This is a genomic window from Cryobacterium aureum (genome assembly GCF_002954245.1).
Taxonomy (GTDB): Bacteria; Actinomycetota; Actinomycetes; order Actinomycetales; family Microbacteriaceae; genus Cryobacterium; species Cryobacterium aureum.
Genome location: NZ_PPTG01000048.1, coordinates 57672 through 114946, shown reverse-complemented (window position 1 = coordinate 114946; position 57275 = coordinate 57672). Strand labels below are relative to the sequence as shown.

The 57275-nt window shown below is 65.8% G+C and carries 53 protein-coding genes and 1 riboswitch (2 of these 54 cut by a window edge); of the genes, 12 read left to right on the top strand and 41 right to left on the bottom strand.

Annotation, left to right across the window (positions count from 1 at the left end; all coding sequences use genetic code 11):
* The 3 genes in view from CJ028_RS17355 to CJ028_RS17345 are tightly spaced (at most 5 nt apart) and all read right to left on the bottom strand, a layout consistent with a single transcriptional unit that may run on beyond the window.
* On the bottom strand, positions 1 to 216 hold the 5' end (the start) of the coding sequence (locus CJ028_RS17355; RefSeq protein WP_205684107.1) for a CbiQ family ECF transporter T component. Its footprint begins 570 nt before the window's first position; the window shows 216 of its 786 coding nt (coding positions 1–216); its start codon is at positions 214 to 216; the stop codon falls past the left edge of the window.
* A gap of 5 nt (positions 217 to 221) precedes the next feature.
* Positions 222 to 1745, bottom strand: coding sequence for an ABC transporter ATP-binding protein (locus tag CJ028_RS17350; protein ID WP_105036462.1), 1524 nt, complete (start codon positions 1743 to 1745; stop codon positions 222 to 224).
* 4 nt (positions 1746 to 1749) lie between these two features.
* Complete coding sequence (locus CJ028_RS17345) at positions 1750 to 2391, bottom strand: ECF transporter S component (RefSeq protein ID WP_105036461.1); 642 nt, start codon at positions 2389 to 2391, stop codon at positions 1750 to 1752.
* Positions 2392 to 2423: 32 nt separating this feature from the next.
* Positions 2424 to 2534, bottom strand: a riboswitch (TPP riboswitch).
* A gap of 43 nt (positions 2535 to 2577) precedes the next feature.
* On the opposite strand from CJ028_RS17345, the gene CJ028_RS17340 reads away from it, so the two are divergent.
* Positions 2578 to 2832, top strand: coding sequence for a hypothetical protein (locus CJ028_RS17340; RefSeq protein ID WP_105036460.1), 255 nt, complete (start codon positions 2578 to 2580; stop codon positions 2830 to 2832).
* A 94-nt stretch (positions 2833 to 2926) separates the two neighbouring features.
* Here the strand turns inward: CJ028_RS17340 and CJ028_RS17335 are convergent, their stop codons facing one another.
* The 8 genes from CJ028_RS17335 to CJ028_RS17300 all read right to left on the bottom strand — a co-directional run bounded on the left by CJ028_RS17335 (position 2927) and on the right by CJ028_RS17300 (position 10102).
* Complete coding sequence (locus CJ028_RS17335; protein ID WP_105036459.1) at positions 2927 to 3253, bottom strand: hypothetical protein; 327 nt, start codon at positions 3251 to 3253, stop codon at positions 2927 to 2929.
* Positions 3254 to 3278: 25 nt separating this feature from the next.
* Complete coding sequence (gene dinB / locus CJ028_RS17330; protein ID WP_105036458.1) at positions 3279 to 4493, bottom strand: DNA polymerase IV; 1215 nt, start codon at positions 4491 to 4493, stop codon at positions 3279 to 3281.
* A gap of 206 nt (positions 4494 to 4699) precedes the next feature.
* Positions 4700 to 5809: a VIT1/CCC1 transporter family protein gene (locus tag CJ028_RS17325; protein ID WP_240607391.1), complete on the bottom strand. Its 1110-nt coding sequence runs from the start codon at positions 5807 to 5809 to the stop codon at positions 4700 to 4702.
* Positions 5806 to 6072 carry a hypothetical protein gene (locus CJ028_RS17320; protein WP_105036457.1) on the bottom strand — a complete coding sequence of 89 codons (267 nt, stop codon included), beginning with the start codon at positions 6070 to 6072 and terminating at the stop codon, positions 5806 to 5808. The genes CJ028_RS17325 and CJ028_RS17320 overlap by 4 nt, the downstream gene beginning before the upstream one ends.
* Positions 6073 to 6075: 3 nt before the next feature.
* Positions 6076 to 7581, bottom strand: a complete 1506-nt coding sequence (gene gatB, locus CJ028_RS17315; protein WP_105036456.1) for an Asp-tRNA(Asn)/Glu-tRNA(Gln) amidotransferase subunit GatB — start codon at positions 7579 to 7581, stop codon at positions 6076 to 6078.
* Complete coding sequence (gene gatA / locus CJ028_RS17310; RefSeq protein WP_105036455.1) at positions 7581 to 9128, bottom strand: Asp-tRNA(Asn)/Glu-tRNA(Gln) amidotransferase subunit GatA; 1548 nt, start codon at positions 9126 to 9128, stop codon at positions 7581 to 7583. The genes gatB and gatA overlap by 1 nt, the downstream gene beginning before the upstream one ends.
* A 2-nt stretch (positions 9129 to 9130) precedes the next feature.
* Positions 9131 to 9427, bottom strand: coding sequence for an Asp-tRNA(Asn)/Glu-tRNA(Gln) amidotransferase subunit GatC (gene gatC, locus CJ028_RS17305; RefSeq protein ID WP_105036454.1), 297 nt, complete (start codon positions 9425 to 9427; stop codon positions 9131 to 9133).
* 192 nt (positions 9428 to 9619) lie between these two features.
* On the bottom strand, positions 9620 to 10102 hold the full coding sequence (locus tag CJ028_RS17300) for a hypothetical protein (RefSeq protein ID WP_205684082.1): 483 nt from the start codon (positions 10100 to 10102) through the stop codon (positions 9620 to 9622).
* A 221-nt stretch (positions 10103 to 10323) separates the two neighbouring features.
* Here CJ028_RS17300 and CJ028_RS17295 point away from each other — a divergent pair, with 221 nt between their 5' ends.
* The 3 genes from CJ028_RS17295 to CJ028_RS17285 all read left to right on the top strand — a co-directional run bounded on the left by CJ028_RS17295 (position 10324) and on the right by CJ028_RS17285 (position 13576).
* Positions 10324 to 11352, top strand: coding sequence for a zinc-binding dehydrogenase (locus tag CJ028_RS17295; protein WP_105036453.1), 1029 nt, complete (start codon positions 10324 to 10326; stop codon positions 11350 to 11352).
* Positions 11353 to 11391: 39 nt separating this feature from the next.
* A complete protein-coding gene (locus CJ028_RS17290) occupies positions 11392 to 12213 on the top strand; it encodes an aldo/keto reductase (protein WP_105036452.1) in 822 nt (273 codons plus the stop codon).
* A gap of 220 nt (positions 12214 to 12433) precedes the next feature.
* On the top strand, positions 12434 to 13576 hold the full coding sequence (locus tag CJ028_RS17285; RefSeq protein WP_105036451.1) for a glutathione-independent formaldehyde dehydrogenase: 1143 nt from the start codon (positions 12434 to 12436) through the stop codon (positions 13574 to 13576).
* 139 nt (positions 13577 to 13715) lie between these two features.
* Here CJ028_RS17285 and ligA read toward each other — a convergent pair whose 3' ends face one another.
* Genes ligA through CJ028_RS17270 form a run of 3 tightly spaced genes read right to left on the bottom strand, consistent with a single transcriptional unit; the run spans position 13716 to position 18412 of the window.
* Positions 13716 to 15989, bottom strand: a complete 2274-nt coding sequence (gene ligA / locus CJ028_RS17280; protein WP_105036450.1) for an NAD-dependent DNA ligase LigA — start codon at positions 15987 to 15989, stop codon at positions 13716 to 13718.
* Entirely contained in the window at positions 15982 to 17145 is a 1164-nt protein-coding gene (mnmA, locus tag CJ028_RS17275) for a tRNA 2-thiouridine(34) synthase MnmA (protein ID WP_105036449.1), read from the bottom strand. Before mnmA ends, ligA begins: the two co-directional genes overlap by 8 nt.
* 55 nt (positions 17146 to 17200) lie before the next feature.
* Entirely contained in the window at positions 17201 to 18412 is a 1212-nt protein-coding gene (locus tag CJ028_RS17270; RefSeq protein ID WP_105036448.1) for a cysteine desulfurase family protein, read from the bottom strand.
* A gap of 71 nt (positions 18413 to 18483) precedes the next feature.
* Here CJ028_RS17270 and glgX point away from each other — a divergent pair, with 71 nt between their 5' ends.
* A complete protein-coding gene (gene glgX, locus CJ028_RS17265; RefSeq protein ID WP_105036447.1) occupies positions 18484 to 20577 on the top strand; it encodes a glycogen debranching protein GlgX in 2094 nt (697 codons plus the stop codon).
* A 34-nt stretch (positions 20578 to 20611) separates the two neighbouring features.
* Here the strand turns inward: glgX and glgP are convergent, their stop codons facing one another.
* A complete protein-coding gene (gene glgP, locus CJ028_RS17260) occupies positions 20612 to 23179 on the bottom strand; it encodes an alpha-glucan family phosphorylase (RefSeq protein WP_105036446.1) in 2568 nt (855 codons plus the stop codon).
* 116 nt (positions 23180 to 23295) lie between these two features.
* Between glgP and CJ028_RS17255 the strand changes: the two genes are divergently transcribed.
* Complete coding sequence (locus CJ028_RS17255; protein WP_439099057.1) at positions 23296 to 25401, top strand: alpha-1,4-glucan--maltose-1-phosphate maltosyltransferase; 2106 nt, start codon at positions 23296 to 23298, stop codon at positions 25399 to 25401.
* The gene (gene glgB / locus CJ028_RS17250) at positions 25398 to 27758 is read left to right on the top strand and encodes a 1,4-alpha-glucan branching protein GlgB (protein ID WP_105036445.1); all 2361 of its coding nucleotides are present in this window, start codon (positions 25398 to 25400) and stop codon (positions 27756 to 27758) included. The genes CJ028_RS17255 and glgB overlap by 4 nt, the downstream gene beginning before the upstream one ends.
* Positions 27759 to 27839: 81 nt before the next feature.
* On the opposite strand, the gene CJ028_RS17245 is transcribed toward glgB, so the two are convergent.
* Together CJ028_RS17245 and CJ028_RS17240 are read right to left on the bottom strand one after the other, a co-directional pair.
* Positions 27840 to 28832, bottom strand: coding sequence for a tetratricopeptide repeat protein (locus tag CJ028_RS17245; protein WP_105036444.1), 993 nt, complete (start codon positions 28830 to 28832; stop codon positions 27840 to 27842).
* Positions 28829 to 30679: a DUF8094 domain-containing protein gene (locus CJ028_RS17240; RefSeq protein ID WP_105036443.1), complete on the bottom strand. Its 1851-nt coding sequence runs from the start codon at positions 30677 to 30679 to the stop codon at positions 28829 to 28831. Before CJ028_RS17240 ends, CJ028_RS17245 begins: the two co-directional genes overlap by 4 nt.
* Positions 30680 to 30923: 244 nt before the next feature.
* Here CJ028_RS17240 and CJ028_RS17235 point away from each other — a divergent pair, with 244 nt between their 5' ends.
* Together CJ028_RS17235 and CJ028_RS17230 are read left to right on the top strand one after the other, a co-directional pair.
* Positions 30924 to 32531 carry a coiled-coil domain-containing protein gene (locus CJ028_RS17235; protein ID WP_105036442.1) on the top strand — a complete coding sequence of 536 codons (1608 nt, stop codon included), beginning with the start codon at positions 30924 to 30926 and terminating at the stop codon, positions 32529 to 32531.
* Positions 32532 to 32554: 23 nt separating this feature from the next.
* Positions 32555 to 33604, top strand: a complete 1050-nt coding sequence (locus CJ028_RS17230; RefSeq protein ID WP_105036441.1) for an AI-2E family transporter — start codon at positions 32555 to 32557, stop codon at positions 33602 to 33604.
* 15 nt (positions 33605 to 33619) lie between these two features.
* Here the strand turns inward: CJ028_RS17230 and CJ028_RS17225 are convergent, their stop codons facing one another.
* From CJ028_RS17225 to rpsB, 9 genes are all read right to left on the bottom strand, one after another.
* Entirely contained in the window at positions 33620 to 34354 is a 735-nt protein-coding gene (locus CJ028_RS17225) for an alpha/beta hydrolase (RefSeq protein ID WP_105036917.1), read from the bottom strand.
* 29 nt (positions 34355 to 34383) lie between these two features.
* Positions 34384 to 34689: an Rv1322 family protein gene (locus CJ028_RS17220; protein ID WP_205684081.1), complete on the bottom strand. Its 306-nt coding sequence runs from the start codon at positions 34687 to 34689 to the stop codon at positions 34384 to 34386.
* Positions 34690 to 34750: 61 nt separating this feature from the next.
* Positions 34751 to 35320, bottom strand: coding sequence for an aggregation-promoting factor C-terminal-like domain-containing protein (locus CJ028_RS17215; protein ID WP_240607390.1), 570 nt, complete (start codon positions 35318 to 35320; stop codon positions 34751 to 34753).
* 147 nt (positions 35321 to 35467) lie between these two features.
* Positions 35468 to 36205 carry a DivIVA domain-containing protein gene (locus CJ028_RS17210; protein ID WP_105036439.1) on the bottom strand — a complete coding sequence of 246 codons (738 nt, stop codon included), beginning with the start codon at positions 36203 to 36205 and terminating at the stop codon, positions 35468 to 35470.
* Between the two features lie 47 nt (positions 36206 to 36252).
* Complete coding sequence (locus tag CJ028_RS17205; RefSeq protein WP_105036438.1) at positions 36253 to 37266, bottom strand: phosphatidate cytidylyltransferase; 1014 nt, start codon at positions 37264 to 37266, stop codon at positions 36253 to 36255.
* A gap of 9 nt (positions 37267 to 37275) precedes the next feature.
* On the bottom strand, positions 37276 to 37830 hold the full coding sequence (frr, locus tag CJ028_RS17200; protein ID WP_105036437.1) for a ribosome recycling factor: 555 nt from the start codon (positions 37828 to 37830) through the stop codon (positions 37276 to 37278).
* A gap of 30 nt (positions 37831 to 37860) precedes the next feature.
* The gene (gene pyrH / locus CJ028_RS17195) at positions 37861 to 38616 is read right to left on the bottom strand and encodes a UMP kinase (RefSeq protein WP_105036436.1); all 756 of its coding nucleotides are present in this window, start codon (positions 38614 to 38616) and stop codon (positions 37861 to 37863) included.
* Positions 38617 to 38739: 123 nt separating this feature from the next.
* Positions 38740 to 39567: a translation elongation factor Ts gene (gene tsf / locus CJ028_RS17190; RefSeq protein WP_092341175.1), complete on the bottom strand. Its 828-nt coding sequence runs from the start codon at positions 39565 to 39567 to the stop codon at positions 38740 to 38742.
* 10 nt (positions 39568 to 39577) lie between these two features.
* Positions 39578 to 40516, bottom strand: coding sequence for a 30S ribosomal protein S2 (gene rpsB, locus CJ028_RS17185; protein ID WP_105036435.1), 939 nt, complete (start codon positions 40514 to 40516; stop codon positions 39578 to 39580).
* Positions 40517 to 40853: 337 nt separating this feature from the next.
* Here rpsB and CJ028_RS17180 point away from each other — a divergent pair, with 337 nt between their 5' ends.
* Positions 40854 to 41450 carry a murein hydrolase activator EnvC family protein gene (locus CJ028_RS17180; protein WP_129590533.1) on the top strand — a complete coding sequence of 199 codons (597 nt, stop codon included), beginning with the start codon at positions 40854 to 40856 and terminating at the stop codon, positions 41448 to 41450.
* Between the two features lie 61 nt (positions 41451 to 41511).
* On the opposite strand, the gene CJ028_RS17175 is transcribed toward CJ028_RS17180, so the two are convergent.
* The 3 genes from CJ028_RS17175 to CJ028_RS17165 are packed head-to-tail and all read right to left on the bottom strand — an operon-like array spanning position 41512 to position 44836.
* Positions 41512 to 42498, bottom strand: a complete 987-nt coding sequence (locus CJ028_RS17175) for a tyrosine recombinase XerC (RefSeq protein WP_105036433.1) — start codon at positions 42496 to 42498, stop codon at positions 41512 to 41514.
* Between the two features lie 26 nt (positions 42499 to 42524).
* Positions 42525 to 43448, bottom strand: coding sequence for a phosphodiesterase (locus CJ028_RS17170; protein ID WP_105036432.1), 924 nt, complete (start codon positions 43446 to 43448; stop codon positions 42525 to 42527).
* Positions 43449 to 43498: 50 nt separating this feature from the next.
* Positions 43499 to 44836, bottom strand: coding sequence for a YncE family protein (locus CJ028_RS17165; protein WP_105036431.1), 1338 nt, complete (start codon positions 44834 to 44836; stop codon positions 43499 to 43501).
* 121 nt (positions 44837 to 44957) lie between these two features.
* Between CJ028_RS17165 and CJ028_RS17160 the strand changes: the two genes are divergently transcribed.
* Positions 44958 to 46448, top strand: a complete 1491-nt coding sequence (locus CJ028_RS17160) for a pyridoxal phosphate-dependent decarboxylase family protein (RefSeq protein ID WP_105036916.1) — start codon at positions 44958 to 44960, stop codon at positions 46446 to 46448.
* Positions 46449 to 46464: 16 nt separating this feature from the next.
* Here the strand turns inward: CJ028_RS17160 and dprA are convergent, their stop codons facing one another.
* The 4 genes from dprA to CJ028_RS17140 form a co-directional block, all read right to left on the bottom strand.
* Positions 46465 to 47799 carry a DNA-processing protein DprA gene (gene dprA / locus CJ028_RS17155; RefSeq protein ID WP_105036430.1) on the bottom strand — a complete coding sequence of 445 codons (1335 nt, stop codon included), beginning with the start codon at positions 47797 to 47799 and terminating at the stop codon, positions 46465 to 46467.
* On the bottom strand, positions 47796 to 49331 hold the full coding sequence (locus tag CJ028_RS17150) for a YifB family Mg chelatase-like AAA ATPase (RefSeq protein ID WP_105036429.1): 1536 nt from the start codon (positions 49329 to 49331) through the stop codon (positions 47796 to 47798). Before CJ028_RS17150 ends, dprA begins: the two co-directional genes overlap by 4 nt.
* Positions 49331 to 49687 (bottom strand): YraN family protein, encoded by a 357-nt coding sequence (locus CJ028_RS17145; RefSeq protein WP_105036428.1) that lies wholly within the window; start codon positions 49685 to 49687, stop codon positions 49331 to 49333. The genes CJ028_RS17150 and CJ028_RS17145 overlap by 1 nt, the downstream gene beginning before the upstream one ends.
* Positions 49688 to 49789: 102 nt before the next feature.
* On the bottom strand, positions 49790 to 50929 hold the full coding sequence (locus CJ028_RS17140) for a zinc-binding dehydrogenase (protein ID WP_105036427.1): 1140 nt from the start codon (positions 50927 to 50929) through the stop codon (positions 49790 to 49792).
* 39 nt (positions 50930 to 50968) lie between these two features.
* Here CJ028_RS17140 and CJ028_RS17135 point away from each other — a divergent pair, with 39 nt between their 5' ends.
* On the top strand, positions 50969 to 51412 hold the full coding sequence (locus CJ028_RS17135) for a nitroreductase/quinone reductase family protein (protein WP_105036426.1): 444 nt from the start codon (positions 50969 to 50971) through the stop codon (positions 51410 to 51412).
* Between the two features lie 20 nt (positions 51413 to 51432).
* On the opposite strand, the gene CJ028_RS17130 is transcribed toward CJ028_RS17135, so the two are convergent.
* From CJ028_RS17130 to CJ028_RS17095, 8 genes are all read right to left on the bottom strand, one after another.
* The gene (locus tag CJ028_RS17130; protein WP_105036425.1) at positions 51433 to 52908 is read right to left on the bottom strand and encodes a glyceraldehyde-3-phosphate dehydrogenase; all 1476 of its coding nucleotides are present in this window, start codon (positions 52906 to 52908) and stop codon (positions 51433 to 51435) included.
* A gap of 62 nt (positions 52909 to 52970) precedes the next feature.
* On the bottom strand, positions 52971 to 53294 hold the full coding sequence (locus CJ028_RS17125) for a DUF2469 family protein (RefSeq protein ID WP_022886464.1): 324 nt from the start codon (positions 53292 to 53294) through the stop codon (positions 52971 to 52973).
* A 12-nt stretch (positions 53295 to 53306) separates the two neighbouring features.
* Positions 53307 to 53951: a ribonuclease HII gene (rnhB, locus tag CJ028_RS17120; protein WP_105036424.1), complete on the bottom strand. Its 645-nt coding sequence runs from the start codon at positions 53949 to 53951 to the stop codon at positions 53307 to 53309.
* A complete protein-coding gene (gene lepB, locus CJ028_RS17115) occupies positions 53951 to 54733 on the bottom strand; it encodes a signal peptidase I (RefSeq protein WP_105036423.1) in 783 nt (260 codons plus the stop codon). The genes rnhB and lepB overlap by 1 nt, the downstream gene beginning before the upstream one ends.
* 80 nt (positions 54734 to 54813) lie before the next feature.
* Positions 54814 to 55155: a 50S ribosomal protein L19 gene (rplS, locus tag CJ028_RS17110; RefSeq protein ID WP_092341190.1), complete on the bottom strand. Its 342-nt coding sequence runs from the start codon at positions 55153 to 55155 to the stop codon at positions 54814 to 54816.
* Between the two features lie 175 nt (positions 55156 to 55330).
* Complete coding sequence (locus CJ028_RS17105) at positions 55331 to 55867, bottom strand: MFS transporter (protein ID WP_105036422.1); 537 nt, start codon at positions 55865 to 55867, stop codon at positions 55331 to 55333.
* Between the two features lie 65 nt (positions 55868 to 55932).
* Positions 55933 to 56679, bottom strand: a complete 747-nt coding sequence (gene trmD / locus CJ028_RS17100) for a tRNA (guanosine(37)-N1)-methyltransferase TrmD (RefSeq protein WP_105036421.1) — start codon at positions 56677 to 56679, stop codon at positions 55933 to 55935.
* 9 nt (positions 56680 to 56688) lie between these two features.
* On the bottom strand, positions 56689 to 57275 hold the 3' portion of the coding sequence (locus CJ028_RS17095) for a sirohydrochlorin chelatase (protein WP_105036420.1). 196 nt of this gene lie beyond the right edge of the window; 587 of the gene's 783 nt are visible here — the last part of the coding sequence; its start codon lies off the right edge, out of view; it ends in the stop codon at positions 56689 to 56691.

Sequence of the window (57275 nt, the reverse complement as noted above, 5' to 3'; positions counted from 1 at the left end):
CATCGGCGCCGCGATCCAGACCGGCGCGGTACGCAGCCAGAATTGCCGGGCGCTGAGGCCGCACCAAACGAGCAGTCCAGCCTCGAGCAGCAGGGCCACGCCAGCCGACACCCAGTCGATCGACAGCAGCAGCGCACAGCTCACGATCAGGGCAACGGCGAGCTTGGCCACCGGGTTGAGGCGGGCGACCACACTGGGGCGGATGCTCGGTGTCATCAGGCTCACGGCTGTGCCACCCCCAGAGTGATCGGCGTGCCGAGCCGATACTCCTTATCCGCGAGGGCGCTGACGAACTCGGCGTCGTGGGTGACCGCAACGAGCGCTGTACCCTCGTCGAGCAGCTCGGCGAGCAGGATCACGAGTTCCTGCCAGGTGCGGGAATCCTGCCCGAAGGTCGGCTCATCGAGCACGAGCAGGCGAGGGCGGGTGGCGAGAACGGTGGCGACGGACATCCGTCTCTTTTCGCCGCCAGACAGGGTGAACGGGTTGGCGTCGGCGAGGTGGTCGAGGCGCAGCCGATGCATGAGCTCGTCGACGCGGCTGGTCTGCTCGGCCGCGCTCTGTCCGAGTGCGCGCGGCCCGATCGCGAGGTCGCCGCGCACTGTGGCGGCCAGAAACTGGTGTTCCGGGTCTTGAAACACGGTGCCGATGCGGGTGAGTAGCTGCCGGGAGCGCCACCGGTGCGGCTCATTGGGGATACCGGCCGCGAAACTGTCGCTCGCGTGCAGCGTTCCGCCGGCCGGTTTCAACAGGCCGGCCAATGTCAGGGCGAGGGTGGACTTACCGGCACCGTTCGGCCCGGTCACGACGGTGGCCGTGCCGGCGTCGACGGAGAGGGTGATGCCGTCGGCGACAACGGATGCCGCGCGCCGACCAAACGGAACGCGACCGACCGCGAGTCCTTCGGCCCGCAACAGAGTGTGAGGATTGCCAATCGGGTGCCGCACCGGGAACCGTGGCGGCAGGGCCGGCACCCAGACGCCAGCCTGAGCCAGCCGTTCACCCTGGCTGGCGAGGATCTCCCGGGTCGGTCCGTCGGCCAGCACACCGCCGGCCGGGTCGAGCACGATGACGCGGTCGACGGCGTCCTGCCAGACCTCTACGCGGTGCTCGATGACGACAAAGGTGGCCCCGGAATGGTCGAGGGAGCGCACGACGGCGTCACGTACCTCGATGACCCCGCCCGGGTCGAGGTTCGCGGTCGGTTCGTCTAGCAGCAGCAGTCCGGGTTGCATGGCCAGAACACCGGCCAGGGCGAGCCGCTGTTTCTGGCCGCCGCTCAGGCTCCCGGTGGGATGGTCGAGGGGCAGGTTCAGACCGACCTCGACGAGGGCACGCCGCACGCGCGGCCAGATCTCGGTGCGCCCAACGGCGAGGTTCTCGCAGCCAAACGCTACGTCGTCGCCGACCCGGGCGAGCACCACCTGCGAGTCCGGATCCTGCAGCACGAGTCCAACCCGACCCCGCGCCTCGGCCGCGCGCCGGCCATCAATGAGCAGGCTGCCCGTCTCGTCGCCGTCTTCGGTGTCGCCGAGCACGCCCGCCAGCGCGTGCACCAGGGTGCTCTTGCCGGCGCCGCTGGCTCCCAGCAGCAGAACCCGTTCACCGGGCTCAATCTGCAGGTCGAGCCCGGACACCGCCTGTTTGTGGCGTCCGGCGTGCCGCCAGCCCCAGCCTCGGGCTTCGATCTGCACGGGTCGAATCTGCGGGCCGTGAGCGGACGCGTGCGACGAAGGGTCTGGCATCCGCTTAACTGATCGCGGCGGGGGCGCGCGAACCTTCCCGGCCGGCAGCGAATCGGCTGAGGGCTCCGGTGCGGGCCAAGCCACGCACGGCGAGCCAGGACAGCAGCCCGGCGAGTACGGTGCCCGAGACGACGGCGGAAACGAAGTAGACGGCCTTGTAGCCAAAATCCAATGCCGCGTAGCTCGTGAAGGTCGTGTCGAGGAAACCTACTGCCACGCCGGCGCCCGCGCCAGCGAGCAGGGCGACGCCGAGCCGCCAGTTGGCATACAGAAACAGCGCGAGAATAATTTCGGCGCCGAGGCCTTCAACAAGGCCCCAAATGAGGGTGGAGAAGCCCCACTGGGTGCCGATCAGCATCGACACAACAGCGGCGATGACCTCGGTGTAGAGAGCCGCACCGGGCTTGCGAATGACGAGGCCGCCGAGCACTCCGGCAAACAACCAGCCGCCGGCCAGCAGGCCTTCAAGGCCGGGCGTGAAGGTGAGGATCGCACTGAGCGGGGACCAGGCGAGGCCCCAGGCCCAGAAGATGACACCGCTCGCCACGCCGATGACACTCGCGACGACGATGTCGACGACGCGCCAGCGATAGTTGCGCAGCTTTTTCGCTGTGTCCGGTCGCGTGGATGTGATTGTAGTGTGCACTGTTCGTGCCCTTTCCGTAGGTGAATACAGGGCACGGGATTGAGAAGCCTCCCTGCGCTGGCATGATCCAGATCAGGTTCGACGGTCGAAGCTTAGGTCAGCTTCCTCTCAGCCCGGTGTACCGGACTCCCGTGATCGTGTTCAATTCTAGTGCCTCGCTTACACTGGTGGCATGGCGATCACAACATGAGCATCGGTATTCTGCTCGTGCTGGCAGCGTTGTACCTCGTGCTCATGCGCCGGTTCATCATTCGCCGCCGCCGCATCGCCCAGGGCTTGCCGGTGAGCGGCCCCTGGCACTTTCCGGCCTGGATGCGCCTGCGCGTTCCGCGCTGGCTGCGCCAGCGCTTCGGGCCGGGCAGGTTCGCGCGCAGGCCGCGCTGGCCGCGCCGCATCCGCTCTGCGCGCAACCCGCGCGGCACTCGCCCGGGCCCAACTTAAGAAAGTGGGCCGATGATCTATCCTGGGCCCGTTTCCCGGTCCGGGGCCGAGGCAGAAAGAGTCAGCGCCCCGGCCCGGTGCACAGGCAGCGGGGCTACTTCTTCAGGGCTCTGATCACCCGGGCCAGGGCGCGCCCCGCCACGAGCAGGAACGGCACGCCGACGGCGAGCAGCGCGATGACGTTCGGCTCGAATCGGGCGGTGCCACCCGACTTCACGTAGGCGCCGATCGGCAGCGACACGCCGCCGCCGCCGCCACCGGATCCCGCACCACCTTCACCGGCATCGCCACCGCCGAAACCGTAGTAGGTGAGCGCAACGGGCACCAGAGTGACGCCGTCGATTTGCACGGGGTCACCGTAAGCCGATTTCACACCGGCGGAACGGAACGTTTCTGCGAGTTTTTCCGGGAGGCTGGTCATTCCAACAGGGTAGCCGACTCGTGCCTTATGGGCGAGGCTTGAAGAACGAGGCCGGACGCACGATTCCCGCCCCGAATCGCTCCGTCACAGAATCGACCGCCAGCTCAGCGCCCCGCCAGTCCTCGTCGGGATCCCACAGCCCCACCGATCCCGACGCCGTACCGAGCTGCTCGGCCCGCACCCCGATCAGACGCACTCTAATGCCCGACGCAGCCAGCAGATCGAATGCGGCGACGGCCTCCTCGTAGATGCGCCGCCCGACATTGCTGGGTTCGGCGAGGGTGCGCGACCGGGTCACCGTGCTGAAGTCTGTGTAGCGCAGCTTGAGTGCCACGCGCCGGGCCACGAGATCACCCCGCCGCAGCCGCGCCGCCACCAGGTCGCACTGGCGCAGCAACTCACTGTGCAGTCGGTCGATATCTGTCACATCGTGTTCAAAGGTCACCTCGTGGCCGACGCTCTTCTCCTCACGCTCGAGCGTCACCGAGCGGGGGTCACGCCCCCAGGACAAGTCGAACAGTTTCTGGCCGGATGCCTCCCCCAGCGCCCTTTTCAGCACGTCCAGCGGCGTGTGCGCAATATCACCGATGAGTTTCAGGCCGAGACTGGTCAGCGTCTGCTCGGTGGCCGCGCCCACGCCCCACAGGGCCGTCACCGGCAGCGGATGCAGGAACTCGATCGTTGCGTCGCCCGGTACGACGAGCAGACCGTTGGGTTTGGCCAGTCCGGAGGCGAGTTTGGCGACGAACTTGGTCGACGCCAAGCCGACCGAGCAGACCAGCCCGGTTTCGGCGAACACCCGCGCGCGGATGAGTGCGCCGATCACGGCCGGTGAGCCGAATAGCTGGGTAGCACCGGCCACGTCGAGAAAGGCCTCGTCGATGCCGAGCCGTTCGACCAGCGGGGTGACGTCATCGAAGATGCTCATGACCCGGTGGGAAAACTCCCGGTACAGGCCCATGTGCGGCTCGAGTACGATCGCATTCGGGCACTGCCGCAAGGCGAGCGCCATCGGCATGGCCGAGTTCACGCCGTAGCGCCGGGCGATGTAGTTGGCTGCCGTGACGACCGAACGGCCCCCACGATGGCCGACGATCACCGGGAGATGCACGTATTCGGGGTGGGAGAGCAGCTCGACCGAGACGAAGAACGCGTCGAGGTCGACGTGCAGCACGGTCGCCGAACGGTCGTCGACGTCATCTGTCGATATCTGCCGGCCGCTGCCGTCCTGTCTGCCCACCGAAAAACCCTAACCCGATCCGGTGCGTCGACACATCCATTTTCGACCATAACTCCTGCAATCTGTGGCCGACCTCAAGCGGAAGTGCTGCGATTCCGCCGATCTCTTCTGTCGTGCTGTCATATTGCAGGAGTTATGGGTTGAGCTTGGGTGAGCTGGTGGCCGATATGGGGCCACCGAAAAGTGCGACCAATTGTGCGCAGCAGCTAGCCGATCGAAGTGCCGAAGACCAGCCCGAGCAGGTAGGTGACCGCGGCCGCGCCGAGACCGATCACGAGCTGCCGCAGGGCACGCTTCAGCGGCGGACCGCCGGAGAGCAGGCCCACGACAGCGCCGGTGGCGAGTAGGGCAACGCCCACCAAGACCGTCGCAAGAATGATCGCCGAGTAGCCACTCAGGCCGAAGAGGTACGGCAGCACCGGCAGCAGTGCGCCGGAGGCGAAGAAGCAGAAGCTCGACAGTGCCGCTCCGGTGCCGGTACCGACGGCCTCATGTTCGTCATGCGTGGGTGCCTGCGACCGGACCGCGGAGATCGGTCCGGTCGCCGCGTAGGCGGTGGCGAGTACCCCGCGGGCGTAAGCCTCCGCCTCGTCTTCTGACATGCCCCTGGCCCGGTAGACCAGGGTCAGCTCGTTGGCTGCGAGGTCGAGGTGGGAGAGCACGCTTTTGGCTGGCGCCGCGGGCGTGGAAGCCTCGAGCAGTTCCCGCTGGGACCGCACCGAGACGTATTCACCGGCACCCATCGAAAGCGCCCCAGCCAGCAGCCCGGCGACGCCGGTGAACAATATGGTCGCGGCGGGTACACCGGTCGCGCCGATGCCGAGCACAAGAGCGAGGTTGCTCACCAGCCCGTCGTTGACGCCGAATACGGCGGCCCGAAAGGTTCCCGACAAGCGTTTGCGGCCGCGGGCGGCGAGACCGCGCACAACCTCTTCGTGCACGGTTTCGTCGGCGGCCATGGCGTTGGTCGCGTCGGCATCCGCGTCGTAGGGCGAGCGTCCCTCGGCCCGCTGGGCGAGGGCAAGCACGAACACCGAACCGAACCGGCGGGCCAGCAGACCGAGAAACCGAGTGCGCAGCGCGCCACGTTTGGGCGAGCCCACGTCACTGCCCAGCAGTTGCCGCCAGTGTTCTTCGTGCCTTCCTTCAGCGTCGGCGAGGGCAAGCAAAATCTGGCGCTCTTCGCCGGCGCGACGGTTGGCGAGGTCGCGGTACACCGCGGCCTCGGCCTGTTCGTCGGCCAGGTATTGCCTCCACCGACGGATGTCGCGGGTCGACGGGGTGCGTTCGCCCGGCTCCGGAAAGATCGCGTTCACGCCTCCGGCGCCGCTTCCAGAAAGCCCTGCGGGATGCGGGCGGAGTCATGCGGGCCGGAGCCGTCGAGACCGAAGAACGGCTCCTCGAACTGGACGACCCAAAATCTTTCCCGCACCACGGTGGGCGCGTACAGTCCAGCGCCCTCCGACTCCCCTGCCGCCACGATCACTCCGATCGGGTCGTCGATCAGGGAGTCGGGAAACCGGGTGCGATCGAGCCGCACGATAACCTGCACGCCAACCCCGAAAGCCTGAGTTGTCACCTGCTACTCGATTGTGGCGGCGCGTTCGAGCACGAGTTCGCGCACGCGCGCAGCATCCGCTTGCCCGCGCATGGCCTTCATGACCGCGCCGATCACGGCTCCCGCGGCCTGCACCTTGCCGTCCCGAATCTTGGCGAGCACGTCGGGCTGGCCGAGCAGCGCCGCGTCAATGGCCGCGATGAGCGCGCCGTCATCGGAGACCACGGCGAGCCCACGGCTGTCGACGACCTCGGCCGGGGTGCCCTCCCCGGCGATGACGCCTTCGAGTACCTGGCGGGCCAGGCGGTCGGTGAGGGTTCCGGCCTCGACGAGTTCGATCAGCGCGGCGAGCTGCGCCGGTGTCACGAGCGAGTCGGCGGCGACCCCGGCCGCGTTGGCGAGCCGCGCGATTTCGCCGGTCCACCACTTGCGTGCGGCCTGAGCGGATGCCCCGGCTGCGACGGTCGCTTCGACCGCGTCGAGCAGGTCGGAGTTCACGACGTCCTGAAACTCAAGGTTCGCGAAACCCCATGCCGCCTGCAGGCGTTTGCGGCGAGCCGCGGGCGGCTCGGGCAGGGTCAGGCGAAGTTCTTCGACCCATTCGCGCGACGGTGCCATCGGCAGCAGGTCGGGCTCAGGAAAGTAGCGGTAGTCGTCGGCGTCGCTCTTAGGCCGACCGGCACTGGTGATTCCGGTGTCTTCGTGCCAGTGCCGGGTCTCCTGGGTGATGGTACCGCCGCCGGCCAGCACGGCAGCCTGACGCTGGATCTCGTAGCGCACCGCACGTTCGACGCTTCGCAGCGAGTTCACGTTCTTGGTCTCGGTGCGGGTGCCGAGCACGTTCGAGCCGCGCGGGCGCAGGGAGACGTTGGCGTCGCAGCGCACGTTGCCCTCTTCCATGCGGGCGTTAGAGACACCGAGCGCCTTGGCGATCTCGCGAATGGCCGCGACATAGGTCTTACCGATCTCGGGGGCGTCGTGTTCGGCGCCCTCGATCATCTGGGTGACGATCTCTACCAAGGGAACGCCGCCGCGGTTGTAGTCGACGAGCGAGTAGTCGGCGCCCTGGATGCGTCCGGTGGCGCCACCCATGTGGGTGAGCTTGCCGGCGTCGTCTTCCATGTGGGCGCGTTCAATCTCGACGGTGACCAGACGGCCGCTTTCGAGTTCGATCGTGATCGAACCGTCGTGGCAGATCGGGTCGTCGTACTGGCTGGTCTGAAAGTTCTTCGCCGTGTCGGGGTAGAAGTAGTTCTTGCGGGCGAACCGCGAGTGCTCAGCGATCTCACACCCCAAAGCCAGCCCCAAGCGGATGCTGGATTCGATCGCCTTCTTGTTCACCTGCGGCAGGCCGCCGGGCAGGCCGAGGCAGGTGGGACAGGTGTTGGTGTTGGCGCCGGAGCCGAACTCGTTGGCGCAACCACAGAACATTTTGGTTTTGGTATTGAGTTCGACGTGCACCTCGAAGCCGAGAACCGGCTCGAACAGTTCGAGTGCTTTGTCGAAGTCCATCAATTCAGCCTTGGCCATCAGACGGCTCCCTCTTCGCTGGCAAACATTTCGGTCGGGGTCAGGGCGGGTGCCTGGCTGAGCATCGTGTGCCCCCAGCGCGCTTCGAGCAGCTGCTCGATGGCGGCGCCGACGGTGTAGAGGCGGGCATCCGCTTTGGCGGGCGCCATGATCTGCAGGCCCACCGGCAGGCCGTCTTCTGGCGCGAGGCCCATTGGGATACTCATCCCGGGCACCCCGGCGAGGTTCGCCGGAATGGTGGTCACGTCGTTGATGTACATGGCCATCGGGTCGGCGAGCTTTTCACCAAACTTGAACGCGGTGGTCGGGGCACTCGGCGAGACGAGCACGTCGACCTGGCTGAAGGCGGCGGCGAAGTCACGCTGAATGAGCGTGCGCACCTTCTGCGCACTGCCGTAGTACGCGTCGTAGTAGCCGGCGCTCAGGGCGTAGGTGCCGAGGATGATGCGGCGCTTGACCTCGGGGCCGAATCCGGCCTCACGAGTGGCACTCATGACGTGCTCGCTCGTGAGCGAGCCGCTGTCCGGGTTGACCCGGATGCCGAAGCGCACCGAGTCGAAGCGGGCCAGGTTGCTCGAGGCTTCGGCCGGCAGAATGAGGTAGTAAGCCGCGACGGCGTACTCGAAGTTCGGGGCGGACACCTCGGTGATCTCGGCGCCGGCGGCGACGAGCATGGCGAGCGTCTCGGTGAAGCGCTGGGTGACTCCGGCCTGGAATCCGTCGCCAGAGAGTTCCTTGATGACGCCGACGCGCACGCCCTTGAGGGCACCGTCCTTCAGCCCGTCGCGAGCGGCCGCGGCCATCGACGGCCAGCTCTCGGTCAACGACGTGGAGTCGAGCGGGTCGTGACCGCCGATGACATCGTGCAGCAGGGCAGCGTCATACACCGTGCGGGAGACCGGGCCGACTTGGTCGAGGCTTGAGGCGAGGGCGATCGCACCGTAGCGGGAGACTCCGCCGTAGGTTGGCTTGACGCCGACCGAGCCGGTGACGGCGGCGGGCTGGCGAATGGATCCGCCGGTGTCGCTGCCGAGGGCCAACGGAGCCTGAAAGGAGGCGACGGCCGCAGCCGAGCCGCCACCGGACCCGCCGGGGATGCGGTCGCGATCCCAGGGATTACGGGTAATCCCGTACGCGGAGTGCTCGGTGGAGGAGCCCATGGCGAATTCATCCATGTTGGTCTTGCCGAGCGGCACCAGGCCGGCCGCGCGCAGGCGCGCAACGACGGTCGCGTCATACGGCGGAACCCAGCCCTCGAGAATTTTCGACCCGGCGGTGGTGGGCATGTCCCGGGTGGCCAGCACGTCTTTAATCGCGATCGGAACACCAGCGAGCGCGTTCAGCGGTTCTCCCGCAGCGCGGCGGGCATCGATCTCGGCGGCAGTCGCCAGGGCGGCGTCGCCGGCGACGTGCAGGAAAGCATGCAGGTCGGTGTCGACGGCTGTGATGTGGTCGAGGTGGGCGCGGGTCGCTTCGACGGCGCTGACCTGCTTGCTGACCAACAGTTCACTCAATGCAGCGGCGGAGAGTTTGGTGAGATAGGTCATGCTTACTCCTCGTCCAGGATGGCGGGCACGCGGAATTTGTCACCGGCGCGGTCGGGCGCACCGGACAGGGCCTGCTCGACCGTGAGCGAGGGCACGACGACGTCTTCGCGGAACACGTTGGTCAACGGCATCGGGTGGCTCGTGGCCGGAGTATCGGCTGTAGCAACCTCAGACACTTTGGCGATCGAGTCGACGATCTGGCCGAGGTCATGGGTGAGGCTGGTGATCTCGAGGGGGCTGAGGTCGATCCGGGCTAGGTATGCCAAATGGGCAACCTGCTCGGCCGTGATTTCAGACATGGTGCTCCGATACGCATTGGGGTGGATACTCCAATCCTATTCGCCAGCCGCCGACCACCCTTCCCTCGTCTGAAGCCGCAGCGTCGCAAGCGGGCGCGGTCGTGCCAAGTTCGCGGGGCGACCGTCGCAGTTGCCCCCGGACTAGCAGGACGGCCCGATCAGCGCGGCGACCCGATCAGCGCGGCGACCCGATCAGCGCGGCGACCCGTGCCGCCCCAAGCCCCACAGGGTGGCGGCGACAACAAGTCCGTAAGCCAGGTGCGGAGCGATATCGCTTGCCCAGTCCTTGGCGGTCCAGGTTCGGGGGTCGGTCACTTTCAGTACCGTCATCGGCACGTTGCCGCCGATTAACGCGCCGACCGTGGCCGCCATGCCGCTCACCACCGGGCCGGGTCGCCAACCGGCAGAGCGGGAGAGTCCGAGGAGTGCCCCAACACCCACGCCCACGATCAGACCGGTCAATGGCCCGATGCCGGCGATCCGATTTTTCCTGACCTCATCGGATCCGGCGATTGTGAGCTGGGCGACGTGGGCGAATTTCTCGACGGTGTCCTGCGGCGTTGTGCTAGCGGGTCTGCCTTTGACCGCCATCTCCAGGTAGCTCACGGCGTTGAGGGCGGTGGTACCTGCCGCACCGGCTGCTGCACCGCCGAGGAGCCCACGGAGCAGGCTCATGATCGACGAACGAGTTCGGCGTAGAGTCGCTGACGGCATTTGCTGAGCATGACACTCCTTCGTAAAGGGCAATATCGCATCGGTCTGCAACTCGGTCTACACCGGCAGCTACAGCACTTCAAGGGGGGCAGGCTATGTTCAAACCATTTGACGACGAAAGAGAAGTCTGCGCGGAGCCATAAATCCCACGGGAAGGGACCGTGTAGGAGCACACTGCAGATATGAAGGCAATTGTTATTGAGCAGAACCCGAGCGGTTCCGTGCTTTCGATGCGCGATCTCCCGAGCCCTGAACCGGGCCCGCGTCAGGTGAAGATCCGTGTGCGGACTGCGTCGGTGAACCGGGCCGACCTTGCCCAGCGCGCGGGAACCCACCAGCCGGTCAGCTCGGGCCTCGCACCGGTCAGCTCGGGCCTCGCACCGGTCAGCTCGGGCCTCGCACCGGTCATTGTGGGGCTGGATGCTGCGGGCGACGTCGTAACGGTCGGGCGCGAGGTGACGGGCGTGCGGGTCGGGGACCGCGTCATGGCCATCGTCAGTGGTGGTTTGAGCGAGGAAGTCGTTGTTGACGCTGCGCTGGTCGTACCGATTCCGCATGCGTGGTCCTACGCGGAGGGTGCCGCTGCCATCCTCGGGTTGATGACCGAGCACAACGCGCTCCGCACTGCGGGCGGCCTCAGGCCCGGCGAAACCGTGCTGATTCATGCCGCTGCCTCGTCGGTGGGGCTTCAGTGCGTACAGCTGGCGAAATACCTGGGCGCTGGAGCGGTTATTGCTACCGTTCGCACGGACCGGGCAACTGACCTGCTCCGTTCGCAGGGTGCCGATCACGTGGTCGAGGTCGGCGAGGCCGGTTTCGCTGATCGGGTTTTGGAACTGACGGATGGCCGCGGGGTCGACGTCATCGTTGACCATGTTGGTGGCCCGTATCTTGCGGACAATATTCGCTGCGCCGCACTCTTGGGGCGCTTGGTCGGTGTGGGGCGCCTCGGCGGTGCCCACGGTGTTCTGGATCTGGAAGCGCTGGCCTTTAAACGATTGAGCATCATTGGGGTCACCTTTCGTACCCGTGACGCTACCGAAAAAGCCGCCATCGTCGGTGCGCTGCTGTCCGAGGTCGACCCCTCTTTCGAAGCATTACGCCCATCGATCGATCGGATTCTGCCCTGGACCGAAGTTCAACAAGCGCAGGATCTCATGGCCGCCAACTCCCACCTGGGCAAAATCGTGCTGAGTATCGAGGAACGGTAAGTCAGACCGTCTCGAATGCACATTATGAAAGGACAGCGCATGCGCGAGACTGATTTTTTTGACGGCGTCAGGGTGCCCGTCATTGGCCAGGGAACCTGGCATCTCGGTGAAGACGCCGCGAAGCGAAAGAGCGAGGTGTCGGCCCTTCGGGCGGGGATCGACGCGGGCCTGACCGTGATCGACACCGCCGAAATGTATGGCGATGGCGCCTCGGAAGAACTGGTCGGCGAGGCCGTCCGAGGTCACCGCGATGAGGTCGTGCTGGTCAGCAAGGTTTACCCGCATAACGCGAGCCGCAGCGGCGTTGTGGCTGCATGCGAGCGCAGTCTGCGCCGGCTCGGCACCGATCGGCTCGATGTCTATTTGCTGCATTGGTCCGGCAGTTTTCCACTATCCGAGACCGTCGACGGGTTCGAAAACCTTCGTGCGGCTGGCAAGATTCGGAGCTGGGGGGTATCGAATTTCGACCGGGATGATCTGAGGCGAGCACCAGACGGATGTGCCACCAATCAAGTGCTGTACAACCTCGGCAGTCGGGGCATCGAGTTTGACCTCCTACCTTGGCAACAACGCCTGAGGATGCCGCTCATGGCGTATTCGCCACTCGGTCAGGGTTCAACCCTGCTGAAGCATCCGCTACTGGCCGAAATCGGAGAGCGGCACGGAGTGACTGGTGCCCAGATCGCGCTGGCCTGGGTCATCAGGCAACCGGGCGTCATCGCGATCCCCAAGGCCTCGTCCCTCGAACACCTGCAAGAGAATGTGGGCGCGGGTGCGGTGGTCCTCGACGCCGAGGATTGTCTGTCGCTGGATAAGGCATTTCCGGCGCCCCGCAGCAAGCAACCGCTCGATATTTTGTGAGGTCTTCTGCTTTTTCGTGACGAGCACGATCCAGCCAACGCACTGCGGCCCGACCCGTTCAAGAGGGACACTGGCAGGTCAAATGCGATCGTGATAGACCTGAGGTATACACACTTTTCGCGCAGCCCGCAGCTGTCCGGACATTCATACTCAGTGCATCTCCGTCAGTGGAGACGGAACTTCCGTCTTCACGGTCATGAAAATCAGGGAGTGAAGAGAAATGAAGGCAGTCGTTTATAAAGGCCCTAACTCGGTCAGTGTTGAGGACGTTCCGGACGCCAAGATCGAACGCCCCACCGACGTTCTGGTACGCATTACAGCGACAAATATTTGCGGTTCAGATTTGCACATGTACGAGGGACGCACCGATTTCGAAGTTGGACGCACGTTTGGTCACGAGAACATGGGCGAGGTCATCGAGGTCGGTAACGGCGTCGACGCCGTCAAGGTCGGCGATCGGGTCGTGCTGCCGTTCAATATCTCCTGCGGCTTCTGTAAGAATTGCGAGCGCGGATTTACCAACTATTGCATGACTACTCAACCGGACCCGGTCGGCGCGGGCGCCGCCTACGGCTTTGCTGGCATGGGTCCGTATCCCGGTGGGCAGGCCCAAATGCTGCGTGTGCCCTACGGTGACAACAACTGCCTGCGCTTGGGTGAAGACGCGATAGAAAAGCAAAACGATTACGTGATGCTGTCGGACATCTTCCCGACCGGATATCACGCGACCGTGATGGCCGGCGTCATGCCCGGTGACACAGTAGTGGTTTACGGTGCGGGTCCGGTCGGGCTGATGGCCGCCCTGTCTGCGACGATCAAGGGTGCGAGTAAAGTCTGGGTTGTGGACCGACGCCCAGACCGGCTGGCCCTCGCTGAGCAGATCGGTGCAATCGCCGTTGATGACTCAAAGACGGATCCGGTTCAGTTCGTATTGGACCAGACCAAGGGTATTGGCGCAGACCGGGGTTGTGAATGCGTCGGTTATCAGGCCCACGATCCGCAGGGCACCGAGGACCCCGCCATGACTCTGAATCGGCTGATTCAGTCTGTGCGCATCACTGGAGGAATCGGTGTTGTCGGGGTCTTTTTGCCGGCCGATCCTGGCGGCTTCGACGAGAATGCCAAGCAGGGCAAGCTTGCCATTGACTACGGCCTGCAGTGGCTCAAGGGCCAGAGCATGGGCAGCGGCCAATGCCCAGTGAAGAAATACAATCGGCAATTGCGCGACCTGATTGCTGTGGGCAAGGCCAAGCCGTCATGGATCGTTTCCCACGAGGTCCCGCTCAGCAAAGCCGCGGACGCTTACCAGAACTTCAACGACCGCACCAATGGTTGGACCAAGGTCATCCTCAAGCCTGAGTAGGCCAACGTCGAACGATTTCGCCGCGTTTACCGTGCGAATTCGACCAGTGCGGCGGTGACCTAGAGTTCGTCCACAAAGGCGAACTCTAGTCACCGCCAGGAATTGACGAAGGCCTGAACCCAGTCGGTCAGTGAGTAGGTCAGTCGGTCTCTGCGGCGGAGGGTGATTCGGGCGCAAGCGCCAACCCGGCCGGTCCCTCGGTGAGCAGGGTTCGAAACTCGTCGGCGTCGAGAATTCGGATACCGAGGGTTTCGGCCTTGCCCAGCTTGGATCCTGCGCCCGGCCCGGCAGCGACGAAGTCGGTGTTCTTCGACACGCTCGACGCGCTCTTGCCGCCGGCGGCGATGATCGCCTCCTGGGCACCCTCCCGGGTGAAGCCCTCGAGCGAGCCGGTGGCCACGACGGTTAGCCCGGCGAGCACTCCCCCGGCTGCTTCGGCCGCGCCAGGACCTGGGTGGCCCGGCGTGGCGAACTGCACGCCGGCCGCGGCCCACTGCGTAACGATATCGACGTGCCAGTCGACCAGGAACCAGGCGAGCACAGCGTCGGCAATGATGCCGCCGACCCCGTCGACCTCGGCAAGTTCCTCGCGAGATGCCGAGCGGATGCCGTCGAGTGAGCCGAAATGGTTGGCCAGCGCACGCGCGGCGACCGGGCCGACATGACGAATGTTGAGCGAAACCAGGATGCGCCACAGCGGCTTGGTCTTGGCCTTCTCAATCTCGGCCAGCAGTTTGAGGGCGCTCGACGAGGGCTGCGCGCCTGTGAGGCCTTGTTTCTTCTCGGCGGCGGTGGGATTGCGCTGGAACGGCATCCGCTGCCTGGCCGTGCCGTCGTCGTCTTCCTTGGGCAATCCCGTTTCAGCGTCGCGCACGATCACCTGGATCGGCAGCAGGTCGGCCAATTCGAGGTCGAACAGGCCTGCCTCGGTCGGCAGCGGCGGCTCGGTCGGCACGGTCGGCTGGGTGAGCGCGGAGGCCGCGACCTCGCCGAGCACCTCGATGTCGAGACCGCCGCGACTGCCGATGTGCTCCACCCGCCCGCGCACCTGGGCCGGGCAGCTGCGCGCGTTCGGGCAGCGCAGGTCGATATCGCCCTCCTTCGCCGGGGCGAGCGGAGTACCGCATTCCGGGCAGTTCACCGGCATGACGAATTCGCGTTCGGTCCCGTCGCGCAGTTCGACGACCGGGCCGAGCACCTCGGGAATGACGTCGCCGGCCTTGCGCAGCACGATCGTGTCACCGATCAGCACGCCCTTAGCCTTGACCACCTCCTGGTTGTGCAGGGTGGCCTGACGCACCTCGCTGCCGGCCACGAGCACCTTCTCCATCACGGCGAAAGGGGTGGCCCGGCCGGTGCGGCCGACACTGACGACGATGTCGAGGAGTTTCGTGTTGACCTGTTCCGGCGGGTACTTGTAAGCGATAGCCCAGCGCGGTGCCCGGTTGGTGGCGCCGAGCTCGGTGTGCAGGGCGAGCTCGTCGATCTTGATCACGATGCCGTCAAGTTCGTGCACCACGCTGCCGCGGTGGGCTCCGTAGTACTCGATGAACTCGGCGGCCTCAGCGACCGACTCGACCACTTTGAAGTAGCTGCTGGTCGGCAGACCCCAGCTCTCGAGCAGGCCGTAGACTTCGGACTGGGCCCGGACCGGCGGGTTCTCCCAGGCGCCGATGCCGTGCACGAGCATGCGCAGACGATTCAGCCGGGCCTTCATGAGGCGCAGCTGGTCGGGGTTCTTACCGGCGGCCTTCTGGCGCAACGACCCGGCCGCCGCGTTGCGAGCGTTCGCGAATACCCGCTCGCCGGCCGCGGACTGCGCCGCGTTCAGCTCGTCGAACGCCGCGGTGGGAAAGAACACCTCACCGCGCACCTCCATCAACGACGGATGCCCGGTGCCGGCCAGATGAGATGGGATACCGGGGACGAGGTCGATGTTCTCGGTGACGTCTTCGCCGACGACCCCATCGCCTCGGGTGGCGGCAGAGACGAGCACGCCATCGGCATACCGCAGGTTGATGGCGAGGCCGTCGATCTTGAGCTCGCACAGGTAGTGCACCGCACGGCCCGAATTCTCTGCGGCTTTGCGGGCCCAGGCGTCGAACTCGTCGATGGAGAACACGTTGTCGAGACTGAGCATCCGTTCGGCGTGGGTGACCGGATCGAACAGGGTGACCTCGGCGCGGCCGCCGACGGTCTGGGTGGGGCTGTCCTGGCTCTGCAGTTCGGGGTAGAGCCGTTCGAGTTCGGCGAGGCGCTGCACCAGCAGGTCATATTCGGCGTCGGAAATGACGACCGTGTCCTGCTCGTAGTAGGCGTCACGGGCGGCGAGTACGCGGGTGGTGATGTCGGCCGCCTCGGCGGCTGCGGCGGCGAGCGCGTCTGGGGTGGTGTCGGCGACGGACTCAGGCATTGACCGGGACGGGGCTGACCGAAGCGGTGCTTGCAGTTGTAATCGAAACAGGAACGGCGCTGACCGTGCGGTCGATGGTGCACTGGCCGAGTACCCGGGTGCCGACGTAGACGACGGCGGTCTGCCCGGGGGCGACACCCGCGAGCGGCTCGTTGGGAATGATGCGCAGTTCGACAGATCCCTCGATGCCGGTCACACCGGTGGTCGACACGACCTGCGCGACGGCCGGAACCGGATCGGCGTGGGCGCGAATCTGCACGTGGCAGGCGAATTCGGTCTCGGGGTGCTCGGGGGCGAGCCCGGCCCAGGTGTACGTGTTGCCAGCGATCTCCCTGATGGCGAGCGCCTCCTTGGGGCCGACGATGACCGTATTGGTGATCGGGCGCACCTCGAGCACAAAGCGCGGTTTGCCGTCGGCGGCCGGGGTGCCGATGGAGAGGCCCTTGCGCTGGCCGACCGTGAATGCGACGGCACCGTCGTGCTGGCCGAGCGTATTGCCCTCCCGGTCGAGAATATCGCCGGCCTTCGGGGCGACGCGTTCGCCGAGCCAGCCCTTGGTATCCCCGTCGGGGATGAAGCAGATGTCGTAAGAGTCGGGCTTGTTCGCCACCGAGAAGCCGCGTTCGGCCGCTTCCTTCCGCACCTCGGCCTTGGTCGGCGTAGCACCGAGCGGAAACATGGAGTGGTTGATCTGGTCGGCCGTCAGCACGCCGAGCACGTAGGACTGGTCCTTGGCCCAGGCGGCCGCGCGGTGCAGTTGTTTGTTGCCATCGGCATCCGTCAGAATGCTCGCGTAGTGGCCGGTGCAGACAGCGTCGAAGCCGAGGGCCATGGCCTTTTCGAGCAGGGCGGCGAACTTGATCTTTTCGTTGCAGCGCATGCACGGGTTCGGCGTGCGGCCGGCAGCATATTCGGCGATGAAGTCGTCGACGACGTCGAGCTTGAACCGTTCGGAGAAGTCCCAGACGTAGTACGGAATGCCCATGATGTTGGCGGCACGCTGAGCATCCATCGAATCTTCGACGGTGCAGCAGCCGCGGCTGCCGGTGCGCAGCGTGCCCGGCATACGGCTCAGTGCGAGATGCACACCGACCACCTCGTGCCCTGCTTCGACCGCGCGCGCGGCTGCCACGGCGGAATCAACACCGCCACTCATTGCTGCTAAAACCTTCACCCAACGAGTGTACGCGGAGTGCCCGTTTGAGCCAACGTCAGTGCCCGGGCACCCGATCGGCCATGCCGGCGGCGAGCGCCTGGGCGTGCGCGGCAGGCAGTGCGGCGAGCAGCGCGTCGACGTCGGCATCGGTCGACGTGTGGCCGAGAGTGATGCGCAATGCGCCGCGGGATTCGAGCTCGCTGCGCCCCATAGCCCGCAGCACGTGCGAGGGTTCGGGCACCCCGGCCTGGCAGGCGGACCCGGTCGACACCGACACCCCGGCGGCATCGAGCAGGAACAACAGCGAGTCACCCTCGCAGCCGGGAAAGCTGAAGTGCGCGTTTCCGGGCAGCCGGTTGGTCGGGTCGCCGTTGAGTACGGCACTGGGAGCGACCCCCGCCACACCGGCAATCACCCGGTCGCGCAGCGCGGCCAGACGCGCGGCTTCACCGCCACCGGCAACCGCCTGCTGTTCACTAGAGAGCTGTTCAACCGCCAGAGCGGATGCCGCTACCGCGAACGAGACTGCCGCCGCGACATCCTGCGTGCCGCTGCGCACCTTGCGCTGCTGCCCGCCACCGTGAATGAGGGGTTCGACCGTGGTAGCGCGTCCGAGCACCAGAGCCCCAATACCGACCGGTCCGCCGATCTTGTGCGCCGACACGCTCAGCGCCGAAACGCCAACAGCGGCCAAAGCGCGAAAATCCACCGGAATATAGCCGTAGGCGGCGACGGCGTCGACGTGCACCGGAATGCCATGCACCGCGGCGAGCGCCGCCACTTCAGCCACAGGCTCGATCGTGCCCACTTCATTGTTGGCCATGATCACGCTGACCAGCGCAACATCGATCGGGTCCCTGGCGATGGCGGCTTCGAGAGCGGCGAGGTCGATGCGGCCCTGGTCGTCGAGCGGAATCCACTCGATCACGGCACCGTCATGCCGGGCGAGCCATTCCACCGTGTCGAGGGTGGCATGGTGTTCGCCGCCGGGCACCAGGATGCGCCGGCGCGGCGCGCGCGCCCAGTACAGCCCCTTGATCCCGAGGTTGATGGCCTCGGTTCCGCTGCCGGTGAAGACCACCTCGATCGGGTCAGAGTGGAGGCTCGCGGCCACGATTTCGCGCGACTCTTCGAGCATCCGCTTGGCATTCTGACCCTGGCTGTGCACCGAAGCGGGGTTACCGACGACGCCCATCGCTTCGGCATAGGCGGCAATAGCGGAAGGGAGCATGGGCGTGGTCGCCGCATGGTCCAAATAGACAACCATGCCCGTTATTTTACAGTTGAGCGGATGCCGGTGGTCGTCATGCTCCCCCACACTGATTTACTGTTGAATCCATGAGTTCCACCGACCCCCTGCGCAACCTCGGTGTGCGATTGACCAGCGCCGGCGGTGAACTACGCGTCTGGGCCGAACACGCCGACGCCATGGACCTGTGCCTGTTCGACGACACCGACCCGAACTGGATCGTCAAGAGCGTACCGATGACCCAGGACCTGCACGGCGTCTGGTCCGGCAAATCGCGCACGCTGTCACCCGGGCGCCGCTACGGCATCCGCGTCTCCGGTCCGGCCAGCCCGAAGAACTCGTTCCACCCGGAGAAAATCCTGATCGAGCCGTATTCTCGCGGACTGGTGCGGGTCGGAGCCGGGCTCTGGCAGTCCTCGGTGGTCGATGACTATTTCGACTGGAACGGGGCTGCAAAACCGGCAATCGCCCTCGATCACACCGTGGTCTACGAGGCGCACGTGCGCGGCGTCAGCCGGCTCAACCCGCTGGTGCCGGCCGCCCTGCGCGGAACCTACGCCGGTCTGGCCCATGAATCGACCATCGCCTACCTGAAAGACCTCGGCGTTACGGCCATCGAGCTGCTGCCGGTGCAGGCGTTCGTGTCGGAGCAGCGCCTGATCAAACAGGGCCTGATCAACTACTGGGGTTACAACACCCTCAACTTCTTTTCGCCGCACGCCGACTACGCCACCCAGGCGGCCCAGTCCGCCGGGCCGGCCGCCGTGCTGCGCGAATTCAAGGGCATGGTCAAGCTGCTGCATGAGGCTGGCCTCGAGGTGATCCTCGACGTTGTCTATAACCACACCGCCGAGGAGGGTCGCAACGGCCCGGTCACGAGCCTGCGTGGCATCGACAACGCCGCCTACTACCGTCAGGACGACTCCGGTGCGTACATCGACGTCACCGGTTGCGGCAACACGGTCAACTTCAGCCACGACGTACCCAGGCGCCTCGTGCTCGATTCGCTGCGGTACTGGGCCAACGAGGTGCAGATCGACGGGTTCCGCTTCGACCTGGCCGCCACGCTCGGCCGGGACGCCGGCGTGGTCTACGACCCGCAGCATCCGCTGCTGACCGAGATTCGAGACGACCCGGAACTGGCGGGCGTGAAACTCATCGCCGAACCGTGGGACGTCGGGCAGGGCGGCTGGCAGACCGGTAATTTTCCGCCCGGCTGGACCGAGTGGAACGACCGCTACCGCGACCGGATGCGCGACTTCTGGCTCTCCGATATGAAGAGCCTGCGCCTGACCGGCTCGGCCGGCAGCGGCATCGGACGCTTCGCGACCCGCGTCGCCGGGTCATCGAACACCTTCTCCGAAGCTCGCGGCCCGCTCGCCTCCCTTAACTTCATCACCGCCCACGACGGATTCACCCTCGCCGACCTCACCGCCTACGACACCAAGCACAACCTCGGCAATGGCGAGTCGAACCGTGACGGAACCGACAACAACACCTCCTACAACCACGGCGTCGAGGGTCCCACCCGCGACGTGGCCATTCTTGCCACCAGACGCAAGTCCATGCGCAACCTGCTCGGTACCCTGCTGCTCTCGGCCGGCATTCCCATGCTCACGGCCGGCGACGAGTTCGGGCGCAGCCAGCGCGGCAACAACAACGCCTACTGTCAGGACAGCGAGCTGACCTGGCTCAACTGGGACTTCGACGACTGGCAGCAGGACCTGCACCGGGTCACCCGCCGTCTGTTGCAGCTGCGCCGTGAGAACCCGGCCCTGCGCCCGGTGCACTTCGGTCGCTTCGGCGAGGCCACGCCGAGCGCCAGCCAGCTGGACTGGTACAACATCGCCGGTGAGGCGCTTACCGGCGACGCCTGGAACTCGCCGGCCGAGCGCACCCTGCAATACATGGCGGCGTCCACCCCCGAACACGAAGCGTTCAACCGCATTTTGCTCGTGGTGAACGCCCGCGAGCAGGACGAGACGGTCACCCTGCCGGCGCACGAGGGAGTGGATGCCTACACGCTGCTCTGGGATTCCAGTCACGACGACCTGCGCGACTCGGTAATCGAGCACGCGCCCGGCACTGCCCTGTTCGTGTCCGGTGCGTCGATGCAGCTGATGCGGGCGCACGGCGCGAGGGTGCTGCCAACCGCAGTGCCACGCCGTACGCCGCGCGTCTGACGGCGGCGCCCTCCAATGGAGGGGCCGCGTCTGGTCAGTTCGCGATGGCGACCAGACCCATTTCGGCGGGGCTGATCAGGAGGTCGTTCCGCGGAACGACCCGCACGGTGTAGCCGAATGCTCCGGCGCGGTCGAGTTCGACCGTTCCGGTGAACAGGGTGGCTCCGCCGGCCGGCGCTTCTTTCAGCGGCGCCGGTTCGAGCGCCTGGATAGCCACATCGCGCAGTTCATCGGTACCGAGACTCTTGCCGTAGACGACCTCGACGGTCACGTCCTCGGCTGCCAGTCCGCCCAGTTGCACATGTGCGCGCAGGTGCAGGTCGTCGCCCACCTCGGGCACCGACGAGACACCGCCCGATTCCACGTGGGTCACCGCGACCTGCGGCCAGGCCGAGACGATCCGGCCCTTCCACGTGGCCAGTTCGCGGGCCGCACGGTAGTTGTCGGCCGACATCAGCCCTTCGTAGTGTCCGGCCGGGCGATACAGCCGCTGCACGTACTCGCTCACCATGCGGTCGGCGGACAGTGCGGGCGAGAGGGTGGAGAGAGTGTGCCGAATATTCGAGACCCACCGTTCGGGCACGTCATCGGCGTTTCGTTCGTAGAACGTCGGGGCGACCTGGTGTTCGATCAGGTCGTAGAGCGCTTCAGCTTCGAGCCGGTCGCGCTCGGCGGAGTCGCCAGCCGAATCGGCCGACGGAATCGCCCAGCCGTTCTTGCCGTCGTAGTATTCGGGCCACCAGCCGTCGAGGATCGACAGGTTCAGGGCACCATTGAGGGCCGCCTTCATGCCGCTCGTGCCGCAGGCCTCCAGCGGGCGGAGCGGATTGTTGAGCCAGACATCCGTCCCCGGATACATCAGCTGAGCCATTGCAATGTTGTAGTCGGGCAAAAAAGCGATGCGCGTGCGCAGGGCCGGGTCGGCCGCGAACTGCACGATCTTCTGGATCAGGCGTTTGCCCTCTTCGTCGGCGGGGTGCGATTTGCCGGCGATGACGATCTGAATCGGATGTTCCGGGTGCAGCAGCAGTGCACGCAAACGTTCAGGGTCGTGGAGCATCAGGGTGAGCCGCTTGTACGTGGGAACGCGGCGGGCGAACCCGATGGTCAGCACGTTCGGGTCGAAGACCCCACCGATCCAGGCCGGGGGGATTCCGCCCGGATTCTGGTCGCGCCAGGCGTTCACCAAGCGGCGGCGGGCATCCTCGACGAATTGCAGGCGCATCTGCCCGCGCACCGACCACAGGTCCTGGTCGGAGACATCTCCGGAGGCCCAGTTAGCCGTCGAGGTGTCGCTCGTGCCGAGCTTGGTCTGGGCGAGGCTCTTCAACGCCGGGTCGGTCCAACTCTGCGCGTGCACACCATTCGTGATCGATGTGATCGGAACATCCGCCGAATCAAAGCCAGGCCACAGGCCGTTGAACATGCGACGGCTAACCTCGCCGTGCAGTGTCGAGACACCGTTGGCGTGCTGGCCAAGACGCAGGCCCATGATGGCCATGTTGAACACGTCGTTGGAGCCGCCGGCGTAGCTTTCCGCGCCGAGTGCAAGCAGGTCCTCCACGTCGACGCCTGGCAGCAGGTCAGTGCCGAAGTAGCGGCGCACGAGCGACCGCTCGAACCGGTCGATACCGGCGGCAACCGGGGTGTGGGTAGTGAAGACGGTTCCGGCCCTGGCCACCTGCAGGGCTTCCTGAAAGCTCAGGCCCTCGCCGATCAGGCTGGAGATGCGCTCGAGGCCGAGAAACCCGGCGTGACCCTCGTTGGTGTGGAACACCTCGGGCTCCGGCAGCCCGTGCAGCGAGCTCCACAGCTTCACGGCGCGAGCACCACCGATGCCCAGCAGCAATTCCTGCAGCAGGCGGTGTTCGCCGCCGCCGCCGTACAGGCGGTCGGTAACCAGGCGCAGGTCGTCGGCGTTTTCGGGAATGTCGGCGTCGAGCAGCAGCAGGCGCACCCGGCCCACCTTGGCCTGCCAGACCCGGGCATGCAAGGTGCGATCGTCGGGCAGCGCGAGTGACACCTGAACGGCGGAGCCGTCGGCCCGGCGCAGCACGGCAAGCGGAAGTCCGTCGGGGTCGAGCAGCGGGTAGCTTTCCATCTGCCAGCCGTCGGGAGAGATGGCCTGACTGAAGTAGCCGGCGCGATAGAACAGGCCGACGCCGACCAGCGGCAGGCCAAGGTCAGAAGCGCTCTTCAGGTGGTCACCTGCGAGAATGCCGAGGCCCCCTGAGTACTGCGGAAGGGCGGCGGCGATGCCGAACTCCGGTGAGAAATAGGCGATCGCAGCCGGCTTCTCGCCCTCGAGCCCCTGGTACCAGCGTGGCTGCTCGAGATAGTCGCGGAGCCCGTCACGGGTGGCGTTGACCTCGGCGACGTAGTCGTAATCCTGCGCGAGCTCGTCGAGGCGACGCGGGTCGACGGCACCGAGCAGCGCGACCGGGTCGGTGCCGATCTCGCGCCAGAGCTCGGGGGCAATGTGCTCGAATAGTTGCCGCGTGGGCTCATGCCACGACCAGCGGAGATTGCCGGCAAGCTCCTCCAGGGCCGCGAGCGGCTCGGGGAGAACGGCACGGACGGTAAATTTACGGATGGCCTTCACGAGGTCAACCTTAGGGGTGTCACGTGTCCAACACGTAACGGCCGAATTCGCTGCCCGGTCGGCCTGCCGGGCAGACGGCGGAAGCCATAGCCACTCTTTCACGCTACGGTCGTGGTGTGGCCAAGACAGCAGCAAAAAAAACGATCCTGCCGACAGCATCGAGCAGCGCCCCCGCAAGCGTGTCTGCTGGCGCCAGTGCGGAAAGCCACGGGGCCGCATCCGTTGGTCGAATCCCCGTTCTCGACCTGTCTCCCCAGCTGAACGATAACGTCTGGCCGGCCCGCGCCTTCGTGGGCGAGGTGGTACCGTTCGGAGCGACGGCTTTTCGCGAGGGGCATGACCTCATCGGGGTGGACCTGCAGCTCACGGCACCGGACGGCTCGACGACACGGCATCCGATGGTACTCGTGTCCGACGGCACCGACCGCTACGGTGTTGAAGCACAGCTCGGTGTCGCTGGCCACTGGACCTATCGGATGCGGGCCTACGCCGACGACTTCGCCACCTGGGAGCACAACGCGACGATCAAGATACCGGCCGGTATCGACGTGGAGCTCATGTTCACCATCGGCGGCGCACTTCTCACCCAGGCCGGCGTTGACAAAGCCCTTCCCCTCGCCGCCCGCCGTCTGTTCCAGGCGGCCGCGAAGACCCTCGCCGACCGGGAAAAGTCTGCCCCCGAGCGTTTTCTCGCGGTAGCGGATGCCGCGCTGCGGCAGGTCATCGCCGCCCACCCCCTCGCCGGGCTGGCCTCGCTCTCGGCCGAGCGCACGATCATCGTCGAACGGACCAGGTCCGGGGTCGGCTCCTGGTACGAGTTCTTTCCACGGTCAGAGGGCGCTGTGCGGCGCGCCGACGGCAGTTGGAAGAGCGGAACGTTCCGCACCGCAGCCAAGCGACTGCCCGCTGTGGCCGCCATGGGCTTCGACGTGCTCTACCTGCCGCCGATTCACCCGATCGGGCAGGCCTTCCGTAAGGGGCCCAACAATTCGCTCGAGGTCGCTCCCGGCGATCCCGGCTCTCCCTGGGCTATCGGCTCGAAAGATGGCGGCCACGACGCCATCCACCCCGACCTCGGCACCGTGGCCGACTTCACGTTCTTCCTGAAGAAGGCCGCCTCCCTCGGCATCGAGGTCGCCCTCGACTTTGCACTGCAGGCCTCCCCCGACCATCCCTGGGTCACGGAGCACCCGGAGTGGTTCACGACGTTGCCCGACGGCACCATCGCCTACGCCGAGAACCCGCCGAAAAAATACCAGGACATCTACCCGATCAATTTCGACAACGATCCGGCCGGTATCCGCGCTGAGGCGCTGCGCCTGCTGCGTTACTGGATCAGCCTGGGCGTGCGCATCTTTCGGGTGGATAACCCGCACACCAAACCGCTCGACTTCTGGGAGTGGCTGCTCGCCGAGGTCAACCAGGCCGACCCCGACGTGGTGTTTCTAGCCGAAGCGTTCACCCGACCGGCCCTCATGCAGGCGCTCGGCAAGGTCGGCTTCCAGCAGTCGTACACCTACTTCACCTGGCGCAACTCGAAGATCGAGCTCGAGGAGTTCTTCGACGGTCTCGCCACCGACACCCCCGACTTTTTGCGCCCGAACCTATTCGTGAACACCCCCGACATTCTCACCGAATACCTGCAGTTCGGCGGGCCGGCCGCCTTCAAGATTCGGGCGGCACTCGCCGCCACGGCGGCGCCCAGCTGGGGTGTCTACGCCGGTTTCGACCTGTTTGAGAACGTCGCCCGACCAGGTGCTGAAGAGAGCATCGACAACGAGAAGTACGAGTACCGGCCCCGCGACTGGAGCATGGCCGAGGAGCTCGGCAAGTCCCTGGCGCCGTACCTCACCCTGCTAAACCGCATCCGATCCGAGCACCCAGCGCTCGGCCAGCTGCGCAACCTCGACATCCACTCCAGCGACGACGATTCGATCCTCGTCTACAGCAAGTACCTCGAAGCCGCCTTCACCGGCACCGGCCAGGCGGATGCCCTCCTCATCGTCGCCAACGTCGACCCGCACTCGGTGCGCCAGACCGTGGTGCACCTCGACGTGACCCGGTTCGGCATTGCCCGCGGCGACACCTTCGACGTGCATGACCTCGTCTCGGGTGCCACCTGGACCTGGTCGGCCGACAACTTCGTGCGGCTCGATGCGTTCACCGAACCGGTACATATTTTGCACGTCACTCCCCACGATCCTGGCCGGGGCCGCGCATGAGCGACGACAAGAAGAAACACAAGAAAAAGCACAAGAAAAAGCACACGTCCACGGATAAGAAGGGTCAGGGAAAGAAAATCGACGCGAAGAAGGCTCAGTCCCCGAGGACACCGTCTGCGAAAGCACCGTCTGCGAAAGCACCATCCGTGAAAAAGCACGTCGCCCCAACCGAGCCGGCTGCGATCGACACCCACATCCTGGAGGCCGTCGCCGCCGGCAGCTACTACAACCCCCACGAGATTTTGGGGCAGCACCTTGCTCACCAGGCCGGTGTGTCCGACCCGCTCGTCATCATTCGCGCCCTGCGACCGCTCGCGACCGAGGTATTCGCCATTCTCGCCAATGGCACCCACGTGGAGCTGGCGCACCTCGCGCACGGCGTCTGGCAGGGCGAAAGCACCCTCGGACTCAGCGACTACACGATCGAGGCCCGCTACGAGAACGCCTCCGCCTGGATCTGCGATGACCCGTACCGGTTCATCCCGACCCTGGTCGAGCTGGACCTGCATCTGATCGGTGAAGGCCGCCACGAGCGTCTCTGGGACGTCTTGGGCGCCCACCATCGCCAGCACCAAGGTGTCACGGCGTCCTCGGCCGGCACGTCGTTTGCCGTGTGGGCACCGCACGCTCGCGCCGCACGCGTGATCGGTGACTTCAACGGCTGGAACGGGCTCACCCATGCCATGCGCAACATGGGTAGTACCGGCGTCTGGGAGCTGTTCATTCCGGGCCTCGAACTCGGCACCAACTACAAGTTCCAGCTTCTCGCGCAGTCCGGTGCCTGGGTCGAGAAGGCCGACCCGATGGCCCGGCTCGCTGAGGTACCGCCGCAGACCGCGTCGGTCGTCACGGAGTCCCACTACGAGTGGGCGGATGCCGCGTGGCTCGCCAACCGCAAAGCCAACGATCCGCATAATCAAGCGATGAGCGTCTACGAGATGCACGTCGGCTCCTGGCGCCCTGGTCTCGGCTACCGCGACCTGGCCGATGAGCTCGTCGGCTACCTGCAGGAGCTGAGTTTCACCCACGTGGAATTCATGCCCCTGGCTGAGCATCCGTTTGGCGGTTCCTGGGGTTACCAGGTCAGCGGCTACTACGCGCCGACCAGCCGGTTCGGCTCCCCCGACGACCTGCGCTACCTGATCGACCGGCTGCACCAGGCCGGTATCGGCGTGATCATGGACTGGGTGCCCGGCCACTTTCCCAAGGACGATTTCGCCCTGGCCCGTTTCGACGGCCAGGCCCTGTACGAGCACCCCGACCCGCGTCGCGGCGAACAACTGGATTGGGGCACTTACATCTTCGACTTCGGTCAGATGCAGGTGCGCAACTTCCTCGTCGCCAACGCGCTGTACTGGCTCGAAGAATTTCACATCGACGCCCTGCGCGTCGACGCCGTCGCCTCCATGCTCTACCTCGACTATTCACGCGAAGACGGCCAGTGGGAGCCGAACCAGTACGGCGGCAACGAGAACCTCGCGGCGATCAGCCTGCTGCAGGAGATCACCGCGACGGCGTACAAGCGTAATCCGGGCACCATCATGATCGCCGAGGAATCCACTAACTGGGGCGGGGTGACGGCGCCGACCAGCGGTGGCGGCCTCGGTTTCGGTTTCAAGTGGAACATGGGCTGGATGCACGACTCCCTCGAGTACATGCAGGTCGACCCGATGTACCGGTCGTACCACCACAACGACATCACGTTCTCGTTCATCTACGCCTTCAGCGAGAACTTTCTGCTGCCGATCAGCCACGACGAGGTCGTGCACGGCAAGGGCGCCTTGGTGTCGAAGATGCCCGGTGATTCCTGGCAGCAGCTGGCCAACGTGCGCGCGTACCTGTCCTTCATGTGGGCGCACCCCGGTAAGCAGCTTCTCTTCATGGGCAGCGAGTTCGGGCAGCGCTCGGAGTGGAGCGAGGAGCGCGGCCTGGACTGGTGGATGCTCGACCAGCCGGCGCACCGCGGCCTGTTCAACTTGGTCGGCCAGCTCAACCGGGTCTACCGCGACAACGCGAGCCTGTGGAGCCGCGACAACGACCCAGGCGGTTTCGAGCTCCTCGACGGCGGTGCAGCGAGCCAGAACGTGGTGTCGTTCCTGCGCTGGGACAACCACGGCGTTCCCGTCGCCTGTTTCTTCAACTTCGCCGGGCAGCCGCACACCGACTACCGAGTGGGCCTGCCGTTCGCCGGGCAGTGGGAAGAGATCCTTAATACGGATGCCGGCGACTTCGGCGGCTCCGGTGTGGGAAATCAAGGCAGTGTCGAGGCGTCCAACGAGCCCTGGGCCGGTCGTCCAGCCTCCGCGACCCTGACCCTGCCGCCGCTGGCTGGACTGTGGTTGCGCCTGCGCCGCTAGTCACACTTCCGAAAAGACCAAAAAAAAGTGCCCGTTTGACCTGGTCAAACGGGCACTTTTACGCTCTCGCGACCTGGCAAATCAGTAGAGCAGGGCGGTCAGACGCGATCGTGTCGGGGGGACCCGGGGATCGTCCTGGCCGACGACCTCGAACAGCTCGAGGATGCGCTCGCGGATGGTATTGCGCCCCGGTGCGGGCTGCGCCGGAAAGAGACTCAACAGACGATCGAAGGCGTCCTCAATGTGGCCGCCCGACAGATCGAGGTCGGCGACCAGCAGCTGGGCGTCAAGATCGTCGGGAGTGGATGCCGCACCGTTCCGAATCTGGTCTATGGTCTTGCCCTGTAGTCGGGCCAGCAGACTGACTTGGGCCAGGCCAGCCACGGCCATGGTGTCGTTCGGGTTCTGCGCCAGCGCCGTGCGATATTCACTCTGGGCGGTGGCGTAGTCGCCGGCCTCGATAGCGGTGTACGCCTCCTGGTGGTGCGGCGGCAGGGGCACGTCGGCGACAGCGGCCGGCTCGGTGTCGGCGCTCGCGGCGGCGGCCTCGGCCGTGCCGGTCACGCCCTGCTGGGCGGCTAGCTCGAGCACCCGAACGAGGAGTTCGGCGATCTGTTCCTCGCCGAGCGGGCCGTTGAACAGCTGTACCGGCTGACCGCTGATGACGGCGGCGACCGTTGGCACCGACTGGGCCTGGAATGCCTGTGCGAGCTGCGGGTTCGCGTCGATGTCGACGCGGGCCAGCACGAACCGGCCGGCGAGGCCGGTGATGAGCTTCTCGAGCACCGCCATGAGCTGGGTCGAAGGTTCGCTCCGGGATGCCCATAGCCCGACGACCACGGGAACGCGGGAGGAGAGCTCGAGCAGCTCACCGAAGTTGGCGTCCGTGCCATCGATGACGAGACTCGGAACCATGACGGGGCCGGACGACGCGGGGGCTCCCCCCACGGGTGCGCCGGTCGCCGGGGCGCCGTTCGCGACCTCCGGGGGCGTACCCGCCGGGGCACGGTTCACGAGCGAGGAGAGGTCGACCGCTCCGCGTAGGTTCGATCCGGAAGGGGGCATATTCGTCATGGAAGCTCCGCCGATGTGATGAGGCCCTGGGCAAAGCCCAGAAGCACGATTTTGTCGCTCGAACCGGCCGTCGGTACATAGAACAGCAGCTGGTCGCGATATGTGTTCGAGAAGCCCTTGGCCGTGGTGGTGATGCCAGAAAGCGCCTTCGTGGCGAGGGCATCGGCCGCCGGACCCACCGTGGCGCCGGCATCCACCGGCTTGACCGTTTCGGTCTCGGTCATGCTGACCGCCACGATGCTGCCCGAGTCATTGGTCGCGAGGGCGACGGCCTCGTCGCTGCCAGCGGCGGCCGCGAACTCGATCGAAGCGGTCGACGGCAGGGCGGCGATCTTGGCCGCGTTCAAATCGGCGACCTGAACCCGGAAATTATCGCCCTCGCTCTCGAACAGCCCGAAGGAGGGGCTGGCTTCGCCCTGCACCAGGATGTCGGCGTAGGCGGCGGCCAATTCATCCGGCGGAAGCAACAGCAGCTTGTTGTCGGGGGCGATGGCCGGAGCACCGACGATGGCCGGAGCTACCTTGGGAACGTGCGCCGACTGCTCCAGCGCGAACAGGTAGTCCACTTGATAGTTCGTGCGCGGCGATTCCTGCTTGAGAATGACCGCCATCGTTGGAATGCTGGGATCGTTTTCATCCTGAATGACGGTCATGACCACCCGTGGCCAGGAATTCGTCTGCTGCGGCAGGGTGAACGTGAGCGGCGCCCCCGCCAGGGCAACGAGCGGGGCCACGGCCGGGTCGACGGCGCGAATCTTGTAGTTGGCCAGTCGTTGTTCCAGGGCCGGGCCGGTGAATCGGGTTGCGAGGGTCTCGATATTCAGGTTCGCGTCGGCATCCGCCGTGAGCAGTGAGATCTCACTCATGATGGTCTCCAGCTGGGAGACGGTCACAGCTGGCGGTGGCAGCTCGGCGGCAGCTTCGACGGAATCCGTGGACTGGGGCGTCGGCGTCGGGGTCGCCGTGGCGGTGTTGGTCGCGCTGAAATCGGGCCACAGATCGGCCGAACAGCCGCTCAACGCGAGACCGGAAACCACGATCATCGGAAGGATGGCGACTCGGCGGGCGATTGCCCGCCGTGACGTGATCTGACTGGCCTTGATCGCCTTCGGGCGCGGCGCGCGCGGCAACCTGGGCATGCGCGGACCGCGCGGAACGTTGCGGCGCGGACGACGGGAACGGCGCAGATGCAGCAGGGCCAGGAGGTACAGGACCAGGCCGGCTAACAGCAGCAAGGCACCGCCAGCAAGCAGCGGGCCCGCCCACGGCGTGGAATTGTCGGACGCCCACGACAAGCGGATGCCGGCCGGCGCTGGTTCGATCCCGTCCGACGCGACGAGCACCGAGATGCCCTCCGGCAAGGTCAGCGTGGTCGTCACGGAGTTCGTGCCGGAGTATTCGTCGAGCCACAGGTCAGAACCGGCCGGATTCATGATCGCGGCGCCCGCATCCGTGGCAGCATCCGTGGCAGCATCCGGCCCTGCGCTATCGCCCGTAGCCCCCTCAGAATCGTCGCGCGTGACCGCCGCAGTGACAGTGGAGGTGAGCTCACCGGTTTTCTCGCTCAGGCCGACGGTGGCAAAGGCGTCGTCGCCGATCCAGGCCGCTACGTCTTCTGAGCGCCCGTACGCGACGAAGATGGGACCGTCTCCGCGCACGTTGATGGTCTGGCTGCCCGAGGAGGCCGCGAGGGCGCTCGGGTCGATCACGGTGTACTTCCCCGTGCCGGTGACGGTCGCGCTCAGGGACGTGAAAGCGGGCTCGAGCAAGACCGTGCGCTGTGCGATGCCGAGAACGATCATCACGGCGGCAAGAACGAAGGCCGCAATGGCAAGAACAAAACGCACGTATCACCCTTCAGCATGTGGTGCTGGTCGGTACTGTTCAGTCACTCTGGCTGACTCACCTGCCTGAAGCTCCTCAGACAAGGCTTTCTACGTTACTGCGTTCACCTGAAAGGTGCCTAATAGCAGCCGAGGCCCCGCCAGCCGCCAGCGGGTACTCGCGCCGACGCGAACACACTAAAATTAGGCGTGTTCCCCGTCATGCATGATCCATCGAGGGCCGGGGCCCCATCTGTAAGGAGTAAAAGTGTCTGACGACGAAGCTGATTTCACCCAGGTATTTCGCGGCTACGACAAGGACGAGGTGGCCAAGGCTATCCAGTCGCTGCGTCGCGAACTGATTCAAGCCAACACCCAGAATGCTGAGGCCGGCCGCGAGGTCAAACGGCTCGCGGCGCGCATCGACGATCTCAACGCCGAGATCGAAGAGGTTGGCAGCCCCACGTTCTCCGGCCTCGGAACTAAATTGGAGAACACCCTTCGCGTCGCCGAAGAGCAGTCCACCCGCGTCATCGCCCAGGCCGATATCGACGCCGAAAAGCTGCGCTCAGCGACCAACGACGACGTTCAGCTGCTCCGTCAGAATGCAATTGAACAGGCCGAACGTACCCTGTCTGATGCCGCCGTCAAGGCGCGTCGGGTGCTCGATGACGTCAGGGTCGAAGCGGATGACGTGCGCGCCCGCGCCCAGGACGACCAGGCCCAGGTCGTTCAGGATGCGGTTCGCGATGCTTCGCTGATTCGGGGTGCCGTCGCCACCGAGGCTGCGGAAGCGCGCGCCACGGTCAAGCGCGAGGTGGCGGCCATCCGCTCTGAAGCCGATCGTGAAGCAGCAGAAGTACGCGTGGTCGCCCAGCGCGAAGCCACCGAAGCCCGTGAAATCGCGGCCGGTCTGACGAACGAGACCGAACTCACCCGCGCTGAAGTGGCCTTGGAACTCGACCAGCAGCGGGCTGACCTGCAGCGCGAAAGCGAACAGGCGCGCGTCGATCTGGCCGCCGAGACCGAGCAGGCCCGGGTCGATTTGGCCAGGGAGTCCGAGCAAGCCCGCCTGGCCGGCGCCCACGAAGCAGACCAGGCACGCACCCTGCTGGCCGCCGAAATCGAACAGGGCCGCATTGACCTGGCCCGCGAGATCGAACAGGCACACGCGGTGACCGAGGTCGAACGCGAGCAGGCCCAGACCGACCTGGCTCGCGAGCTCGATCGCAAACGTGCCGGCCTGGCCCGCGAAATCGAACAGGGCCGCGCCGCCCTGGCCGCCGAGGTTGAACAGGCCGCCGCCGACCTGGCCCGCGAGAACCAGCAGGCCCGCATCGACGCCGAGGCCGAAGCCGAGCAGGCCCGCATCGATCTGGAGAACCAGCTGACCGCCACGCGCAAGAAGGGCGAGCACGAGGCCAGCCGCCTGGCCCGGGAGATCGACCAGTCACGAGCCGACTTCGACGTGGAGCTGAAGGCCCGCCGAGACGAGGCGGAGCAGGAGCACCTCGCCCGGCACCAAGAGGCCGTGGCGCAGACGCAGAAGTTCCAGGTGGATGCCGCCCGACAGCTCACCGAGACGACGGAACGCACCATCGAGCTGCGCACTCTCAACGACCAGCTCGATGCGGGCGCTCGCGAAGAGGCCAAGGTCAACAAGGAGTTGGCCGAAGAGAGCGCCGCGCGCGTTCTCAGCGACGCCCACACCACGGCAACCGCTCTCGTCACCGACGCCACGACACGCTCACGCACCCTCGTTGCCGACGCCGAAGATCGCCTGTCGCAGATTAGAATTGAGCGCGATGCCGTTGCGGGTTATTTTGAAAGCCTGCGCAGTGTTTTGACCCAGGCAGAACGGGTCGCAGCCGAGTAATTCCCTACTCCTGGAGTCTCCAATTGAATATTCAGAATGCCTTCCGGTTCGGACTCGTTGGGACACTGGGCGTTGGTCTGGGTCTTCTGATCATCACCTCGGTGATCACCCTGCAGACGATCATCATCTACGTCGGGGCCGCGCTGTTCATCGCGCTCGGCCTCGACCCGGCCGTGTCCTGGCTGGAGAAGAAAAAGTTTCCACGGTGGGCGGCCATTTTAACCGTGGTCGCTGCGGTACTCGGTGTTCTGACCGGCGTCATCTTTGCGATCGTTCCGATTATCGTCGGCCAGGTCTCCAAGTTGTCCAAGCTCGTTCCGGAGCTGGTGCGGGGGGTGAACACCTCGACCCTTCTGGACGATCTGAAAAAACAGTTCCCCGGTCTCAACATCGACGAAATCACGACAACGATCACCGATTTTCTCGGCGGCAACCTCACCAACATCACGACGACGGTCGTTCAGTCTGGACTCGCCATTGTCAACGGCCTTTTCGGCGGCCTCATCATCCTCATTCTCACCCTCTACTTCACGGCCTCACTGAACAGCATGAAGCGCGCCACCTATCAGCTGGTTCCCGCGTCCAAGCGGGAGCGCTTCACCGATATCAGTGAGCAGATCACTACGGCCGTCGGTCGCTACATCGTCGGGCAGGCCGCACTGGCCTCGGTCAATGGCGTACTGAGCTTCATCTTTCTCTCGATCATCGGAGCTCCGTTTCCGGCTCTGCTCGCATTCATCGCCTTCCTGCTGTCGCTGATTCCGCTCGTCGGTACCATTTCGGGTTCGGTCATCATTGTGCTGACCTGCCTGATCCCCGAAATCGGCAGCTCGCCACAGACAGCCCTGACCGCAGCGATTTATTACCTCATTTATATGCAGGTAGAAGCGTACGTGCTCAGTCCGAAGATCATGAACCGGGCCGTGTCGATCCCGGGCGCCGTGGTCGTGATCGCTGCTTTGGCCGGGGGCAACCTGCTCGGTATCCTCGGCGCCCTAATCGCCATCCCGGTCGCAGCTTCAATCATCCTGATCGTTAAACAGGTCGTCATCCCCCGCCAGAACGAACTCTGACGCCCGACGCTGAGCTCAGGACAGGTCGGCTCGGGGCGCCGTCCACTCGGTCGGCAACGGGAGTGCACCGGGGTTGACTGTGTCGACGATCTCGGAGAGCACCCGGCGGGTCAGGTTCTCCCCCACCCAGAGGTGCTTGCCACCCTCGACGGCGATCAGACGCATGCCGGGCACGCAGGCGAACCGCAGGCGGGCGGCATCCGGTCGGAGGTAGTCGTCGAACTCCGGGATCAACGCGACCAGTTGGCGTTCGTTGCCGGCCCAGGCCGCCAGCTCCTCATTGGTCGTGCGGTGCAGCGGCGGGGACAGCAGGATGGCCCCGCGGATGGGATGCTCGAGACCGTATTTGAGGGCGAGTTCGGTGCCGAACGACCAGCCGACCAGCCACGGGCTCGGAAGGTGGCGTTCGGCGACGAAAGCCATCGCAGCGGCGACATCGGCTCGTTCGGTGAGGCCATGGCCGAAATCACCCTCGCTGGTACCGCGCGGCGATGAGGTGCCGCGGGTGTTGAACCGCAGTACGGCCAGATCGGCCAGAGCAGGCAGCCGGTTGGCAGCCTTCCGCAGAATGTGCGAGTCCATGAAGCCACCGGCGGTGGGCAGCGGATGCAGCGTCACGAGTGTCGCCACCGGCGCACGACTCACCGGGGTCGCCAGTTCGCCCACCAGGGTGAGTCCGTCGCTGGTCTGTAGCTCGATGTGTTCGATGGTGGCCGGCAGTTCGATGCCACCGCGAATGTCAACCGGCACTGTCACGGGTTCTCCTGAACTGTCGCCGGTCACTTAATTTTCCAACAGTGGGTGTGCCAATGCCGCCGGTTGGAGAGGTCGGCGTCGTCGCCGAGTACCCCATCGCCGCGCCAGGTGACGATATGCGCTGTACCGGGAACGATGCCCTGGGTGCACCCGGGACACAGGTAGGTTTTGACCGCCTGCTTGGCGGGCACCGGCTGCACATGCCAGAGGCCATCTCGCCGTACCTCACTGCGACGCCACCCCGCGAGTAGGTGGTTCAGGTCAACGGCTTCGTCGTCATCGGCTGGCTGCTGGCCTTTGCGGCCTCGGGGTCGATTGCTGCGCGCCATGATGCCAGTCTAAAGTGCACAGGTGGTGCCGAACACCAGCAGGCCTCTCAGGACCGTGCCCTCAGTACCAGCCTGAAGCCTCCGACTTCGCCCAGGCTCCGCACGGCGTACCGTAGCGGCCGGTGATGTAGCTCAGGCCCCATTCGATCTGGGTTCCGGCATTCGTGGCCCAGTCGTCGCCCGCCGTGGCCATTTTGGAGCCGGGGAGTGCCTGAGGAATTCCATAGGCTCCGCTCGAACCGTTCTGGGCGTTGACGCGCCAGCCGGATTCCTTCTGCCAAAGCGAGACGAGGCAGTTGTACTGGTCTTCGCCCCAGCCGCGAGCGGCGACGGCGTCGTAGGCGTAGGCCTGGGCCGAGCCAGGATCGGGTACTGCGGCCGACGGAGCGGTGAAACTCTGCGTCTTCTTTTCGACCGCGACAACAACGGGCACCGGTTTGGGCTTCTCGGTGACGGCATAGCCGTCGCGGGTGATTGTGTTGGCGTAGCTGCCGGCGACGAGAACGGCCTGGGCTGGCCCATCGTCAGCCGTGCTTCCGGCGATTTGAAAGTAGGGTGACGCTGTCGCGCCGGAGTATGGGTCGACCACGGTGACGAGCACAAAAGCACACGCTGCGGTGAAGCCGAACATGAAGTGCGCGGGCCTCACCCGGCGTCGGGTTCGACGAACGTTCGGCCGGGCCGCGACCGGAACAGTGTCGATAACTTGCAGATGCCTACCCATTAGTACTCGACCTTAGCTGACAAATTAGGTAACAACCAAGTAACGGAGGCCAAATCAGCGGACCGCGAGCATGACGTCGACGACGCTGTCCAGCACGAGGTCCACCTGCGCTTCCCGGTATCCGCCCCGTTCAGGGCGAAAAACGGCCGATCGAACCTCATCGACGGTGAGCTCACGACCGTCCTGGAAATACTTCACCAATTTGTTGGCGAGCCGGTCGACATCCACTCGTTTATAGCCGACCGCGAGCACGCTCGTGCGCGTGAAACGGTGCCCGGGGGTGCGGCTGAGCCGGGCCACGATCACGTCGGCGGTGCCCTCGGCGTCGGCCATCCAGGCCTGCTCGCCCCGGTCGCGGGTCGCCTGATCGCGTTCCCGAGCTGCGAAGGCGTCTTCGAGCCGTTCCAGCGCCGCGTCGACGTGTTCGGGCGAGTATCCGCCCTTGTGCATGGCGAAGGCGGTGTGACGGATGCCCTCGGCCGTCAGCGTTGCACTGGTGCGGGTCGCTTCCGCCTCGGCCTTCTCTGCGACAATCGCGTGGATGCCTTCGGTTCCGTCGGCGGCGCCCGTCTCGTCGTGCGTGGTCGGCGGCAGCGTGTTGTCAGTCGTGGTCTCGGTCTCGGTACCGGCGGCAATCTCGTCGACGGACTCTACGACACCGGTATCGGCGTCGAGGTCATCGCCGTGCTCAGGCTGGTCGTACGCACGGCGGGCCGCCGCCAGGAACGCATCGACCTGGGTGACGTTGTAGCCGAGAGACTTCTTGCCCACTCGGGGAAATATGGTGCTCATAGCCTCATTGTCTCGTACGAACTTGGTGGGGGATGAATTGGCCCGGCTCATGCAAAGAGCAGGTACAGCGCGTAGGCGGCAGCGGCCGACGGCAGGATCGAGTCGAGCCGGTCCAGAAAACCGCCGTGCCCTGGCAGCCACGAGCTCATGTCCTTGATGCCGAGGTCGCGCTTGATCAGTGATTCGGCCAGATCGCCAAAGGTGGCGGTGAGCAAAATGACGGCTCCGAAAACCAGTCCGAACCACCACGGCTGCTGAAGCATGAAGATCGACAGCAACACACCGGCGATCATGCAGATCAAGCCGGCCCCGATGAAGCCTTCCCAGGTCTTCTTGGGGCTGATCGACGGCGCCATCGGGTGCTTGCCGAAGTTGAGGCCGCTCACGTAGGCTCCCGTATCGGCAGAGATGACCAAAATCAGAAAAGCTAGCGTCCACCACTGTCCGTGGTCCTGGGCCACGAGCAGCACGGCGAAACTCGCGAGAAAGACCACGTAGACCTGAATCAGGATGCCGCCGCCTACGTCACCGAGGATGGATCGCGCCGAGGCACGGTGCGACGGAATGACCAGCAGGGCCAGACGCCACAGGCCGATCAGCACGATGCCGCCGAGCATGACGAGCCATTGGCCGGTTGCCCCGCCGTAGAACGCGGCTGGAACGATGGCGATCGCCGAGATGATCACGGGGATGCGGGGAACATTGCGCCCGGCGTGCCGCAGGGCCTGGGCCAGTTCGAAGGCACAGAAAGCGACGATCACGACCGCGAAGATCATGAAGAGCTGCTTGATGATGATGAGACTAACCAGCATGGAGCCGCCGAGCACCAGTCCGATCAGGATGGCCAGAATCAGGTTGCGCCCGGTGCGCGCTTCGATGCGCTCGTTCGCCTGGTCGAGTTGAGCCCGAGTGGCCTGCACTTGGCGTTCAAAATCGGCCTTGGTGGTCTGCACCTGGCGTTCGAAATCAGCACGCGTCGTTTTCACCTGCGCCCGAAACTCGGCACGACTGACACCGTGACCGCGTTTGTGCGACTGGTCATTCTCCGGTTTCTCGGTCATCTGGACCTCCTAGATCTCGAGGAGTTCGGCTTCCTTGCGCTTGAAGGCGTCGTCGATGCCGTCCACGTGGCTCTTGGTGATCAGCTCGAGCTCTTTCTCGGCGCGACTGACCTCGTCGTCGCCGACCTCGCTCTTGAGGGCATCGAGCTCGTCCTTGGCCTTGCGGCGAATGTTGCGCACCGAGATGCGGGCATCCTCTGCCTTGGCCTTGACGATCTTCACGAATTCCTTGCGGCGTTCCGTGGTGAGTTCGGGGAGGGTAGCCCGAATGGTGGTGCCGTCGTTGCCGACGTTGGCGCCCAGGTTCGGGGTATCGCGAATAGCGATCTCGATGTCGCGCAGGGCCGCCTTGTCGTACGGGCCGATCAGCATGGTGCGCGCTTCCTGGTTCTGCAACGACGCGAGCTGTTCCAGCGGCGTCAGGGTGCCGTAGTAGCTCACCAGAATTTTCGCGAACATTTGCGGGTTGGCTCGCCCGGTGCGCACGGTGCCAAAGTCATCTTTGGCGGCCTCGAGGGCCCGATTCATGCGCGCAGTGGCGTCGGAAAGAACATCCGCGATCACGGTGACTCCTTTATTGGTGGTGGAACAATTCTAGTTGGAGACGCGAGTGCCCAGATCGGTGCCGAGGATGGCTGCGGTCACGTTGCCCTCCGGCGCCATGCCGAAGACCTGCATGGGCATGTGGTTGTCCATGCACAGGCTGAAGGCGGTGGAGTCGACGACCTTGAGGCCGCGCTGCAAGGCTTCCAGGTAGGTGATGTGGTGAATCTTCTGGGCGTCGGGATTGGTCCGGGGGTCGTCGGAATAGACGCCGTCCACGCCGTTCTTGGCCACGAGCACCACATCGGCGTCTATTTCGAGGGCGCGCTGAGCGGCGACGGTGTCGGTGGAGAAGTAGGGCAGTCCGGCGCCGGCACCGAAGATGACGACGCGCCCCTTTTCCAAGTGGCGTTCGGCGCGCCGCGGGATGTACTGCTCGGCTACCTGGGTCATCGAGATGGCGGACTGTACGCGGGTTTCGGCGCCGGCCTGTTCGAGAAAGTCCTGCAGGGCCAGGGCGTTCATGACGGTGCCGAGCATCCCCATGTAGTCGGCGCGTCCGCGGTCCATGCCGCGCTGGGAGAGCTCTGCGCCGCGAAAGAAGTTTCCGCCACCGACGACGATGGCCACTTCGACCTGCTTGGCGCCCTCGGCGATTTCGCGGGCCAGTGAGCTGACGACATCCGGATTGACGCCGACGGCGCCGCCACCGAAGGCCTCACCGGAGAGTTTAAGGAGCACCCGTCGTTTCTTGACGACCGCGGTCGGGCTGGTGTGGGTCGTGGGTGAGCTGGCCGAGTCAGTCATGTCGTGCGGGGCCTTCCGAGAGGGGGTGTTACCAAACTACCAAGTGCACGCGCATACCCCAGTGGGGCACACACAAAAACGGAGGCCGGATCGCTCTCGCAATCCGACCTCCGACATTTTTTGTTAGGCGCCGACCTTGAACCGGGCGAAGCCCGACACGGTCAGTTTTGCATCGTCCAGAACCTTCGCGACGGACACCTTGTTGTCCTTGGCGTAGTCCTGTTCGAGCAGGGCGACCTGCTTGAGGTAGGCCTTGACGCGTCCCTCAACGATCTTGGGCAGTGCCGCTTCCGGCTTGCCCTCGTTCTTCGAGATCTCGGTAACGATCTTGCGCTCGGTTTCCACGAGGTCAGCCGGAACGTCGCTCGCCGCGAGGTACTCGGGGTTGGCGAACGAGATGTGCTGGGCCACGCTGCGAGCGGTCTCCACGTCGGTGCCGGAGAAGCCGAGAACAACGCCGACCTGCGGGGGCAGGTCCTTGCTGGTCTTGTGCAGGTAGATCGAGAACGATTCGCCGGTGACGGCGGCAACACGGCGAAGTTCGAACTTCTCGCCGATGATGGCGGCTTCGCCGTCGATGAGCTCGGCCACGGTCTGGGTTCCAGCGGATGCTGCCAGTCCGGCCTCGACAGTGGTCGCGCCGGCAGCGGCGATCGCGTCGAGAACCTTGTCGGCCAGAACGACGAACTTGTCACCCTTGGCGACGAAGTCGGTCTCGCAGGCGAGTTCGATCATGTAGGCGGTGGTGCCGATTTCCTTGGCAGCGACGAGTCCCTCAGAGGTGGAACGGTCAGCGCGCTTGGCGTTGCCCTTGGCACCCTTGAGACGCAGGATCTCGATGGCCTTGTCCATGTCGCCGTCAGCTTCAACGAGGGCGTTCTTGGTGTCGACCATTCCGGTGCCGAGGTTCTCGCGGAGAGCCTTGACGTTTTCGAGTGTGAAGTTTGCCATACCGGGTTCCTTACTTGGTCTCGTCGGCAGCGACGGTCGCGTCATCGGAGACTGCGGCCAGTACGGCGGCAACCTCGGTGTCGGCGACAGCGTCGGCGATGGTGGGCTCTGCAACGACGGCCTCGTCGGCTGGGACGGTAGCGTCGGCAACCTTCTCGGTCTCGGCGGAGGACTGTGCGGGGGTGGTCTCGGTCTCAGAGGCCTGGAGCAATTCAGCTTCCCAGGCGGCGAGGGGCTCGACTTCGGCCTCCGGCTTGGCGTGACGCTGGATCAGGCCCTCGGCTGCGGCGTCCGCGATGATGCGGGTCAGCAGGCCAACGGAGCGGATGGCGTCGTCGTTGCCCGGGATCGGGTACTGCACGTCGTCGGGGTCGCAGTTGGTGTCGAGGATGGCGATGACCGGGATGCCGAGCTTACGAGCCTCGTCAATGGCGAGGTGCTCCTTGTTGGTGTCAACAACCCACAGCGCAGACGGGGTCTTCGTGAGGTTGCGGATTCCGCCGAGGCTCTTGTGCAGCTTGACCAGCTCGCGCTTCTTGATGAGCATTTCCTTCTTCGTGAAACCACTTTTGGCGGTGTCTTCGAAGTCGAGCTCTTCGAGTTCTTTCATGCGGGCCAGACGCTTGGAAACGGTCTGGAAGTTGGTGAGCAGTCCACCGAGCCAGCGCTGGTTGACGTAGGGCTGGCCTACGCGCTGTGCCTGCTCTGAAATGGATTCCTGGGCCTGCTTCTTGGTGCCAACGAAGAGGATGGTGCCGCCGTGGGCAACCGTCTCCTTGACGAAGTCATAGGCCTTGTCAACGAACCCGAGCGACTGCTGCAGGTCGATGATGTAGATGCCGGAACGCTCCGTGAAGATGAAACGCTTCATCTTCGGGTTCCAACGGCGGGTCTGGTGCCCGAAGTGCACGCCGCTGTCGAGCAGCTGGCGGATGGTTACGACGGCCATGTGCCGTACTCCTGTTCTGATGTGCCCTCGAAAGTGCACACCATTCGGTTTGTGCGATGATCGGTCGATCATCACTCCTGGTGCCCGGCACACGTCCGCCCTGTTCACGCTGGTTACTCGTGAGACGGGACCGATTGGACATGGCGGCCAAATGGGCACGCGTAGTCAGCGCACAAAGCGCTGCTGGGGATAGCGTATCACCGCCGGGAGTGCTCGGGCGACCGTGCCGTAGGCCGTGCCGACAGACCGGCTCCTCCACAGGACCGGCACGGTGGAGATGTACACCGATGCGACCGAGATCCGTCGGTGACCAAGGTTGGGGCTGCAGGGTGGGGGCATGCAGAATCTATGCGCGCTGGCGGCATCCGGTCTCGTTACTATGGTCATCGTGTTCAGTGCGGGGCCGCCGTCAAGCGCCACACCGGCCACACCGGCCACACCGGCCACACCGGCCACACCGGCCACACCGGCCACACCGGCCATCGTCGCCTCCGCGAGCACAGCAGCTAGCGCAACAGCGGGCGAAGCGGATGACTGGCGCTGGCCGGTCGCGCAGCCGCAGGTGGTGCAAATTTTCAACGCTCCGCAAACCCTGTATAGTGCTGGCCATCGCGGAATAGACCTGCTGGCGCACGCGGACGAGGCCGTGCTGGCACCGCACGACGGTGTGGTTTCGTTCGCGGGCCGGGTGGTCGATCGTGCGGTGCTCTCCATCAGCCAGCCCGGCGATCTGATCTCGACGGTGGAGCCTGTGGTCACTCTTGTCGCGGAGGGCGACCGGGTGCGCGCCGGGCAGGTAATCGGAACGGTGTCGTCGGGCGGCCATTGTGCCTCAGAGTGTCTGCACTGGGGAGTGCGCCTACACGGCCGGTACGTGTCACCTCTTTTATACCTGGGGCTGACTCACCGGGCAGTGTTGCTGCCGTCCACCTGAGCGAGCACGTCGTTCTGAACGCAGGGCGGCTGGTGTGTCGGTCTGCTAGCCGGTTGGGCGCTCAGGCGCGGGGGTGGGCCAGTCCGTAGCTGGCTTTGAGACGTTCCGCCGACACGTGGGTGTAGATCTGGGTGGTGCCGAGGCTGACGTGTCCGAGGAGTTCCTGCACGGCGCGCAGGTCGGCTCCGCCGTCAAGCAGATGGGTGGCGGCCGTGTGGCGCAGGGCGTGCGGTCCGGCCGGACCGGTGCCGCCGATTGCGTCGAGCAGGACGGCCACGAGGCGGTAGACCCCGCGCACGCCGAGGCGTTGGCCTTTTCGGCCCAGGAACAACGCGGCGGCATTTGGTGCCGCTGCTGTATTGAGTGGTACCGCGGTGTTTAGCGGCGCTGCGGTATTGCCTGGCGTCGCCGCTTCGGCGAGGAGTGCCGGTCGGGCCCGGCGCAGATACTCGAGAAGCGCGCGCTGCGCCGGCACCCCGAACGGAACCACGCGTTCCTTCGCGCCCTTACCCGTGACCCGCACGGTCAGGCGGTCGAGGTCAACGTCGGCGGGAGAGAGGCCCACGAGCTCGGAGACGCGCAGCGCCGAGGCGTAGAGCAGCTCGACGATCGCGAGATCGCGCAGTGCGAGGGCCTCTCCCCCACTGGCGCGCGCCGCGAGCAGATCGAGCAGGTCGGTCATCTGGGTGTGGGTGATGACCCGCGGCAGGGTGCGTCCCGGCTTCGGCGAGCGCAGGCGGGCCGCCGGGTCGGTGCTGTCGTCGTGGCCGCGCGCCACCCACGCGGTGAAACTACGCGCCGAGGCCGACCGACGAGCCAGTGTGGCCCGGGCCAGGCCGGCCTGCGTCGCCACCCACAGCCATTCCCGCAGCAGTTCGAGACTCAGATCAGCGGATGCCGTAGCGCCCCGGTCACCGGCAAACCCGGCCAGTTGGTTCAGATCGGTGCGGTAGGCCCGCACCGTGTGCGCCGAGTAGCCGCGCTCGGCGCTGAGGTAGCGCAGAAACTCGTTGATGTCGTTTTTCAGCGGCACCGGTGAAGGTTCCATTCGATCGCTGTCCCTCATCGCACTCTTCACTGCTGGCGCGAGAAGGCTTCCCGCCGGCCCTCTGGGGTGAGCTCAGCCAGCTGATCGACGTAGGCGGCGGGAAACTGCGTGACGGTGGCGAACTCCCCGATCGGCAGCTGAGAATGGGTGATCTGGTCGGCATACACGTGCACCAGATTGAGCGTCTGGCCGCCGTTCACTCCGGTGAGTTCGCGTTCGGGTGCGCTCAGATCCATCGTGTAGCAGGTGGCGGCCGCGACCGACACGGGGATGCCGGCGAACAGACCCTGGGTGGAATAGTGCAGGTGACCGCCGAGAATGGCCCGCACATCACTGCCGGCCAGAACGGCGGCCAGTCGCGGCTGGTCGTGCAGCTCGAGCACGCTCATCAACGGCAGCGGGGTGGGTATCGGCGGGTGGTGCAGCGCCAGAATCGACCCGCGCGGGGACGGTGTGGAAAGAACCGTGCGCAGCCAGTCCAGCTGGGCATCGGTGATCTCGCCGTGGTGATAGCCCGGAACGCTCGTGTCGAGGGCGATGATGCGCAGGCCATCGAGATCCAGCACCTGATCGACGGGGGCCTGATCAACCGACTCTCGGACGCCGCCCGATGAAGTCTCGCCGAGAAGCTCGGTACGAAACGTTTCGCGCTGATCGTGGTTTCCCATCACCCAGACGATCGCCGCCCCCCACTCGGCAGCGGCGGCCTCGACGATGCCGCGAATGCGGCGGTAGGCATCCGCTTCGCCCCGATCGGCCACGTCACCGGTGAGGATGAGGGCATCGGGGCGAATACCTGAGCGGTGTAACTGCGCGAAGGCACGATGCACGGCCTGATCGGTGTTGACGGCTCCGTAGAGTGCCGCGCCGTCGCCGAGAAAATGGGTGTCGCTGACATGCACCAGAATTTTCTCGGCGGGCGCGTACTGACCCAACTGCACAGCTGCCATGAATCACCTTTCGTCGGTATTCAGACTACGGGCAGCCACCGACCGCCGAGTTAGAACACCCGCAGCACCGACACCGTGTTGTCGTCGTAATTGGTGATGCCCACCTTGCTGCCGTCGGGCGTGACCGCGAGGCTCGTCGGAGTGCGCCCGACCGGGACGCGACTGAGCACACGGTTGGTGGCGGCACTGATCGTGACGATCGTGTTGTTCTCGGTCGATAGAACGAAGAGTTTCGTTCCGTCTGGACTCACCGTCAGGGCGCTGGGGGCATTGATGGCGATGCTGGCCCGTACCCGGTTCGTGGCGGTGTCGATGACCTCGACGGCATTGGACGGCCCGGTGATCAGGTCACGTCCGAGGCTTGCGTAGACCGTCGTACCGTCGGGTGACGGTGCCGAGGCGATCGGCGGGTGCGAGGTGTTGAACTGCCGCAGCGGCCCCTGGGGCGCGGCCGTGTCGATGATCAGCACGCCGTAGTCGTCGCCGTTGCTGAGGTAGACCTTTTTTCGGTCAGCGCTTGGGGTGAGTTCACCCACCGGAGCACCGGTGAAGATCGGCTCGGCAATGGAACGGGTGGCGATGGTGGCCACGGTGATGTCGAACAGCGACGGCGAACCGCCGATGTAGAGCGATTTGCCGTCGAGGGTGGCGACGAGGTCACCGCAAGCGCCGGTCTTGAAGGAGTAGGCGACCGTGTTCGTGGCGATGTTCAGGGCGTAGATCTTTTCGTCGCTGCAGGTACTCACGAACACCTGTTTCTGGTTGGTCGACACTGCCAGGGCTCTCGGGTCGCCGCCCAGCGGAATGGTGGCGACGACTGTGCCGATCGTCGCGTCGATTACCGAGACCGTGCGGGCACCGGCGTTGGCGACGTACGCCCAGCGGCCGTTGGCCGTTACGACGAGCTCGCGCGGATTAGTACCGACGGCGATCGTGGCCGGAGCGACGGGCTTGGTCAATGCGCTGGTCTTGGAGACCGTCTGATATCCGGCCTTCGTGCCGGTGACGGTCACCGTGACGCGCTTGCCCACCTGGGTGTTGGAAGGTGTAAAAGTGGAGGCCGTTGCGCCCGATACCACCACACCGTTCACCTTCCAGCGATAGGACAGCGCCACTGGTGCCGGTTTCCAGGTACCCGGCACGGCGGTCAGCCGCCGGCCGGCCTGCGGCACACCGCTGATGGTGGGAACCGGCGTTGCGGTCAATTGGTTGGCTGCGGGCTGAATCGCCGACGGCTGGCTCGCTGTCGGCTGGCTCAGCGTGCGGGGCGCGCTTGTCGCGGGGTTTGCGAGCGCCGCCGGAGCGGAGGCCAGGACGGCCACTCCAACGGTGAGAACGGTGAGTGCGAAGCCTAGGCCTCGACGTTGGACGGATACTGGTGCGCTCATGACATCCACTTCTCTGAAAATGCTGACAGTCGAAAGGGTGGGGCAATTGGCGATGTTGCGGGTCACAGTAGCCTCGTCAGCGACCGGCGACAAGGGCGCATGGGCGGGCTATCATGGCGCCATGTCTGCCCAGCCGGACGCCTATTTCGAGGCTCTCGATCGTGCGCTGCTGCACGCCCAGGCCTGGCTTGCGTCGCTTCCTTCCCGCCCGGTCGGCCCCCGCGTCGACGCCGATACCCTGGCCGCGCTGTCGGCCGGCCCGTTGCCCCCGGCCCCGACCTCCGCGGCTGACGTCATCGATGAACTCGCTTCGTTTGCCGAACCCGGCCTGATGGCGATGCCGTCCGGCCGGTTCTTCGGCTGGGTCATTGGCGGAACCCTGCCGGCGGCCCTCGCCGCCGATTGGCTGGTCACCGCATGGGACCAGAATGCCGGAATGCGCTTCGCCACGCCCGCGACCGCCGTGCTCGAGGAGACCGCCGCCGGCTGGCTCCTCGACCTGCTGGGGCTGCCGCCGGGAGCGGATGTCGGATTCACCACGGGCGCGACCATGGCCAATTTCGTCGGCCTCGCCGCTGGTCGACAATGGGTACTCGAGCAGGCCGGGTGGGACCTCGACCGGCACGGCCTGACCGGCGCTCCCCGGGTACGGGTCCTTGTGGGCGCTGAGCGCCACGACGTCATCGATCTCACGCTGCGCTACCTCGGTCTCGGGGCGCCGATCGTGGTGGACGTCGACGATGAGGGGCGGTTACGGCCCGACGCCCTCGCCGAGCTACTGGACGCCGGCGGCTCCGGCCCCACGATCGTCTGTCTTCAGGCCGGCAACGTCCATTCCGGAGCGTCTGACCCGATGGGTGCAGCGATCGACGTGGCGCGCCGTCACGGAGCCTGGGTGCACGTCGACGGGGCGTTCGGCCTGTGGGCGGCGGCCAGTCCGCGGTTCCGCGACCAGCTGAATGGTCTGGAAGGGGCTGATTCCTGGGCCACCGACGCCCACAAAACCCTCAATGTTCCCTACGACTGCGGCGTCGCGATCGTGTCCCGACCCGAGGTCGTGCGACGGGTCTTCGGCGTGCACACCAGTTACCTCATCGCCGCGGACGCGACCAACGAACATCGTGGCCCTGGCGACCCGTTCGAGAAGGTACCGGAGTTGTCCCGTCGGGCGCGAGGCGTTCCGGTGTGGGCGGCGCTTCGATCCCTCGGCCGCACCGGCACGATCGCGCTGGTCGACGGTCTTGCGGCGAACGCGCAGGCCCTGGCGGACGGCCTCCGGGCCATACCGGGTGTTGAGGTGCTCAACCAGGTCGTGTTCACGCAGGTGTGCGTGAGTTTCGGCAGCGACGATCGCACCCGGCTGGTGACCGAGCAACTCATTGCCGACGGCTCCGCCTGGATGTCGGGGTCGCGCTGGCACGACCGGGACATTCTGCGCATCTCGGTCAGCAACTGGTCTACGGATGCCGCGGACGTCGCACTCTCCCTCGCCGCAGTGGCGCGGGCCTGCGCGGCCGTGAATGCAGAAGGTGCCGCACATGCCGCTGCGGGGACGGTGCGGGACGCGACCCCGGTTACGCCACCGCACCCCGCGACGGACGATCGCGCCTGACTTCTGTTCTTCCGGCCTAGGCCCGCCGCACCCAGCCGGACTCCCGCTCCTGGGCGGCTCCGTCGAGATCGAGCCCGCCGAGGGCACCGCGCACGGCCGCAGTCGAGAGTCCCGCCCGACGTGACAGGTCAGCGACAGTGCGCGGCGAGCGCCCGCTCAGGGCGTCGAACACGCGGATCTGGTCGCTCGTGCGCGGTATCGGGCCCGGGCCGGCGTCGGTGACAGCGAAATCGAGCGGCACCTGGATCGACCGCTCCCCGACCAGCTCAGCCATCTCGGTCGGGCTGGTCACGCAGACCGCGGCGAATTCGCGAATGAGCCGATGGCAGCCGGCCGAGGTGGGGCTCGTGATCGGCCCCGGCACGGCGCCGAGCGGCCGGCCAAGCGCCGACGCGTGCCCGGCTGTGTTAAGGGAGCCCGACCGCCAGCCGGCCTCCAGTACCACCGTCGCAGCGCTGGAGGCGGCGATGAGCCTATTTCTCTGGAGGAAGCGCCATTTGGTTGGTGCCGCTCCGCACGGCAGCTCGGAGATGACGGCCCCGGAGGCGACGATTCGGGTGAGTAGGGAGTCGTGGCCACTCGGGTAGAACCGGTCGACTCCCCCGGCGAGAAAGGCCACCGTCAGGCCGTCGCTGGCCAGAGCGGCACGGTGGGCCATCCCATCGATGCCATAGGCGGCACCGGAGACGACCGCGAAACCGCGGTCGACCAACCCGGCCGAGGCCTCCATGGCGATGTGCTCGCCATACCCCGTGGCCGCCCGAGCGCCGACCAACGCAATCGAGTTGGTCAGCGCGGCGAGGGCGGCGGGTACGCCGCGCCACCACAACGCGAGCGGCGCATGCTGTTCGAGGTCGCCGAGCGAAGACGGCCACAGGGCATCCGTGGCGAGCAGCAACCGGGCATCGACGCGGGCCGCTTGCTGCAGCGAGCGGATGACGTCACCCGAGTTGAGGCGCGGCCGCCAGCGTTGCAGCCCCGTGTCCAGGGCCAGCTCCAGCTCGGCGCTGGTGTCGGCATCCGCTTCGGTGGGATCGGCGCTGGGACTGGCCGTATAGACCAGATCGGGCCCGTCCGGGTCTTCTCCGAGTGCGTCGCGCACCAGCGCGCCAATGCGCACCGGGCTCCACGACTCGAGAATGGCGGTCAGGGCCACACTGGCGCCGAGGCTGGCCACGAGCAGGCCGGCCGTCCCGTCACCGGGTTCGGCAATGCCCGACCAGGCAGCGCGGGCGAACACCTCGCCGGCCACGGCTATGCCTGTGACGGCGGAGTCGTCGACTGGCATTCCACGGCGCACACCCGCAGTGAGTTCGCTCACCCGGGTTTCGTCGAGCCCGAACAGTGTCATGATGTCATTCCTTTGCGTAGGTAGAGGGCTTGGCCGACCTGGTCGGGGCCGGGGAGGGTGAGACCGTCGTAGTCGGCGAGAGTCCACGCGAGGCGCAACACTCGGTCGTAGCCGCGCATGGTGATTCCGCCACGTTCGAGCGCCCGGTCGAGGCCGGCGGTGGCGCTCGGGGCCAGGCGCACCGCCGCGCCGCGCAGCCAGGGACCAGGTACCTGGGAGTTCAGGCTCCAGGCTGTGCTGCGAAGCCGCTCGGCAGCGGCCCCTCGGGCAGTGACCACCCGCTCCCGGGCGGTGACACTCGTCATCCGCTGCGTGCCCGCGGCGAGGCGCAACTGGGCGGCGGTGATGCGTTTGACGTTGAGTTGAATGTCAATGCGGTCGAGCAACGGGCCGGAGATGCGGGCGAGGTAGCGCCGGCGGGCGTTCGGCGGGCAGGTGCAGCTCAGGTCGCCGGCACCGTATTGACCGCATGGGCACGGGTTGGCAGCCATCACAAGCTGAAACCGGGCCGGAAAATGGGCGACCGCATTGGCGCGATGAATGCTGATCCAGCCGGACTCCAGTGGCTGTCGCAGTGCGTCGAGCACCGGCGAGGCGAATTCGGGGGCCTCGTCGAGAAACAGAACTCCGTGCGAGGCCTGCGACGCGGCCCCCGGCCGAATCTGTCCATTACCACCACCCACCATGGCCGCGGCGGTCGCCGTGTGGTGTGGTGCTTCCCACGGCGGTCGGGTGATCAGGGCTCCGCCCAGTCCGAGGCCGCCGAGCGAGCGCAGGGAGCTGACCTCGAGCGAACTGGCCGGGTCGAGATCCGGCAACAGGCCGGGCAGGCGGGCGGCAAGCATGGTCTTTCCGGCGCCGGGCGGGCCGAGCAAAAACACGTGGTGCCCCCCGGCGGCGGCGATCTGCAGGGCCAGAATGGCGTCGTCATTGCCGATCACGTCGGCCAGGTCGGGCTCGACGGACAGATCAGTCGGCACTATTGCCGCCAGGATCGGCTCGACCGGTATCGGGGGCAGCTGGGCGCCGTGGAAGATGGCCGCATCGCGCAGCGACGCGACACCGATCACCCGAATGTCGGGCACGAGTCGGGCCTCGGATTCGTTGCCGATCGGCACCATCACCGTGGTGTGACCGAGGCGGGCAGCCGTCATCACCCCGGGAAGAATGCCCGGCGTCGGCCGCAGCCGGCCGTCGAGGGCGAGCTCGCCGAAGTGCACGACCTTGCCGACCGATTCGCCCGAAACGGTGCTGTCAGCGGCGAGACAGGCCAGGGCGATCGCCAGGTCAAAGCCGGCGCCGTGCTTGGGCAATGCGGCCGGCGACAGATTGATGGTGAGGCGGTGAACGGTGAGCGGGCATCCGCTGTTGGCGGCAGCGGCTCGCACGCGCTGGGTCGCCTGCGCGAGGGCCGCGTCGGGCAGGCCGATCAGAATCATGCCGGGCAGTTGCGCTGAGATATCGGCCTCGACCTCCACCAGCGCGCCGGTCAGACCGAGCAGCGCCACGGCGTGGGTGCGGGCGATTCCCATCAGAACACGCCCTCGAGGTGTTCGATGACCGGTTCGCGGCCCCTCGGGGCGATCACCGCGATGACGTCGAGCCGAATCTGGCGTGGCCACCGCTCCGCCTGCACACACCAGACCGCTGCAAGACGGCGCATCCTGGCCAGCTTTTTCACGGTAATCGCCTCAAACGGATGCCCGAAGCTCAGACTGCTGCGCGTCTTCACCTCGACGAAGACGACGGCCGCGCCCCGCTGCACCACGAGGTCGATCTCTCCCTCTGCACACCGCCAGTTGCGGGTCAGGATGGTGTAGCCGGCGCCCTCCAGGAAGCGCGCGGCCTGCTCTTCGCCGAGTTTGCCGAGTTCGTCTTTGCGCGCCACGAGTGCCTCCGAACACCAGAGTGCGCGCTCACGCGCGGCTGCGGGCCGGTCACCACCACCTTGGTGGACAGTTGCGCGGCCCACCCTCCTGTGGAGGAGGGGCTATTCGTCCTGCATCACAAACAGGCGGCGCACGACCTCGCCCGCCACGAGCGCGTCGAGGCTCTCGTTGAGGTCACGGAGTGGGCGGGTGTCGGTGTGCAGCAGTTCGACCGGCAGTTTGCCGTCTCGCCACAGTTGGAGGTAGGCCGGAATGTCGCGGCTCGGCACGGAGTCGCCCATGTACGAGCCGAGCAGCCTGCGGCCCAGCCCGGCGAACTGCAATGCCGGGGTGGTGATGGTCTGATCGGGGTGCGGCAGGCCCACCGAAACGAGGGCGCCACCGCGGGTGAGCAGGGCCAAGCTGGCCTCCATCACCCGGGCGTTACCGACGGCCTCGATGGCGAGGTCGACGCCGTCGCCCGCGTGCTCACGCACCAGTTCGGCCGCCTGGTCGGGCGATCCGGCGTGATCGGCGCCGCAGCGGAGGGCCAATGCCCGCTTCTCAGGCAGCGGGTCGATCGCAATGACGGTGGTACCGTCGACCTGCGCGGCAGCCATGACGGCCATCAGGCCGACCGCGCCGAGTCCGAACACGATCACGGACTGGCCGGTCTTGAGGGCGCCGGTGTTAAGCACGGCACCGATGCCGGTCAGCGCCGCGCAGCCGAACATGGCGGCGACGTCGAAAGGAACATCCGTCTCGATCGGCACGACCGATTCGCGGGCGACGACAGCGTACTGCGAGAAGGCCGAAACCCCGAGGTGGTGGTTGATGCGTTCGCCCGCGCCGCTGACCAGCACGGCCGGGCCGTGCAGTAGGTCGCCGGTTCCGTTGGCCTCGGCGCCGCGGTGGCAGAGCGCCGGGCGCCCGGCCAGGCAGGCCCGGCAATCGCCGCAGCTCGGCACGAAGACCAACACGACCCGGTCACCCACGAGTAGGTCGTCGACGCCGTCGCCGAGTGCCGTCACGGTACCCGCGGCCTCGTGGCCGAGCGCCATCGGCAGGGGACGCAGGCGCGAGGCGTCGATGACCGAGAGGTCGGAATGGCACAGGCTGGCGCGTTCGATGCGTACGAGCACTTCACCGGCGCGCGGCGTCGGCACCGGAATCCGTTCGAGCGTCAAAGGACGGCTCTCGGCATAGGGCCGAGAGCTGCCGGCTTTGCGAAGAATGGTACTGAGCATCGTTGCTGGAGTCATTCTTCCAACCTAACGCCCGACGCGACGTACGCTGGGCCTATGACTCTGCGCAACCGACTGACCGATCTCGGCATGCGAACGATGAACGGCCTACACCGGATGCTGCTTTTCGTCTCCGGCGGACGCCTCGGCTGGACCATCGGCACCATGGCGACCGTCGAGCTGCACACGATTGGCCGCAGCAGCGGGCAGCGTCGGTCGACGATGCTCACGGCGCCGGTGCACGAGGGCGGGCGGTACGTGCTCGTGGCGTCGAAGGGCGGCGACGACCGGAATCCGTTCTGGTACGGCAATCTCGTGGCGCAGCCCAACGTGGAACTGACCGTTCGCGGGGTGACGCGGCCGTTTCGGGCGCGCACGGCGTCATCCGCTGAGAAAGCCGAGCTGTGGCCGCGCATCGTCGTCGCCTACGCCGGCTATGGTGCCTACCAGGGCCGCACCGAACGCGAGATCCCCGTGGTCATCTGCGACCCCCGACCCTGAATTGCGGTAGATCACACTGGTCAGGCGACCGGCTCGAGGGTCTCGGCGGCGAGGATGGCGGGGAAGATGGGCGCGTGCACGCCCGACATCTCTTCGAGCACCCGGATGACCTGGCAGCTGTACCCGAATTCGTTGTCGTACCAGACGTAGAGCACGGCCTTCTGCTCGGTGACGATGGTGGCCAAGCCGTCGACGATACCGGCGCGACGCGAGCCGAGGAAGTCGCTCGAGACCACCTCCGGCGAGTCGATGAAGTCGATCTGGCGGTGCAGCGAGGAGTGCAACGACATGGTGCGCAGGTACGTGTTGAGCTCGTCCTTGTCGGTCGCGAGGGCGAGGTTCAGGTTGAGAATGGCCATCGACACGTCGGGCGTGGGTACGCGGATGGCGTTGCCGGTGAGTTTGCCCGCGAGTTCCGGCAGCGCCTTCGCGACGGCCTTGGCCGCTCCGGTCTCGGTAATAACCATGTTGAGCGCTGCCGAGCGGCCACGGCGGTCACCGGAGTGGAAGTTGTCGATGAGGTTCTGGTCGTTGGTGAACGAGTGCACCGTCTCGACATGGCCGTCAATGATGCCGAAGCGGTCATTAATGGCCTTGAGCACGGGGGTGATCGCGTTCGTGGTGCACGACGCCGCGGTGATGATGCGGTCGGTCGGCGCAATGTCGGTGTGGTTGATGCCGTGCACGATGTTCTTGAGCGTGCCCTTGCCCGGGGCTGTCAGTAGCACCCGAGCTACTCCGGGGCACTTGAGGTGCTGGGAGAGGCCCTCTTCGTCGCGCCATTTGCCGGTGTTGTCGACGACGATGGCGTCGTGGATGCCGTACTGCGTGTAGTCCACGCTGGCCGGGTCACCGGAGTAGATCACCTGGATGAGCGTGCCGTTGGCAAGGATGGTGTTGTTCTCCTCGTCAATGGTGATCGTGCCCTCGAACGGGCCGTGCACCGAGTCGCGGCGCAGCAGGCTGGCCCGCTTGACAAGGTCGTTGGCCGAACCGCGGCGCACGACGATCGCGCGCAGGCGCAGGCCCTGCCCGCCGCCGGCGTGTTCGATCAGGATACGCGCCAGCAGCCGCCCAATGCGGCCGAATCCGTACAGCACCACGTCCGTGCTGGTGCGATCGTCCAGTCCGTGCTGGCCGACGACGTCGGCGAGTTCAGCGCGCAAGTATTCTTCCAGCGTGACGCGGCCGTTCTGCTCGCGAAAGCCGAGGGCGAGGCGGGCGAGGTCGATGGACGCAGCCCCCAGGTTGAGTCCGTCGAGAGCCTGCAGAATCGGGAGGGTCTCGTCGAGCGGAAGCTCAACATCCGCTATGTGGCGGGCGAACCGGTGCGCCTTGAGCAGGCCGACGACCGACTTGTTGACCAGGCCGCGTCCGTAGACGCTCGTCACCACGGTGTTGTCCCGGTAGAGGCGCCCGATCAGGGGAATCATCGCCTCGGCGAGAGCCTCGCGGTTGCTCCACGTAGCACGGGCACGATCAGCGTCCTGAATCACAGGGTTGCCTTCCTAAACCTTCGTCGGTCCTGTCCGGCCACCCAAGGCCCCGGAGTCATTCCTTACTCGTCGAGCGCAAGTTCCTTGGGAAGTTCGAAGTCCTTCGACGCGAGCTCCTCCACATTCACGTCCTTGAAGGTCAGAACGCGCACCGATTTCACGAATCGGTCGGAGCGGTAGACGTCCCAGACCCAGACGTCCTTCATGGTCAATTCGAAGTAGAAATCGTGTTCCGTGTCGCGGCGCACCAGTTCGACCTCGTTCGCGAGGTAGAAGCGTCGTTCGGTTTCGACGACGTACTGGAACTGACCAACGACGTCTCGATATTCCCGGTACAGGGCCAACTCGACCTCGCGGTCGTAGTCCTCGAATTCGTCTTCTTCCATGGTGATCTCATCTTACGCTGAGATTTTGAGCCACGATTTGCGGTGTAAGGGGCTCGGCCCGAGCAGGTCGATCGCGCTCATGTGCGCGGCGCTGCCGTAGCCCTTGTTCGACGCCCAGCCGTAGCCGGGAGCGTCGTCGTGCGCGGCGATCATCAGGCGGTCGCGGTGCACCTTCGCGATAACGGATGCCGCCGCCACCGACCCGCAATCCCGATCGGCTTTGATCCGGGTCACGACGTTCAACGGGGTGGCCAACGCCTTGTTCAGCCAGTCGTCGCTGCCGTCGAGCAGCACGATGCTACCGGCCACGTCGACGCCCTGCCCGTACAAATCGGACAGGGCACGCTTACCGGCCAGCCCGAGGCAGGCGATGATGCCGAGCGCATCGACTTCGGCGGCCGAGGCTAGCCCGACGGCCGAGTGCGTCGCCCACGCCACGGCGAGCGGAGCGAGCAGTTCCCGGCGCGGTTCGCTGAGCATCTTCGAATCGCGCAGCCCTACCGGCATGGTCAAAACGGATGCGTTCACCGCGGCAAACCCCACGGCCACCGGACCGGCCAGGGCGCCGCGCCCCACCTCGTCACAGCCGATCACGAAGCGTGCACCGCGGTGCAGCAGGTCGAACTCCACCTCGAGGGTGGGGTCGGACACCGCCACTACTCGGAGCCCTTGTCGGCTTGTTCCACCTCGCGGAATACATCGGGGTAGTCATCGAGCCAGGCCCAGCGGGCCATGGGCCAGCTCACGACGAGGGCACGACCGACCACGTTCTCGATGGGAACGTAGCCCTTGCCCGCGGTGTCACCGTTGTACCTTGAATCCTTGGAGTTATACCGGTTGTCGCCCATCATCCAGAGCGCGTCAGCCGGGATGGTGACGTCGAAATCGTCTTTGGAGACCTTGGTGTCGCCGGCCGGCAGAAGCACGTAGGCAGACTCGTCGAGCGGAACGTCATTGACGCTCATCTGACCGAGAGCGTTGCAGCACACGACATGGTCGCCGGGCAGCCCGATAACACGCTTGATCAGGTGATCATTGCTGTCGGGCGCTGAGAGTCCCACGACAGACAGGAGCCAGTCGGCGCCGGCCACGATTGGGTTTTGTACCACCTCGGCTTGGGGTAGGAGCCATCCGCCCGGATCCTTGAACACGATGACGTCGCCGCGAGTGATCGGAATCAGCTCCGGTTCGAGCTGGTTCACGATGATGCGGTCGTTGATCTGCAGGGTGTTCTCCATCGACCCGGAGGGGATGTAGAACGACCGGATCAAGAAGGTCTTGATCAAGAACGAGATGAGCAGGGCAACCACGAAAATGATCAGGAGGTCGCGGATGAACAGTAAGACGCTGCGCTGCTTGCTGGGCGCCTTCTTACTGCGAGACTTCTTCGACCCTGTCACCCGATGATCGGACCTGGAGGCGAGCACTTCATCTGTCATTTAACCGCCTGAGCTCCCCATCAGTTTAGGTGATGGGGAGCTCAGGAAAGAATCCGGTTAGGTCTTAGTTGGCGCGAGAGTTAGCGCTTTTCCTTGATCTTGGCCTTCTTGCCACGCAGGTCGCGCAAGTAGTACAGCTTCGCGCGACGAACATCGCCGCGGGTCACGATCTCGATGTGGTCGATGACCGGGGAGTGCACCGGGAAGGTACGCTCGACGCCGATCTGAAAGCTGACCTTGCGAACGCAGAACGTTTCGCGCACGCCTTCGCCGGAGCGGCCGATGACGACTCCCTGGAAGACCTGGATACGAGAGCGGGTTCCCTCAATGATGTTGACGTGAACCTTGACGGTGTCGCCGGCACGGAAGTCAGGAAGATCTGTCTTCAGCGATGGGGCGTCTACCGCGTCGAGAATATGCATGTTGTTTCGCTCTCTGTACCCGCCACAGGTCGACTACGCTAGGTGCTTCATTCGAAGCAATCAGTATGAGGATGCGCGCCGCACAAAGCAGGTTCCCCTGTGGCAGAGTCCTGCAGCGGCACAATTTCCTATTGTGCCATGAACTGCGCCCGGCCGCAAAGCGGGGACCGGCCGGTTAGGGCCGGTCGCGCTTTTCTTCGATGATGATGGTCTCGGGGGTGCCGGGTCGGCCGAACGTTGCGCTGCGGCCTGGCAGTGGATGCCGCGGCCCGGCCGGTGAAGACTGACCCGGTGCAGACTGCCCGCGCGCCTGCTGCTCCATGAGGTCGACCACGGCGCGCATTCGCCGCCGGGCGGCGTCGAACAGCTCCCAGACGGCGAACCAGAACACGGCGAGCCCGCCGATGATGACGAGAACGCTGAGCCAACCGGCGGCATCCGTTGAAAAGGGGATGGCGATGATGAGCGCGTGCCAGAGGGCGAGCACGCCAACGTCGCCGTAGGAGACCGCCCGAGTTTCGCGCACTTCTTTACGGGCGTAGATGACGAGGGCCACCAAGAGCAGCCCGAGGCCGATGAGTACGGCTCCGAAGAAGATACCCAGCACCGCCCAAGCGCCCGATCCGAAGATCGCTGAGCCGACGAGAAGCCAGAGCGGCAGGGCTCCGGCGGCAATGAATTGCCAGTGGTAGAAGGCGCGGCGGATGATCACGGATTCAGTTTATCGACGGGGACTGACACTAACCTTGGCGTTCGCTGGAGGCTGAAGCTCGTGCTCTATATTGTGCGTGGCAACAAGTCGGGGCGTACCCGTTCGGTGCGTTCGATCTGCTGCTGGCGCCGCCAGATGCTGATAGCGCCGTGGTTGCCGCTGAGCAGCACCGGCGGCACATCGAGGCCGCGCCAGCTGGCCGGCTTGGTGTAGCTGGGGTATTCGAGCAGGCCGTCCTCGTGGGATTCCTCGACGAGGCTCAGGGGATTGCCGACCACACCCGGAATGAGACGACCGATCGCTTCGATCATGGCCATGACGGCAACCTCTCCCCCGTTGAGTACGTAGTCGCCGAGGCTGACCAGGCGCACCCGGCCGCGCTGCGAGTAGTGGTCGACCACACGCTGGTCGATGCCCTCGTAGCGGCCGCACCCGAAAATGAGGTGCTGTTCGAGGGACAGCTCGCGGGCCATTGCCTGGGTGAACTGGTCGCCGGCCGGTGACGGGAAGATGAGGATGGGGCCGTCGTCGGCAGCGATCGGCATCCCGGTGGTGGCTGGGTCGGTGGTGGCCGGGTCGGGGTCGGTGCCGAGGATGGCGTCGAGGGAGGCGCCCCAGGGCTCAGGCTTCATGACCATGCCGGCACCGCCGCCATACGGGGTGTCGTCGACCGAGTGGTGCCGGTCGTGGGTGTGATCGCGCAGGTTGTGCACGCCCAACTCGATCAATCCGCTCTGGCGGGCCTTGCCGAGCAGCGACAGGTCGAGCACATCGAAGAATTCGGGAAAAATGGTGACGATATCGATGCGCATGGTCAAATTCTAGAAGAGTCCGGCGCGCTCTTTCGCCTCCAGGTAGCGGTCGATGACCAGATCAACCAGCGGAGCAGGGGGCGTTTCCCCCGGTACGAGCAGTGGAGTGGTGACCCGTTCGGCGCCCACGCTCTGCGCTCGCGTCAGGTCGAAGAAAAATCCGGGTGCCATGAGATAGGTGCTGACAGTGACGTTGGAGCTCCGGAGGCGTGCCCCGGTCACGGCACAGGCCAGTCGCGGCGTGGCGGCCGAGAGAAAGCCCACGGTGACGCGCACATCGAGGCGCTGTTCCAGCAGGGCGCCGACCGTGCGGCAGTCGTGCACCGCGCGCGCGTCGCTCGAGCCGGCGGCAGCAAGCACGATCTCCTGGCCGCGTACCCGCTGATCGAACCCGTCGGCCACGAGGCGCTGCACGAGCACGTCAATGAGCCGTTCGTCCGGGCCGAGCGCCCGCGATACCGTCGTAACGCGGTCGTGCTCACGAGTCTCCCGCTGCAGGTCGACGTGCACGTGGTACCCGGCCGAGAGCAGCAGGGGCACCACGACAGCCGCACACTCCGGGCGAACCGCGCCGAGGCTCGCCGCCACATCAGGTT

Coding starts and splice junctions, on each gene's coding strand:
- glgX (WP_105036447.1), top strand. CDS start 18,484: ATGAGTTCCACCGACCCCCTGCGCAACCTCGGTGTGCGATTGACCAGC.
- gatA (WP_105036455.1), bottom strand. CDS start 9,128: ATGACCTATCTCACCAAACTCTCCGCCGCTGCATTGAGTGAACTGTTG.
- CJ028_RS17140 (WP_105036427.1), bottom strand. CDS start 50,929: ATGACTCCAGCAACGATGCTCAGTACCATTCTTCGCAAAGCCGGCAGC.
- CJ028_RS17295 (WP_105036453.1), top strand. CDS start 10,324: ATGAAGGCAATTGTTATTGAGCAGAACCCGAGCGGTTCCGTGCTTTCG.
- CJ028_RS17165 (WP_105036431.1), bottom strand. CDS start 44,836: ATGAGCGCACCAGTATCCGTCCAACGTCGAGGCCTAGGCTTCGCACTC.
- CJ028_RS17340 (WP_105036460.1), top strand. CDS start 2,578: ATGAGCATCGGTATTCTGCTCGTGCTGGCAGCGTTGTACCTCGTGCTC.
- CJ028_RS17350 (WP_105036462.1), bottom strand. CDS start 1,745: ATGCCAGACCCTTCGTCGCACGCGTCCGCTCACGGCCCGCAGATTCGA.
- glgB (WP_105036445.1), top strand. CDS start 25,398: ATGAGCGACGACAAGAAGAAACACAAGAAAAAGCACAAGAAAAAGCAC.
- CJ028_RS17285 (WP_105036451.1), top strand. CDS start 12,434: ATGAAGGCAGTCGTTTATAAAGGCCCTAACTCGGTCAGTGTTGAGGAC.
- CJ028_RS17125 (WP_022886464.1), bottom strand. CDS start 53,294: ATGGAAGAAGACGAATTCGAGGACTACGACCGCGAGGTCGAGTTGGCC.
- ligA (WP_105036450.1), bottom strand. CDS start 15,989: ATGCCTGAGTCCGTCGCCGACACCACCCCAGACGCGCTCGCCGCCGCA.
- CJ028_RS17160 (WP_105036916.1), top strand. CDS start 44,958: ATGTCTGCCCAGCCGGACGCCTATTTCGAGGCTCTCGATCGTGCGCTG.
- lepB (WP_105036423.1), bottom strand. CDS start 54,733: ATGACAGATGAAGTGCTCGCCTCCAGGTCCGATCATCGGGTGACAGGG.
- CJ028_RS17220 (WP_205684081.1), bottom strand. CDS start 34,689: ATGGCGCGCAGCAATCGACCCCGAGGCCGCAAAGGCCAGCAGCCAGCC.
- CJ028_RS17175 (WP_105036433.1), bottom strand. CDS start 42,498: ATGGAACCTTCACCGGTGCCGCTGAAAAACGACATCAACGAGTTTCTG.
- tsf (WP_092341175.1), bottom strand. CDS start 39,567: ATGGCAAACTTCACACTCGAAAACGTCAAGGCTCTCCGCGAGAACCTC.
- mnmA (WP_105036449.1), bottom strand. CDS start 17,145: ATGAGTGGCGGTGTTGATTCCGCCGTGGCAGCCGCGCGCGCGGTCGAA.
- rpsB (WP_105036435.1), bottom strand. CDS start 40,516: ATGGCCGTCGTAACCATCCGCCAGCTGCTCGACAGCGGCGTGCACTTC.
- CJ028_RS17270 (WP_105036448.1), bottom strand. CDS start 18,412: ATGGTTGTCTATTTGGACCATGCGGCGACCACGCCCATGCTCCCTTCC.
- gatC (WP_105036454.1), bottom strand. CDS start 9,427: ATGTCTGAAATCACGGCCGAGCAGGTTGCCCATTTGGCATACCTAGCC.
- CJ028_RS17300 (WP_205684082.1), bottom strand. CDS start 10,102: ATGAGCCTGCTCCGTGGGCTCCTCGGCGGTGCAGCAGCCGGTGCGGCA.
- CJ028_RS17335 (WP_105036459.1), bottom strand. CDS start 3,253: ATGACCAGCCTCCCGGAAAAACTCGCAGAAACGTTCCGTTCCGCCGGT.
- CJ028_RS17215 (WP_240607390.1), bottom strand. CDS start 35,320: ATGTTCGGCTTCACCGCAGCGTGTGCTTTTGTGCTCGTCACCGTGGTC.
- CJ028_RS17290 (WP_105036452.1), top strand. CDS start 11,392: ATGCGCGAGACTGATTTTTTTGACGGCGTCAGGGTGCCCGTCATTGGC.
- gatB (WP_105036456.1), bottom strand. CDS start 7,581: ATGGCCAAGGCTGAATTGATGGACTTCGACAAAGCACTCGAACTGTTC.
- CJ028_RS17245 (WP_105036444.1), bottom strand. CDS start 28,832: ATGACGAATATGCCCCCTTCCGGATCGAACCTACGCGGAGCGGTCGAC.
- CJ028_RS17150 (WP_105036429.1), bottom strand. CDS start 49,331: ATGGGAATCGCCCGCACCCACGCCGTGGCGCTGCTCGGTCTGACCGGC.
- CJ028_RS17205 (WP_105036438.1), bottom strand. CDS start 37,266: ATGACCGAGAAACCGGAGAATGACCAGTCGCACAAACGCGGTCACGGT.
- pyrH (WP_105036436.1), bottom strand. CDS start 38,616: ATGACTGACTCGGCCAGCTCACCCACGACCCACACCAGCCCGACCGCG.
- CJ028_RS17135 (WP_105036426.1), top strand. CDS start 50,969: ATGACTCTGCGCAACCGACTGACCGATCTCGGCATGCGAACGATGAAC.
- CJ028_RS17170 (WP_105036432.1), bottom strand. CDS start 43,448: ATGGCAGCTGTGCAGTTGGGTCAGTACGCGCCCGCCGAGAAAATTCTG.
- CJ028_RS17210 (WP_105036439.1), bottom strand. CDS start 36,205: ATGAGCACCATATTTCCCCGAGTGGGCAAGAAGTCTCTCGGCTACAAC.
- rplS (WP_092341190.1), bottom strand. CDS start 55,155: ATGCATATTCTCGACGCGGTAGACGCCCCATCGCTGAAGACAGATCTT.
- trmD (WP_105036421.1), bottom strand. CDS start 56,679: ATGCGCATCGATATCGTCACCATTTTTCCCGAATTCTTCGATGTGCTC.
- CJ028_RS17180 (WP_129590533.1), top strand. CDS start 40,854: ATGCAGAATCTATGCGCGCTGGCGGCATCCGGTCTCGTTACTATGGTC.
- dprA (WP_105036430.1), bottom strand. CDS start 47,799: ATGACACTGTTCGGGCTCGACGAAACCCGGGTGAGCGAACTCACTGCG.